The sequence below is a fragment of the Mesorhizobium sp. BHscii genome (genome assembly GCF_053848065.1).
This window is the reverse complement of sequence record NZ_JBSPKW010000003.1, coordinates 55,617-113,287: the sequence shown is the minus strand read 5'-3', so window position 1 is coordinate 113,287 and position 57,671 is coordinate 55,617. Positions and strand designations below refer to the sequence as shown.

Sequence of the window (57,671 nt, the reverse complement as noted above, 5' to 3'; positions counted from 1 at the left end):
CCCTCAATCGTCTTGGGGGTAACAAGGTATGGTATCTTGCCGACGCTACGCTTCGTCGCGCCAATGGAATAGGCCATTGGGATCTTGGGAGAATTCTCTGGCAAGCCGTACATATCCTTGCCGGCCCTCACGGCAAATGAAAAGTGCTGCCACGAAACCGTGTCATGCTCATTGAGAAAATCAAGCGTCAGCCCAGCTGAAATCAGCGCGTTCACCACGTCACTGACCGGATGAATCCACTCATAGTAGCGGGGATGCTTCAAGATGCGGTCGTCGCCGGTATAGGTGAGTTCCTCGTTCCATGCGAGTGGTCGAGCTATTGGCGTTCGCCAGTCATGTTTCAACTCCAGCGCCGCAGCCTTGCGGTCACACTGGAACATCAACGGGTGGCCCTCGGCCAGATAGAGCCGGCCGCCGGGGCGCAGGAGATCGGCAACCACTCGCGCCCAGCGGAACACGTCGTCCAGCCAGTTTACCGAACCCCAGGTAACGTAAGCGATGTCAAAGGTTCGGCCGAGCGCCTCGACTGCCTCGAACAGTGGCGCCTCCACGAAGCGCACATTAGTCCCTGCCTTTGCAGCGAAATCCCGCGCCGCTGCGATCGCTGTCGGTGAAAAGTCGAGGCCGGTCACGCTGCCCGCGCCCAGGTTCTTCAAGCTGATTGTGTCGAGCCCGATATGACATTGCAGATGGACGATATCTTTGCCGAGAATGTCACCGACCTCGCGCGTTTCCAACTCATAGAGATTGGATCCGCCTGCCAGCACATTTTCTATGTGGTAGCTGCCCGTTGTGTCGGTCGAATGCAGTTCGGCCCGATCATCCCAATTAAGGCGGTTCGCACCCAGAAACGATTCCAAATTGCCCCCCCAGTCCCTGCCGAGACTAATATTTGGTAAACAGAACGTTAATATACTTTGCAGCTAAAGGATCGCGCGTCAATCCGAGGCAGGGCCGGTGCACCACCGCTGCAGGCCAGGCCTCGCCAAGGTGGAGGTGCCCATCACGTGTCCGTGCAGAACGAGCGCGCAATCAGGACAAGGCTGCTGTCATGGAGGTGCCGGCTTCTCGCCCAATCAGCCTCGCGGCGCGATTTCACGCGGCGGCGTCCAGCCCCTGCGCCGGCACATAGTTCAGGATCGGGCCGAGCCAGCGCTCGACCTCGGCGAGCGGCATGCGCTTGCGGCGCGCGTAATCCTCGACCTGGTCGCGTTCGACCTTGGCCACGCCGAAATAATAGCTTTCGGGATGCGACAGGTAGATGCCGGACACCGAGGAGCCCGGCCACATCGCAAAACTTTCGGTCAGGCTGACGCCGGCATTGCGCTCGCCGTCGAGCAGGCGAAACAGCGTCGCTTTCTCGGTGTGATCGGGCTGCGCCGGATAGCCGGGCGCCGGGCGGATGCCGCGATAGGGTTCGCCGATCAGTTCGTCCGGCGCCAGGTCCTCATCCGGGGCATAGGCCCAGAATTCCTTGCGCACGCGTTCGTGCAGGCGCTCGGCGAAGGCTTCGGCGAAACGGTCGGCCAGCGCCTTGACCATGATCGACGAGTAGTCGTCGTTCGCCCGCTCGAAGCGCTCGGCGATTGCCGCTTCCTCGATGCCGGCGGTGACGATGAAGCCGCCGAGATAGTCGGCCTTGCCGCTGTCAAAAGGCGCGACGAAATCCGAGAGTGCGACATTCGCCTTGCCGTCGCGCTTGGTCAGCTGCTGGCGCAGCGTGAAGAAGGTCGCCAGTTCCTGCGATCGCGCGTCGTCGGTGAACAGCCTGATGTCGTCGCCGACAGCGTTGGCCGGCCAGAAGCCGATGACGCCCTTCGGCGCGAACCATTTTTCCGCGATGATCTTCGCCAGCATCGCCTGGGCGTCCTCGAAGAGCTGGCGTGCCGCCGGCCCTTGAGCCTCGTCATCGAGGATTTTCGGGTAACGGCCCTTCAGCTCCCAAGTCTGGAAGAACGGCGTCCAGTCGATATAGCGCGCGAGCTCGGCCAGATCCCAGCCTTCGAAGACTTTCACGCCGAGGAAGGACGGCTCCGGCGGCGCGTAGGCCGACCAGTCGATCCTGTGGGCGTTGGCACGCGCCTTGACGAGCGGCAAGCGCTGCTTGTCGGCTTCGCTGCGCGCGTGCGCATCGGCAACCTTCTTGTATTCGGCACGAACGTTGTCGACATAGCCGCCCTTGGTCTCGTTCGACAGCAGTGCCGACACCACGCCGACCGCGCGGCTGGCATCGGTGACGTAGACCGTCTGGCCCCTGATATAGCGCGGATGAATCTTTACCGCCGTATGCACGCGGCTGGTCGTCGCGCCGCCGATCAACAGCGGAATGTCAAAACCTTCGCGCTCCATCTCGGCGGCCATATGCGCCATCTCGTCGAGCGAAGGCGTGATCAGGCCGGATAGGCCGATGATGTCGACCTGCTGCTCGCGCGCCGTCTGCAGGATCTTCGCCGCCGGCACCATGACGCCGAGGTCGATGATCTCGTAATTGTTGCAGGCCAGAACCACACCGACGATGTTCTTACCGATATCGTGGACATCGCCCTTCACCGTCGCCATCAGGATCTTTCCGGCGGTCTGGCGCTCGCCGGTGTCGACGCCATTGGCGGCGTTCGCCAGCTTCTCCGCCTCCATGTGCGGAAGCAAGCCGGCAACGGCCTGCTTCATGACGCGGGCGGACTTCACCACTTGCGGCAGGAACATCTTGCCGGCACCAAACAGATCGCCGACGACATTCATTCCTGCCATCAAAGGACCTTCGATGACATGCAGCGGGCGCTCGGCGGCAAGTCGCGCTTCGTCCGTGTCCGCGTCGATGAATTCGGTGATGCCGTTGACCAGTGCGTGCGAAATGCGCTGGTCGACAGGCCAGTCGCGCCAGGCGAGATCGCGTTCCTGCGCCTCCTTGCCCGCTGTGCCCTTGAAGCGTTCGGCGAGTTCCAGCATGCGTTCGGTCGCTGTGCCGCCGCCCTTCGGCTGACGGTTGTTGACGACGTCCTCGCAGGCTTCGCGCAGTTCCGGATCGATGGACTCGTAAACGGCAAGCTGCCCGGCGTTAACGATGCCCATGTCCATGCCGGCCTGGATGGCATGATAAAGGAACACGGCATGCATGGCCTCGCGCACCGGCTCGTTGCCGCGAAACGAGAAGGAGAGGTTCGACACGCCACCCGATATGTGGACATGGGGGAGCGTCGCGGTGATCTGCCGTGCTGCTTCGATGAAGTCGACGCCGTAATTGTTGTGCTCGTCGATGCCGGTGGCGATGGCAAAGATGTTCGGGTCGAAAACGATATCCTCGGGCGAGAATCCGGCCTGCTCGGTCAGCAGCTTATAGGCGCGGGTGCAGATTTCGACCTTGCGCGCCTGTGTGTCGGCCTGACCGTCCTCGTCGAAGGCCATGACGACCACCGCCGCGCCATACGCGCGGACGAGCTTCGCATGGTGCAGAAAGGCCGCTTCGCCTTCCTTCATGGAAATGGAGTTCACCAGCGGCTTGCCTTGCACGCATTTCAGGCCGGCTTCGATGATCTCCCATTTGGAGCTGTCGATCATCACGGGAACGCGGGCGATATCCGGCTCGGCGGCGATCAGGTTGAGATATTCGACCATCGCCTTTTTCGAATCGATCAGCCCTTCGTCCATGTTGATGTCGATGATCTGCGCGCCATTGGCGACCTGGTCGCGGGCGACTTCGAGCGCGGCGGCATAATCGCCCGCCGTGATCAGCTTCCTGAACCTGGCCGAGCCCGTGACATTGGTGCGCTCGCCGACATTCACGAATGGAATCTCCTTGGTCAACGTGAACGGCTCGAGCCCCGAAAGGCGCATCTTCGGCTCGATGTCGGGAACAGCGCGCGGCGGATATTCCTTTACCGCCTGTGCGATGGCGCGGATGTGGTCCGGAGTCGAGCCGCAGCAGCCGCCGACGACATTGACCAATCCGTCGCGCGCGAACTCCTCGATCTGCGCGGCCATGAATTCCGGGCTCTCGTCATAACGGCCGAATTCATTGGGCAGGCCGGCATTCGGATAGGCGCAAACAAAGGTGTCGGCGACACCGGAAATTTCGTCCAGATGCGCGCGCATGGCCTTGGCGCCCAGCGCGCAATTGAGGCCTATTGTGAACGGGTTGGCGTGACGGACTGAATGCCAGAAAGCCGTCGGCGTCTGGCCGGACAGCGTGCGGCCGGACAGGTCGGTGATCGTGCCGGAGATCATGACCGGCAGATGCATATCCTTCTCGATGAAGATCTCTTCTGCTGCGAAGATCGCCGCCTTGGCGTTCAGCGTATCGAAGATGGTCTCGATCAGGATGATGTCGGCGCCGCCGTCGATCAGACCGCGCAGCTGCTCGCCATAGGCAAGGCGCAATTCGTCGAATGTCACGGCCCGGTAGCCGGGATTGTTGACATCCGGCGACATCGAGGCGGTGCGGTTGGTTGGCCCCAGCGCACCGGCGACGAAACGACGCCTGCCGTCCTCCTGCTCAGCCCTCACCGCTGCCCTACGCACCAGCCGCGCACCGTCGCGGTTCAGCGCGTAGACCGCATCCTGCATGCCGTAATCCGCCTGGGCGATGGCGGTCGAGGAGAAGGTGTTGGTTTCAAGAATGTCTGCCCCGGCGATGGCGTATTGATAGTGAATCTCCTCGATCGCCTTGGGCTGCGTCAGGATCAGCAGGTCGTTGTTGCCCTGCTGATGGCAGGCGCAATCCCGGAATTTGTCGCCACGGAAATGGTTCTCGTCGAAACCCAGGCCCTGGATCTGCGTGCCCATGGCACCGTCGAGGATGAGGATACGTTCGCGCGCCACCGCCGTGATCGCCGCAAGGACTTCCGACCCATCGGGCGTAGCCGCGGCGGGACCGAACAGGTCGTCCAGCGATGATGGGGTTTGCGACATATTCCGTCCTCAAGGCGACAGTCGCGCTTAAGCGACATAAAGACATCTTTATGTCAATATACGCTATTCGCTTGTTGCTGTCACCCCTGCCGCGGGGAATGCTGCCCGCTGATGCTACGAGGCCGCCTGCGCGGTCTTTCAGGCGATCGCCGACGGGACGGCAGGTAAGGTCTCCGACGCGGATGTCGCATTCATGATGTGGTAGGCGGGAGCGACCTCTCTCGTCAGGAGAAGATTTCCGCCAATTCATCGACGCTGGTGCCTTCCTTAACCTGCCGCAACTCGACATAGCTGACCGCGGTGGCTGAAACGATCGGACGCAAGATCGGCGCGACGCCGGCGGCCCATGATGCCCGCCCGTTCCTGACGGCGTATTACGGCGAGCTCCGAGCCCATCTCGAGCGGAAGCTGCTGCTCGGCAACCGCAAGGCCGACAAGCACGCGCGCGGTAGCAACGCCGGACCAACGAGGCTGCCATGAACACATCTCTATCCGAACTTGAACTTCAAGAGATGGAAGCCCGAGTTGCCGCGGCCCAAGCTGGCCCGTGGAAATCATGGGTCGAGGGCCGGGACTTCCTCGGCGGGTCAAATTTCATCCAGACCGGCCAAGGGGCGGATCGCGGCGAGGATATCGAAATGACCGGCGCGACGGACCAGGATTTCATGGCCGCCGCGCGTCAGGATGTTCCTCGCCTGATAGCAGAAGTGCGCAGACTCCGCGCGCTCCTCAGTCGAGCAAATTAGAAGACAGCAAGGCTGGCTCCCTACCCCACCCACTTCTCGTAGTCGGACACGAGCAGGTGCAGCGGCGCGACATCCTCGTCGATGTCCGCGAAGCGGCCGATCGGTTCGCGGAAGACATTGTCGGTGAGATCGTCATTGACGGTCGAAACCTCCCCGATCAGCACGTCCTTGCCTTCGGCCCAGAAGGCGTGCCAAACGCCCGGCAGCAGCGTCACGCTCTCGCCTGGATCGAGCTTCAGCAGCCCACCCGCCGGCAGCCTGTGGATGGTGCCGTCTACAGGCACCGATACCTCGGCCTTCGGATCGATGCCGCCATCGCGATCGTGCATGAACAGTTCCAGCACCAGCTTGCCGCCACCACGGTTGATGATGTCTTCGGCCTTGATGTTGTGGCGGTGCATCGGCGACAGCTGATCCTTGCGCGAGATCATGATCTTCTCGGCATAGAGCATGCCCATGCCCTTCTTCATGTCCTCGTAGCGACCGTTGCGAACGGTGAAAAGGAAGAGGCCGAGTTCGCTAAACTTGCCCTGGCCGTAGTCGGTGATGTCCCAGCCGAGCCGGGAGGAGAAGATGGCCGACGAATCCTGCCGGCGCGCCTTCATCTCTTCGGGTGACCAATAGGCGAAGGGCGGCATTATGTAGCCGAACGAGCGAATGAAGGTGTCGGCGTCGCGGATGATGTCGTTGATAGCGGAGCGTTTCATGATCGTGGTTCCTTCCAGTCGGCCTAGGCGATCTCCAAACCGAATAGCCGAACGCCGATCCGGTGTCGACGTAAACTGCATGAGCTGGCCTCATGACATCCGGTTCGATCGAGGTCATAACGGCAACCAGTTTCCTGATGGTGGCATTCCATGCTGAGTATAGAAGATCTCGATACGCCGGCGATCCTGATCGATGTCGACCGCGCCGAAGCCAACATCGCGCGGGCGCAGGCCCATGCCGATCGCCATGGTCTGAAGCTCAGGCCGCACATCAAGACCCACAAACTGCCTTACTGGGCAAAGAAGCAGATCGCAGCGGGTGCGGTCGGCATCACCTGCCAGAAGATCGGTGAAGCCGAGGTGATGGCCGATTCCGGCCTCACCGATATTTTTCTCCCTTATAACATTCTGGGCAAGGCCAAGCTGGAGCGCCTCAAGGCGCTGCACGGTCGTGTGACGCTGTCGGTGACATCAGACAGCCTGGAAACAGTTGCGGGTCTCGCTGCCACCTTCACCGATCCAGGCCAGCCGCTACAGGTGCTGGTGGAATGCGACACCGGCATGGGCCGCTGCGGCGTCCAGTCGGCCAGCGAGGCGGTCGCATTGGCCAGAGAGATCGACAAGGCCAAGGGGCTCGCCTTCGGCGGGCTGATGACCTATCCGGCGGCAGGCCGCGCTGCCGAGGCCGAGACGTGGCTCGCCGGCGCGCGCCAAGCGCTCGCCGCATCCGGCTTTGGCTGCGAACGCATCTCCAGCGGCGGCACGCCGGATATGTGGCGCTCAAGCGAGGCTTCCGTCGTTACCGAGTACCGCCCCGGCACCTACATCTATCTCGACCGCTACCAGGTCGCCAAAGGCGTCGGGAGTCTCGACGACTGCGCGCTGACGGTGCTGTCGACGGTGGTCAGCCATCCGACGCCGACACGGGCCATCCTCGATGCCGGCAGCAAGGCCTTGTCCAGCGATACGCTGGGGCTGCCTGATTTCGGCGAATTGCTGGGTCTTCCGGGCGCTACCGTCACCGGCCTCAGCGAAGAGCACGGCAACGTCACGCCCGGCGACGCCAGGCTGCGTATCGGCGATCGCGTGCGAATCGTGCCCGACCATTGCTGCGTCGTCACCAATCTGTTCGACGAGGTCCACCTGATCGCCGGAGAACGGGTGCTGGAGACGCTGCCGGTGGCGGCGCGTGGCCGCATGGGATGAGTTCGACGTCGTTCCGACCGAACGACCGTTTGATCAAAGTTGGACAAGCGGACCCAGTGCAGCCCTCAATGGATCGAGGGCATCGCCGTACAGTTTCCAGCGCTCTACAGAGGACGAATAGATCGGCTGGCGCACCTGCCAGCGGCTTGGCGTTCGTACCGTGCGCTCGGTTTCGTGGAAATGCAGACAAGCATCGTCCCATTCCATGCCGAGAAATCCGATCAATCCACGGGCGCGGGTTTCGAAATCGGCCACGGTTTCTTCGTAAGGCATGTCGTGGATGGCCAGCGGAACGACCTTGGCCCAGTGGCGCATCAAGCGATCATATTGCCGGTAATACTGCCCAAGCTTGGTCAGATCGGCATTGTAGCCGTGGGCATCGGAAAAATTATGCATGAAACAGGACGTGCAATTGTCCATCGGATCACGCCGGCAGTGGACGATGCGGGCATTTGGCAAAATGAGGCCGATAAAGGCCAGCAACTCGAAATTATGCGGCATCTTGTCGATGACGCGCGCCGCCTTGCCGTTGCGCTTGTTGAGATGGTCGAGATATTTCGAGCCAAGTTCCCTCGCCTTGGCCGGTGTGAGCGCCGCCATGGCCTTGGCGAAAATCGCCGGATCAGGCTGGTCGAATCCAAGTTCGCCGGCCAATGAACGGATGGTCGGCAACTCGCCGGCGCCATAGATATCGTGATGGCTGGCGCAAATCTGCTCGGTCAGCGTCGTTCCTGAACGTGGCATACCGACGATGAAGACCGGCCGTTCGGATGGATTGCCGAAATTTGGCCGCGCTTCGAAAAAGCCGGCGTCGAAAGTTTCGATGAAACTGTCATAGAGCCGCGTGTGCAGGGCAATGTCGAAATCATTGCCGGAGATTGTCTTGGCCCGGGCGAAATGGCGGATGGCCAGGCGATACTCGTGCTGGTCGTTGAGGATTTTTCCGGCGGCGTGATGCAGGATAACCCGCTCGCGATCGGTGGTCGTCGGCAGTTCGAGGCGGGCCTGCACCAAAGCCAGAGCTGGATCGCCCTTGATGGCCCGACGCGCGAGCGCCAGCCCGGACAGGGCCTCGACATTCGCCTTGTCGATGGCGATGGCGCGGCCGAAGCATTCGACCGCCTCGGCTTGTCGGCCCATGTCGGTGAGCAGGTCGCCCATACCGATAAGCGCGGTCAGCGAATGGCTGTCGACCGCCAGCGCACGGCGATAGAAACCCTCGGCGACGTCGCCTTCGAGTTGGCTCCGGTAGGATTTGCCGAGATTGCACAATGCCTCGACAAGCCGGCCGTCGAGCTCGATCGCTTTTGCGCGCCAGCTCGATGTTGCCGATCAGGTTGTAGGCGTTGCCGAGATTGTTGCGGAAAATGGCGTTGCCCGGTTCGAGCTTCACCGCGCGCTTTCATGAAGTCGATGGCCGTCTCATTTTGCTGGGCCTCGATCGCCAGCGTGCCCATCAAATTGAGCGCCATGGCATTTTTGGGCTGACGTCGAAGCACGGTTTGATAGCAGAACTCGGCTTCGCGAAAGCGCTTGCGGCGCTGTAGGTCGATGCCGCGCTGCAATATCTCCGGCGCCGGCTCGCCAGCGCTCGGCAGTAAATCCTGGACCATGGCCGGCACGCCGAAGGGTTGCCGGCGCGGCAGATGCGGCATCCTTCACCCCCAATCGCTGCGTGCGACGGCAGTCAGCCTGAACCAACAGGAATTCGAAGCAATCAGAATTTGAATGTAACGCCAAGCTGCAGATTGTGGGAATTCAATTTGCCGTTCGAGAATACAGCATCGCCTTCGCGGGAGGAATCGAAGTCGACGCCTGAAACGGCCTTGAACCTGTAGCCGAAATCGAGATCGATATTCTGCGCCAGCGCGTAGGTGACGCCGGCTCCCAACTGGCCGGCGAAACCCCACCCACCACGCCCGTATCCGTACAAGTGACCACCCCAAGTTGTGTCGGCGGTCACATGGGCGGCGCCGATGCCGCCGCTGACGTAGAGCTTGGCATCTCCAAAATGAGCAACGTCGGCCCAGACATTGGCGAGCAGATAGGTAGCGGACAAATCGCCGTCAGCCGGAAACCAGGCACTCACACCCTCCTGATACGAATTCGCCTTGTAGCGGGCATAGGACAGTTCGCCTTCGACCCGAAACACATCGTTGATCCGCCTACCGACGACGCCGCCGATCACGAAGCCGGTGTCGAAGTCCATCGAAAAGTCGTTGTTGTAGTAATCGGCATGTGTTTTCACGCGATTCGGGAAGCTGGCGCCACCAAACAATTGATAGGCAATATCACGTCCAGTGCACGCATAACGTCCAGTGCATGGCTGAACTGTCAACGTGAAAACCAGGCGGGGTCGACCTCCGGAAATCGCTGTTGCAACGTTGCATCATTTTTACTTGCGCCTCATCGTGTCGGGCGCATTCGAATGAAGGACCTGACCGGTAGTCAGGGTGCCCCCTAGCCGGGCTTGTCTGCCTGCCTCGCCGCGACTCGGCGCATGGAGATGACGCGGCGGCGGCGAATTTCCGTGCGCATTGCCATCAGATGCAACGCGAAGAACAGCACGGTAAAGCCTAGAGCCATCACCAGCAACGGCCTCAGCATAGAGGGGTCAATGGTCGAGCCACCCATGCGGAACACCGAAGCCGGCTGATGCAGCGTGTTCCACCAGTCGACCGAGAACTTGATGATCGGGATGTTTATGAAGCCGACCAGGGTGATGATTGCGGCGGCCCAGGCGGCGCGCGCCGCATCGTCGAGTGCCCGCGTCAGCGCGATGATGCCGAGATACATCAGAAACAGCACGAACACCGAGGTCAGCCGCGCGTCCCACACCCACCAGGTGCCCCACATCGGCTTGCCCCAGATCGAGCCGGTGATCAGCGCGAGTGCTGTAAAGACTGCGCCGATGGGTGCCGCCGATTTCAGCGCGACATCGGCCAGCGGATGGCGCCATACCAGCGTGCCCAACGCGAAAACCGCCATCAGCGTGAAACACATCATGGCCAGCCAGGCGAAGGGCACATGGATATACATGATGCGGACGGTGATGCCTTGCTGGAAATCCTCCGGCGCAGCGAAGCTCATATAGAGCCCGGCGGCCAAGATGAGTGCGGCGATCGTCGCCAGCCACGGCACCACCTTGTCGGCCAACCAGACAAACCGCGTCGGGTTGGCGAAATCCATCCAGCCGCTGAGGCGTGAAGTCAGGTCACTCATGCGGCTTTACATAAACCGGCGACGCTTTTGGGGCAATCGAGTGGTGGTGTCGCAGGCTGCCTTCCCTTCTCCCATAGGACAGGTGAGAAGGGAAGGCAGCCTGGCCGCTCAGGCGGCCTCGTCCGTGACGGTGCGGCTGAGGCGGCGGACTTCCTCGTCGTTGAGCAGGCCGCCAGCGCGCAGCAGGCTGGCGAAGCGGCCATTGCGCATCGACAATTCGGCGAAGCCACCCATTTCGACCACCTTGCCCTTGTCCATGAACACAACCAGATCGGCATCTCGAACGGTGGTCAAGCGGTGGGCGATGATGAAGGTAGTACGGCCGCGCCGCAATTCGTCGATCGCTTCCTTGACGCGGTCTTCCGTCTCGACATCGAGCGCGCTGGTCGCTTCGTCGAGCACCAGGATGGGCGAATCCTTCAGCACGGCGCGCGCGATCGCGATACGCTGGCGCTCGCCGCCCGAAAGCTGTCCCCCGCGTTCGCCGACGACCGTGTCGTAGCCGTTGCTCTTCGATAGGATGAAATCCTGCGCGGCAGCGGCATTGGCGGCAGCGTGGACCTCATCATAGGTCGCCTCGGCGCGCCCGACGCGGATATTGTCCTCGATCGAGCGGTTGAGCAGGCCCGCATCCTGGAACACGGTGGCGATCGAGTGGCGCAGCGACTTGCGGGTCACCGTACGGGTGTCGATGCCATCGATCAGAATCCGGCCGCTGGACGGCGCAAAGACGCGCTGCAAAAGATTGATGAGCGTGGTCTTGCCCGCGCCCGTCGGACCGACGACGGCGACGGTCTGGCCGGCATGGACCTCGAACGACACGTCGTTCACGCCCTGCCCCGAATTGGCGAATTCGAAGCTGACGTTTTCAAAACGCACATGGCCAGTGACGTTGCCGAGGTCACGCAACCCGTCCGGCTCGGCGGCGTCGGCCGCGGAGTCCTCGAGGCGGTAAAATTCCTCGAGCTTGGCCCTGGCCTCCGAAATCTGGTTGGCGAAGGCCGACATCTGGTCGAGCCGGGCGATCAGCAGCGTTGCAAAGCCGGTAAAGGCGATGACGTCACCGATACGCAATTGGCCATGCATGACCAGATAGGAGCCGATCAACAGCACGACCATCATCGAAATGGTGGACGACAGGCGGTGCAGGGCGTTGGCCAATGCCCACCAGTCGAGCACCGGATATTGGGCATCAAGCAGATTCTTGACATAACGCTTCAAGGCGTCGGTCTCGTGGCCGATTCGATTGTAGCTCTGCAGCACGGCGACGTTGCTGACCGAGTCGCTCACATGCGCGAACACCTGGTGAAAATGCCGCTCCACGGACGCCTGGCCTTCCCTGGTACGACGCATCACCAGCCGCCCGATTCCGACATAGAGCGCGCCCAGCGCCAGCAGGACCATCGACATGCGAATATCCATGCTGAGCGCCGTCGGCACCAGCAGGACCAGTGCCACGACAGTGGACAAATGCTGCCTCATGAACTCGAGCCAGAGGCTGAACAGGGTCTCGACCGCGCGCAGAAGCGTATGCAGAGAATTGGAGGTGCCGCGCTGATGATGCCAAGCAAGCGGCATGGTGATCACGCGCTCGAATGACTGACAAAGCACCTCGCTGCGTCGTGCATGGGCAAAGCGGTCAGCGCCGCGCGCCACCAGAACGAAGGCGACGACGTTGAAGACGCCTATACCGGCCCATACGGCGAGCGTCGAAAAGACCGAGCCGCCGTCCGAAATAGCATCGATCACCCGTCCGAACATGATCGGCTCGAGGATGGCGATAATGGCCAGCGCGACATTCGCCCCGCAGATAAACGCTACGCGTTTTCTGTCGGCAGCGAGATAACCAAGCGCTCTCCAGTAGATCTGCAGAAGGGACACTTCAGCTACTCCGGCAAATTGTTATTGTGCACTGCATCATTTTCTACACGTACCCGTTGACGTGTCGCGAAACAATGCTCGTGTACCCCTTCAGTTCCCAATTCGCGAACAAAAGATGGCGACGCTGCGAAATCTGTCGTGATCACCTAACGGTTTGAGAAAAAAGGTAAAATGTCAGCCGTGCGGCAAAATCGTGGCAGGCTGTAAGCACTGCCGCAATTTTAATCAGCAACTGGTCATGTACGAATCCCTAAAGGCTGCACCGGCTTTTGGGAAAGCTCATGCGCAATAGAATTTCTAGAGCAACCTTAAACAACGCGCATCCCCAAGACGTGCAAAACGCCAAAAATCCTTGGAGCTACGCCGGTATCCTGACGACCACCTCGGCCTTGTCGCCGGCTTTCGGTTCGAAAGACGAAGCCTTCGTCTTTTTACCATCTACCTCTAACGAGATGGCTTTGACCTTGGCGTCGCGGACAACGCGAACCCTGAGTTCGGCCCCCAGCACCTTGAGCGTTGCTGTATAACCATTCCAATGGCTGGGGAGTTTCGGCCTGAACCGAATGCGCTCGCCCCTGCGCTCAATGCCGAGGATGCCCTCAACCGCCGCGCGATAAAGCCAGCCGGCCGAGCCGGTGTACCAGGTCCAGCCACCGCGGCCGCCCTTGCCTTGCCCGGCGTAGACGTCGGCGGCGACGACATAAGGCTCGACGCGGTAGTGCTCGGCAGCGGCCTCGTCGAGCGCGTGGTTGACCGGGTTGAGCATCGAGAGACAGCGGTAGGCGTCGTCGGTGCGCCCCATTTCGGCGAGCGCAATGACGAACCATGTCGCCGCGTGGGTGTACTGGCCGCCGTTTTCACGGACACCCGGCGGGTAGCTCTTGATGTAGCCTGGATTCTGTTCCGTCCTGGAGAAGGGCGGGGTGAAAAGCTTGACGATCTTGAGCTCGTCGTCGACGAGCATTTTCATCGCCTGCTGCATCGCCGTCGTCGACCGCGCCGGATCGCCCTCGCCCGACAGCACGCTCCACGACTGGGCAATCGAGTCGATCTTGCACTCCTGCGAACCGCGCGACCCCAGTGGCGTGCCGTCGTCGAAGCTGCCGCGACGATACCATTCACCATCCCAGGCCGTGCTTTCCAGCGCCCGCTTCAGCACGTCAGCGTGTTTTGTCCAGGCTTGCGCGCGCTTGGTATCGCCTTCCGCCTTGGCGACAGGGGCAAAGTCGCCCAGCGTCTTCAGCAGGAACCAGCCCAGCCAGACGCTCTCGCCCTTACCGTGCTCGCCGACACGGTTCATGCCGTCGTTCCAGTCGCCACCGAGGATCAGCGGCAGTCCGGCGGGGCTGCTGCGCTTGATCGCAAGGTCAAGTGCGCGTGCGCAATGATCATAGAGTGAAGCGGTCTTCTTCGAGATCTCCGGGGTGAAGAAGGCGTCGTGCTCGCCTTCTTCCAGAGGCGGCCCGTCGATGAAGGGCAGTTGTTCCCTGAGGATCGCGGTATCGCCGGTCACCTGCAAGTAGTGTGACGTGGCGTGGGCGAGCCAGACAACGTCGTCGGAAATCATGGTGCGGACGCCTGCCTCGGTGCGCGGAAGCCACCAGTGCTGCACGTCACCTTCGGGGAATTGCCGCCGCGCCGCGTTGAGGATCTGGTCGCGCGCCAATTTCGGATCATGGACAAGCAGAGCCAGCGTGTCCTGCAACTGATCGCGGAAGCCAAAAGCGCCGCTCGCCTGGTAAAACGCGGAGCGGGCGCGGATGCGGCAGGCAAGGCTCTGATAGGGCAGCCAGTGGTTGACCATGGCGTTGAGGGCCTTGTCCGGCGTCTCGACCTGGATGGTGTCGAGAAACCCCCGCCAGGTGCGTTCGTTGTCAGCCAGCCTCTGATCGAAATCCTTGCTGCTATGATGCTGCACCAGTGCGCTGGCTTCCCCGGCAGAGGCTGCATCGCCGAGCAGCCAGAGCAGCGTCACGTCCCCGCCGGCAGGGATGTCGATGTCGCGAGCAATTGCTGCACAAGGGTCGTCGCCGGCCTCGACGCGGCCCGACAGGCTGGCGCCACTGAGCACGGCATGCGGAAGTTCGCTGGTGCCGTGCCGGCCGATGAACTCGCCGCGGTCGGCCGTCACAGAATGTGCCGCGCTGTCGGTGGCCAGGAAGGCGACCCGGTCGCTGAAGTCGAGCCCGTACGGATTTTGCGCCAGCAACGCGCCCGTCGCAGCATCCCTGGACGGAACGATGGTCGCCGCCGTGCGCGAACGATGGCTGCCAAGAACCCATTCCGCATAGGCATAAACGCGCAGGCGCGCCGGCACCGAACCCGAATTCTGGATGCGCAATCGGGAGATTTTCACCGGATCGACAGGATCCACCACATGGGTCAGGTCCATCGACAGCGGTCCGCGCTTCGAACGGAAGGTCGAAAAACCCTGTCCGTGCCATGTTTCGTAGGTCATGGCGGGATCGCGCACCACTGCGGCCAGCGGCGAGAACGCCCGGCCGTTGGCGTGATCGTAGATATAGATGCCCTCGCCGGGCCGGTTGGTGACCGGGTCGTTCGCCCACGGCGTCAATTGATAGTCGCGGCTGTTTCGGCTCCAGGTGAAGGCAGCGCCTTCAGCCGAAACATGGAAACCGAACGAGGCGTTGGAGACGACGTTGATCCAGGGTTGCGGCGTCGTACGCCGGCCAGCAAGGCGCACGACATAGTGGCGTCCGTCGCCCTCGAAGCCGCCAAAACCGTTCCACTGGTTGAGCCCGCTGCCGTCGGCACTGCCTTCGATCGAGGCCTGGGCAGCCCATGCCTGCGGCGCCGGCGGAGACGGTTCGCGAAGCGCTGCTGCACCTGCCGGCTGCAAAGCGTCCCGTGCTTGCAGCGCAGCGGCCTCGGCGCGCTCGATCTGATCGAAGATGGTGCCGTTTCGCGTGTGCAGGGCGACGCGGGCGACGGCGAGCAGCGTCTTGTAGGTCGTTTCGTCCATGAGATCGCGGCGCACGGCGAAGATGTGCTGGCGGGGTCCGAGCTCCTTGCCGCGCAGACGGCTGTTTTCGCACAGCGTCTCGACTGCCCGTTGCAGATCCTGCACGTAGGATGAAGCCTGCTCGTTGACCACGACAAAGTCGATCATCATGCCGCGGGCACGCATATATTCCTGGAAGCGGAGCGCCTGGGCAACGATTTCGAGATCGGCGACATCGCCGATCCTGACCAGGAAAATCGGAAAGTCGCCGGATATGCTGGTCGGCCACAGACTGGACTGCTTACCGAGCCCGGAGGCGATCGATTCGGCCGGAAGGCGCAGGAACGGATCAGGATAGATCAGATAACGCGCCAGATTCTGCACATTGGCGGCATCGGCAAGGCTGAGGCCGAGATGACGGGTCTGCACCTGCGAGCGGGTCCAGGCGAGCATCGCCTGACGGGCGAAAGCTTCCGGATGATCGAGCCGCGCAATGGCATCTTCGAGTTCGGCACGGTTGGCGCCGACGGCAGTCCAGAAGGTCAGCGATATCTTCTTGTTGGCCGGCACGCGCACCTGTCGGCGAAGTGCTGCGACCGGATCCAGCGTGAAGCCGGAATGGCCGCCAAGCTTGGCGCCGGGATCGAAGGCGGCGGCCTCGGTTATGGTGCGGCCGCGGCCGATGAAGGCGCGCCGGTCGGTTTCGGCCTCGGCGTCGCGCGTCGACCCAGACGGGTCGGTGACGAAGTGCACCATGGTGACATCAGGCTCGTCCGTTTCCCGCTTGCGTCTTGTGGCGAAGATCGCCCCGTTATTCGCAGCGATTTCGGTTTCCACGAACATTTTCGAGAAGGCCGGATGCGCGTTGTCGGATGCGTCGGAGCCCAGCACCAGTTCGGCAAAGGAGGTCACTTCGATATGCCGATCGACCGGGCCGTCATTGTAGAGCGTCACCCGCCGGCCTTCGCCGTTTCCTTCCGAGATGACGATGCATTCGACCTCCGAACGCAGTGATCCCACCGACTTGATGAAGCTCGCCTTGTCGTCGGAGAACAGCGTCTGCACTTCTTCGTCGGTGGCGCGCTTCGGCTCGGCGGTGGCCGACCACCAGTCGCCGGTGCCGGCGTCGCGCAGGAAGATATAGGAGCCAAGCCGATCCTCGGTTGGATCCGGCTGCCAGCGCGTGACGGCAAGCTCGCCCCAGCGGCTATAGCCGGAGCCGGTCGCGGTGACCATGACCGAGTAGCGGCCATTGGACATGACGCTGGTCGAACGCAGCGCCTTGAGCGGGTTGAGCACGATGCGCGTATCGGGGCTCTCGACTTCCGTTTCGTCCTTCGACCGTTCGTCGGCCTCGGTCCTGACGGTGGCGGTCGGGATGTCGCGCGGCGCTCTTTCCTGCAGCAGCAACTCGGCCGACTCGATCACCGGATCGCTGTGGAAGCGGTCGCGCAGGCGTCCTTCGAAGATGGCGTCGGCAACGGCGGCGATCGACATCCCGGAATGGTGGGCCATGTAGTTCAGCACGACGACATGGTCGGTGCCCTCCGGCACGCGCTGCGGCGTGAAATCGACCGCATCGTAGAAGCCGTGCCGGCCAAGGGCGCCAAGCCGCCTCAGCCTGGCAAGGTTCTGCACCGATTCACGCGGGGTGAACTGCGCCGCCAGCACGGTCGCATAAGGCGCAATCACCGTGTTCTGGCCAAGACCTCGCTTCAGGCCCAGCCCGGGCACGCCGAAATTGGTGTATTGGTAGGTCAGTTCGCGGTCGCGGGCGTTGTAGGCCGCTTCCGAGATCCCCCAGGGCACGTTCTTCGAGCGGCCGTACTGGATCTGACGTTTGATGATGAGCTTGCTGGTCTGGTTGAGGATGCTGCCTTGCGCCTCCTTCATCACCAACGGCGGCATCAGATACTCGAACATCGAGCCGGACCAGGACATCAGTGCGCCCTTGAACCCGATCTCGACGATCGGCCGGCCGAGGTGGAACCAGTGCTCCGTCGGCAGATCGCCCTTGGCGATGGCGAACAGGCTGGTCAGCCGCGCCTCGGAAGCCAGGAGGTCGTAGCAGCTTTCGTCGAGCTGATGCTCCTCGACCCGGTAGCCGATCGACAGGAGCTTGCGTTCCTTCCGCATGAGGAAGGAGAAATCCATCTCGAAGGCGAAGCGACGCGTGCGCTCGCGCAGCGAAAGAAGCTTGGCCCGCAAGGCTTCGACGGCATTGTCGTCGCTATGCGCGTCATGGACATGCGCTTCGCAGGTTGCTTCCAGTCTCGCCGCCCAGTCGGCGATGGTATCGCTCTGTGTCGATGCGGCCTCGGTATGGATGGCGATGGCGAGCTTGCGAATCTCGCCGGCCAGAACGGCCAGGTTGATGGTGCGGATCGATGCCATCTCGGGCTGTGCTTTGATCGATTCGACCGCGCGCCGCATGCCGTCGAGGCGATCGGCGAGCCGCTGGCGCAACGGCCGCAACTGGCGACGGTCGTCAGGCAACTCCGCCAGGCTTTCGTCGAGGATCGTCACCGTATCGAGGATACCCTCGAAGTCGCCCTGAAGGTGGACTGCAGGCGCTTCCGCCCATTCGGCGCAGGCGGCCGCCACCGCCACCAGATGGCCGGCAAGATTGCCGCTATCGACGGCGGAAATATAGAGCGGATAGAGCGGTTTCAGCGTCGTCGTGTCATACCAGTTGAAGAGATGGCCGCGCTCACGCGGCATGCTCTCGATGGTGGACATCGTCGCGTCGATGCGGGTGGTCGCGTCGGACAGACTGATCCAGCCGAAGTCGCGCGCTGAAATCACCGACAGGAGATAGACGCCGATATTGGTCGGCGAGGTGCGGGGCGCCACGACAGGCGCCGGACTTTCCTGGAAATTGTCGGGCGGCAGGTTGTGATGCTCGGCCGTCACGAAGGTCTCGAAATAATGCCATGTGCGCCGCGCAACGGTGCGCAGCGCATGAATGTCAGCCGCCGATATGCGCAAACGGTCCTCGGTTTCGGCCGAGCGGCTGATCCAGAAAGCGAACGCCGGCGAGCCGATCCAGAACAGCGCGAAGAAGAAGGCGACGAAAGCTCCGGTGGAATCGGCCAGAACCGGGATGGCGAGGCCGACGACCCCGACAATCACCGCGCCGTACATCATGCCGTAATAGGAGCCGAGATCGTTGTCGCCATTCTTTTGCGCCTGCGAGGCAGTGCGCCATTCGAGCAGATTCTGCCGACTGACGAACAGACGGTAGAGTGTGCGAATGATGGCGTCGCCCATCATCCAGGCCAGATGCGCCATCAGCACGATCTTCAGCGCCACCAGGGCGGTGCCGAAGACAACGTCGCGCGCCAGCGCCGAGAAATGGCCGCGCGGCGTCTGGTCGCCGCTTTTCGGCAGGATGGCGTGGACGATATCGAATGTCGGCGCCATGAACAGCGTGAGGATCAGCAGCGCCTGCCATTGCGCGGCCTGCGTGAAAGGCAGCAACGTCCAGCCGGCGATCGCCGCCATCACCCAGAAGATCGGCGTCAGCGAGCGGCGCAGATTGTCGACCATCTTCCAGCGCGACAGCGCCGGTACGCCGGAGCGCGGATCGAGAATGAAGCCCAGAAGCTGCCAGTCGCCGCGTGCCCAGCGATGGTGGCGCGACGCGTCGACCGAATAGCGGGTCGGATAGTCCTCGACCAGTTCGACGTCCGTGACCAGTGCCGCGCGTGCCAAGGCGCCTTCGAGCAGATCGTGGCTGAGGATGGTGTTTTCGTCGATGCGGCCCTTCAGCGCCGCTTCGAAGGCGTCGACATGATAGAGGCCCTTGCCGGTGAAGGAGCCGTCGCCGAAGACGTCCTGGTAGATATCCGAGACGGCAAATACGTAGGGATCAAGGCCTCGATTGGCGGAAAACACCCGCTGGAAGAAGGATGCATCGTCGCCGCTGGTCAGGGAAGCGGTGATGCGCGGCTGCAGGATGGTGTAGCCGGCGGTGACAACGCGCTTTGCCGCATCGTAATGCGGGCGGTTGAGCGGATGGCAAAGCTTGCCAACCAAACTGGCGACGGCATCGCGGGTGGTGCGCGTGTCGGCGTCGAGCGTCATCACATGGATAACGTTTTCTGGCAACGGCACATCCAGCGGCAGGAAGGTGGTGTCGCTGTCACCGCGCAACAGAAGATTCAGTTCGTGCAGCTTGCCGCGCTTGCGTTCCCAGCCCATCCAGGCGCTCTGGGATTCATTGTAGAGCCGCCGGCGATGCAGGACGTAGAAGCGCGGCGCCCCTTCGCTAGGATAGCGGGCGTTCAGCCGTGCGATCTCGTCGCGAGCATATTGGAGGATCTCAATATCCGCCGCATCGATTTCGGTTTTGCTGTCCGGCCAATCCGAAAGCAGAGCGAAATGGATTTCGTCCGCCGTGTTGGCCAGGTGATGCACTTCGATATTGCGGATGTTCTCCTCGACGTCGTCGCGCGAGCCGATCAGCGACGGCACCACTACCAGCGTTCGGGCCTCGGGCGGCATGCCACGTCTGTAGTCGTAGCCGACGAGGCGCGTGGGCTTCAGGAACAACGATACGACAGTGTTGAAGAAGGCAAGCGCGCCTTCGCTAGCCGGCACGGCAAACAGCGCCAGCATCAAGGCGATCGACCATTTGGACAGGCCGAGATTGGCAAGGGCGTTGCCGGAGAGGACCAGAAGCAGGACCGTCAGCGCGAACACCGGCAAGACAATGCCCAGCCATCCGGTCTTGCGGAACGCCCGTTTGATCGTGACGCTGACGGTCGGCCGATAGCCGATCGCCTCTTCCAGTTCCAGCCGGCGCGGCCCGACCAGAAAGAACCCGACGTCGGTGTGAGCGGTCGGACCGGTGCCGGTGGTATCGGCGACAGCGGCATGGCCGGCGAGTTCGATCGCCTTTTCGGCAACGCGGAATTCGGAACGATCGGAGCGGCGCGCCATTTCTTCGATCGCGGTCCGGTACTGGTCGCGCGAGAAGAAATCGAGCGCGGCGAAATCGGTGCGCTCGCGCAGCAAGGTATCGATGCGGCTGACACCTTCGAACCAAACCGTCCAGTCGATATCGTTGATCAGCCTGAGGCCGCGGATGATGTTGCCGGTGGTTACATTGCCGCCGGACAGCGTGCGATGCTCGCTGATTATGATTTCCTCGGCATCGGAGCCGGACTTTTCGAGTTCGCCCTCCAGCCATTCCAGCGCCCTGCCGGCATTTTGCGACCCGTCGCGCAGGCGGTAGAGCAATTGGGTGGCAAAGGTGGTGTCTTGTGCATGGGCGACGTAGTTCGACAGGATCGCCTGACGGTCGGCGCTGTCGTCGACCGCCAGCACGCGGTCGGCAACCTCGTTGGCAATCTGGCGCATCTGCCGGGTACGATTGACCCGGACCGCGATCCGGCGAAGATTTTCGATCAGAACGAAGCGCAGCAGCGACGGCAGCGCCCAGAGTTCGCCGATCTTCAGCGGCTCGACGGACTGAAAGCCTTCGACGATCGCCTTGAACATGGTAGCCGAGACGGAACTGTCCGAATGCGCGACATAGGTCCAGGCCAGCGCAAGCGCGCGCGGCACGCTGGCGCCGTCGGACAGCTTCAGCGTCGGCAACTGCCGATAGAAACGGCGGGGCAGGTCGCGCTTGACCTGGAAGATGGTTTCCTCAACCAGATAGTTGTTGTCGAGCAGCCATTGCGCGGCCGGCGTGATCGTCTCGCCCCTCGCCTGCGCGGCATTGGTCGAGCGGTAGACTTCGAGGATTTTGCTGGCACTGTCGCGGACGCGTGGCTGGAAATCGAACGGCTCCAGGCCGAACAGATCCTTGACGTCGCCCTTGGCGAGGGTTGTACCCAGCGTGCGCAGGCGCTCTTCCGGCAGGAAATTGGAGCGTATCGGCTCTTCCGTGATGGCCGGGAAGCTCGCGCTCGTCTTTTCCATTTGGGTGGGGTCTGTTTGGATATTCATTGAAAATTCCGTATGGGGGACGCGTTAGCGGCGTCACCGCCACGGCAATGTCCCTAAAACCGATTGAAATGCAATTGGTTGCATCGAAACAAGGGCCGAAAGTTTGTTTTCGCACCACAACTTACAGACAACCACCTCTCGCTCCCGCCGGGACTTGATCGACGGAAGGATTCGGGCTTTTTCGTGATCTGGGCTTGAGCTTACGGCATATTTCGCCGGTGCTGTGATCATGTTTCGAAACAGGCGTTAATCGTTTGCAGCAACGCGATCGATGCGGATCACGAACAGCGTCGCAGGTCGCGCAGGCTCCAGGCACCACTTCAAGGCGTCCGGCCCGAGCAACAGCGTATCGCGCGGTCCGATGCGGACAGGCGCCGCGCCGGCCACCGTGATCTCGCCGTCAAAACACAGGATGAGAGTCACATCGGCCACCGAGTGGATATCCGTCGAGGTCGAAATCATCACGCGTTCGACGGCATGGGTCATCCGTCCGCGCCGCGTCATAACATTGAGATCGATAATCGGACCGGCGATCAGCGCCGCTTGCGTCGGCACATCGGCCGGAAAGGAAAGCGGGGCGGAAGCTTTGGTCACCGTAGCGGCCGGGCGGCCGGCGATGTCAAGGACAATCCCCTCGCCTTCCAGCACGGTCAAGGTTCGATCCACTTCGGCAAACCCGGAGAATGGCCCACCGCTTTCGACGCGCGCCATGGAGATGCGCCAGTCAAAATCGTCGAGCGCAGCACCTGCGGGCGAGACTGCGATTTCCGTCGTCACCCCGCCGCCGTTCTTCCACGGCATAGACCGGTATTCGGCTGCCCGGAGAATGCGCAAGGCGCGGTTCAGCCGAGGATGCCTGGCAGGTTGAGCTGGTGCTCCCTGGCGCAGTCGATGGCGAGATCATAGCCGGCATCGGCGTGGCGCATGACGCCGGTTGCGGGGTCGTTCCACAGCACCCGCTCCAGGCGTTTGGCCGCTTCGCGCGTGCCATCGGCGACGATAACCATGCCGGCATGCTGCGAAAAACCCATGCCGACGCCACCGCCATGGTGCAGCGACACCCAGGTTGCGCCGGAGGCGGTGTTGAGCAGCGCATTGAGCAGCGGCCAGTCGGACACGGCGTCCGAGCCATCCTTCATCGATTCCGTCTCGCGGTTCGGCGATGCAACCGAGCCGGAATCGAGATGATCGCGGCCGATGACCACCGGCGCCTTGAGCTCGCCCTTCGCCACCATTTCGTTGAAGGCGAGGCCGAGCCGGTGGCGATCGCCGAGACCGACCCAGCAGATGCGCGCCGGCAGGCCCTGGAAGGCGATACGCTCGCGCGCCATGTCCAGCCAGTTGTGCAGGTGGGTGTTGCCGGGCGTCAATTCGCGCACCCTGGCATCGGTCTTGTAGATGTCCTCGGGATCGCCGGAGAGGGCTGCCCAGCGAAACGGGCCGATGCCGCGACAAAACAGCGGTCGGATATAGGCCGGCACGAAACCCGGGAAGGCAAAGGCGTTCTCGAATCCTTCCTCCTTCGCCACCTGACGGATGTTGTTGCCGTAATCAAGCGTCGGCACGCCGGCGTTCCAGAACGCCACCATCGCCTCGACATGTTCGCGCATCGACGCGCGCGCCGCCTTCTCGACCGCCTTCGGGTCGCTGGTGCGCTTCTCGCGCCATTCGGCGAGCGACCAGCCCTTGGGCAGATAGCCGTTGAGCGGATCATGCGCCGACGTCTGGTCGGTGACCATATCGGGGCGCACGCCACGCCGCACCAGTTCCGGCACGATGTCGGCGGTGTTGCCGACCAGACCGACCGATTTCGCCTCGCCGGCCCTGGTCCAGCGCTCGATCTTTTCCAGCGCCTCGTCGAGCGTGTCGGCGCGCTCGTCGACATAGCGGGTGCGCAGCCTGAAATCGATACGGTCGGGATCGCATTCGATCGCCAGGCAGCAGGCGCCGGCCATGACCGCAGCCAGCGGCTGGGCGCCGCCCATGCCGCCGAGGCCGCCGGTCAGGATCCATTTGCCCCTGAGATTGCCGCCGTAATGCTGGCGGCCGGCCTCGACGAAGGTCTCGTAGGTGCCCTGCACGATGCCTTGTGTGCCGATGTATATCCACGAGCCGGCGGTCATCTGGCCGTACATCATCAGGCCTTTCTTATCGAGCTCGTTGAATTTCTCCCATGTCGCCCAGTGCGGCACGAGGTTGGAATTGGCGATCAGCACGCGCGGCGCATCGGTGTGAGTCCGGAACACGCCGACCGGCTTGCCGGACTGCACCAGAAGCGTCTCGTCATCTCCAAGCGTCTTCAGCGAGGCGACGATGCGATCAAAGTCGTTCCAGGTACGCGCCGCCCGGCCGATGCCGCCATAGACGACCAGTTCGTTGGGGTTTTCGGCGACGTCCGGATCGAGATTGTTCATCAGCATGCGCAACGGCGCTTCCGTCAGCCACGAGCGGGCATTGAGCTCGCTGCCGCGTGGGCTGCGGACTTCGCGGATGTTATGACGAGGATCGGTCATGGCGTCACTTTCCTTTCGAATGAGCTGCGCGGCGGAGCGTCAGCGCCCGGCCCAGGCAATCGCGCTTTCCAGGATCCGCTTCAGCGTGGCGCGGATCGGCGCGGCGAATGCGGGCTCATAAGGCACCGGCCAATTGCCGGGCGTCCCCTTGCCCTCGGGCTCGCGCATATAGCCGCGGTTGGACAGTTCCATCTGCAGCGCGTGGACGTTGTTCTGCGGCTCGCCGAAATGGCGCGTGATCCAGCCACCCTTGAAGCGGCCATTTACAACGTATGTCTCGCCGGTTCCGGCGAGGATCTCTTCGACCATCGCCTGCAAGGCCGGATCGGCGCTCTTGCCGTCATTGGTGCCGAGATTGAACACCGGCAGCGTCCCCTCGAACAGCCGCGGCAGCACCGAGCGGATCGAGTGGCAGTCATAGACCACGGCCCTGCCATGAGCGCCCTTTATCCGCGCAACTTCTCCAGCAATTGCGCTGTGATACGGATAAAAAAAGCGACGGCTCCGATGCTCTGTCTCTTCAGCGTCTGGTTCCAAGCCGGGGCGATAGAGCGGATCGCCGTCAAACGTCTCCGTGGGGCAAAGACCGGTAGTGGTTTGGCCGGGATACAGAGAAACACCTGACGGATCGCGATTGACGTCGATGACGCTGCGCGAGATCGACGTCCGAACAACGCTGGCGCCAAGATCGGCCGCAAAGTCATAGAGTTGTTCGATCCACCAGTCCGTGTCGCGACGTGCAAGCCACGGCGAAACGAACCGATCTTCCAAACCAGCCAGATCGGTGCCGGTATGCGGCAAGCTGACAAGCAGCGGCTTGGTCCCCTCATGGACGGTAAGCCAGTCGCGCTCGTTCATCATGCGGCTCCAGAAATCGTCGGCAGCGCCACCGCGCTCGCCGCCCTCACCGCCGCGCCGCTGCGCACCATAGCGATGGCTTTTTCCATGTCGGGATGGAAATGCCGGTCATTGTCGAGATGCGGCACCTCGGCCCTGACCAGCCTGCGCACCGCTTCGAGCGGCGCACTCGATGCCAGCGGCGCATGGAAATCGCAGCCTTGCGCAGCGGCCAGCAATTCGATGCCGATGACGGCCGTCGCATTCTCGACCATGCCGATCAACCGGCGCGCGCCATGCGCTGCCATCGAGACGTGGTCTTCCTGATTAGCCGAGGTCGGGATCGAATCAACGCTGGCCGGATGAGCCTTCTGCTTGTTTTCCGAGACGAGTGCTGCCGCCGTCACCTGCGGAATCATAAAGCCGGAATTCAAGCCGGGCTTCGGCGTCAGGAAAGCCGGCATGCCCGACAGCGCTGGGTCGACCAGCATGGCAATGCGCCGCTCCGACAGCGAGCCGATCTCGCAGACAGCGAGCGCGATCATGTCGGCGGCAAAAGCCACCGGCTCGGCGTGGAAATTGCCGCCGGAAAGTGCGGTATCGTCCTCGGCGAAGATCAGCGGATTGTCGGTGACGCCGTTGGCCTCGGTGCCCAGCGTGTCGGCAGCCTGGCGCAGGACACTGAGCGCCGCGCCCATCACCTGCGGCTGGCAGCGGAGGCAGTACGGATCCTGCACCCGCTCGTCGCCGAGGCGGTGCGATTCACGGATGGCACTGCCGGCCATCAGTTTGCGCAGCGCCTCTGCCGTCTCGATCTGGCCAGGATGCTTCCTGAGCAGATGGATGCGCGGATCGAACGGGGCGTCGGAGCCCTTGGCGGCATCGGTCGAAAGCGCGCCGGCGACCAGCGCCGACTGGTAAAGCACTTCAGCGTCGAACAGGGCGGCCAATGCATAGGCGGTCGAGAACTGCGTTCCGTTGAGCAGCGCCAACCCCTCCTTGGCGCCAAGCGTGACCGGCTCCAGCCCGTGTGAGACAAAAGCGACCTTGGCCGGAAACCGGCCATGCGGGGTAAAGCACTCGCCGACGCCGATCATCACCGCCGTCATATGCGACAACGGCGCAAGGTCGCCGGATGCGCCGACCGAGCCTTGCGCCGGCACCACCGGAATGACGTCGTTGGCCAGCATTGCTTCCAGCAATTCGATGGTCTGCGGCCGAACGCCGGAGGCGCCTTGCGCCAGGCTGGCAAGCTTCAGTGCCATCATGAGCCGGCAAACAGCAACCGGCATCGGCTCGCCGACGCCGGCGGCATGCGACAGCACGATGTTGCGCTGGAGCGTCTCGAGGTCGGCGGGGGGAATGCGGACGCTGGCCAATTTGCCGAAACCGGTGTTGATGCCATAGACCGGCTCACCCCTGGCGACGATCCGCGCAACCGCCTCGGCGCTCGCCCTAATCTTCAGCCGGCAGGCAGCGTCCAGCTTCGGCACGGCGCCGCGATAGATTTCGCGCCAGTCGGCCAGCGTTGTATTGCCCGGCTTGAGTTTGAGTTCGCTCATCGTCCTCTCCAGATTCGGGCATGCAGCGGGTTGAAACCCATACGATAGACGAGCTCGGCCGGGCGCTCGATGTCCCAGATCGCCAGATCTGCTGACTTTCCGGCCTCCAGCGTGCCGGTCTGTCCGAGCAGCCCCAGTGCGCGGGCAGCCTCGCGGGTGACACCGGCAAGGCATTCGTCAACAGTCAGACCAAACAAAGTCGCCGCCATGTTCATGGTCAGCAGCAGCGAGGTCAGCGGCGATGTGCCGGGATTGCAGTCCGTGGCGACCGCCATTTTGACGCCGTGCTGGCGAAACAGACCGATCGGCGGCTTCTTGGTCTCACGGATGAAATAATAGGCGCCAGGCAGGATCGTCGCCACGGTTCCTGCCCTCGCCATCGCCGCCGCACCCGCCTCGTCAGTGTATTCGAGATGGTCGGCCGACAGGGCGCCATAACGCGCCGCAAGTTCTGCGCCGTGCAGATTGGACAATTGGTCAGCGTGGAGTTTCACCGGCAGACTTAGCGGCTTGGCCGCGTCGAACACGCGAGAAATCTGCTCGGGCGAAAAGGCGATGCCCTCGCAAAAGCCATCGACCGCATCGGCCAGGCCTTCGGCAGCGACGGCCGGCAAAATCTCGTTTGCGACCAGATTGATAAAAGCGTCCTTGTCGCCTTTCGCTTCAGGCGGCAGGGCATGTGCGCCGAGGAAGCTCGTCCTCACTGTTACTGGACGATGTTCGCCCAGGAGCCGCGCGGCGCGCAGCGATTTCCTCTCGTTTTCAAGATCGAGCCCGTAGCCCGACTTGATCTCGATGGTGGTGAGGCCTTCCGCGATCAACGCGTTGAGGCGCGGCACCGACTGCGCAACCAGTTCGTGCTCGCTGGCAGCCCGCAGCGCCTTGACCGACGAGACGATGCCGCCGCCCGCTCGAGTCACCTCCTCATAAGTCGCGCCGGCCAGCCGCATCTCGAATTCGTTAGCGCGGTTGCCTGCATGGACCAGATGAGTGTGGCAGTCGATCAGGCCCGGCGTTATCCAACGCCCTTCGCAATCGATAATCTCGGCTGCTTGCCCCAGCGCTGCCGGCATGTCGGCTTCCGGGCCGGCATAGACGATCAGGCCATCGCGCGCGGCGATCGCGCCGTCTTCGACGATACCCAGTGCGGCGGCGCTGTCAGCCATGGTTGCCAGACGCGCATTGCGCCAGAGGCGAACCTCCCCTGCCCTACCTTTGCTCTCTCCAGCCATCATCTTTTCCGTTTCAATCGGCGACGATTATGTATATACATATTGAAATGCACTGCAAGTGGTATCATTGCACGGGACACAGGGAATCGGAGAGAAAAACGTGACGGCGATCTTTGCGGAACAGGTGCTTCTGCCCGACGGCTGGCATTCCAATGCCCGGATCGTCGCCAGTGAAGGCCGCATCGCCACGGTCGAACCTAACACCACACCCCAGCCCGGCGACGAACGCCATGCCATTCTGCTGCCAGGCATGCCGAACCTGCACAGCCACGCCTTTCAGCGCGGCATGGCCGGTCTCGCCGAGTTGCGCGGCCCTTCTGCCGACAGTTTCTGGAGCTGGCGCGAGGTGATGTACCGCTTCGCGCTGTCGATGACGCCGGACCAGGTCGAGGCGGTCGCCGCCCAGCTCTATGTCGAGATGCTTGAGGCCGGGTTCTCCCGGGTCGGCGAGTTTCACTATCTCCACCACGACCGTGACGGCCAGCCCTATGCCAACGTCGCCGAGATGGCTGAGCGCATCACTGCCGCGGCTGCCGACACCGGCATTGGCCTGGCGCTGCTGCCGGTCTTCTATGCGCATGCCTCTTTCGGCGGCGCAGCGCCGAACGAAGGCCAGCGGCGATTCATCAACGATGTGAATCGGTTCTCGCGGCTTGTTGAGAAATGCCGCGAATCCGTTCGCACCTTGAATGACGCGGTCGTCGGCATCGCCCCGCACAGTCTGCGCGCCGTGACACCGGAGGAGTTGGAAAACATCGCGGCAATGGTATCCGGCGGACCGATCCACATCCATATCGCCGAGCAAGTGAAGGAGGTTGAGGACTGCCTTGCCTGGTCCGGGGCGCGGCCGGTCGAATGGCTGCTCGCCAATGCCAATGTCGATAAGCGCTGGTGCCTGATCCACGCCACCCACATGACCGAGACCGAGACCGCGGCCATGGCGAAAAGCGGGGCCATCGCCGGCCTCTGCCCGATCACCGAGGCCAATCTCGGCGACGGCACCTTTGCAGCACCTTTGTTTAAACAACATGGCGGCCGCTTCGGCGTCGGCTCCGATTCCAACGTGCTGATCGGCCTGCCCGACGAATTGCGGCAGCTCGAATATTCGCAGCGCCTCGCCCACCGTGCCCGCAACGTGCTGGCGGTCGCCGGCGGTTCGACCGGCCGCGCACTGTTCGATGCAGCGCTCGACGGCGGCAGCGCCGCGCTTGGCGCAGGTCTCTCGCGGATCGCCGCCGGTGCCCCGGCCGATTTCGTCTCGCTGGATGGCAATCATCCCTCGCTGGCCGGCAAGACGGGCGATGCGGTGCTCGACGCCTGGATCTTCGCCAACGGCACCAAGGTCGATTGCGTCTGGGTGCATGGCAAGAAACTGGTCAGCAGCGGCAGGCATGCAAGGCGCGATGCCATTGCCGAGCGTTTTCGCAAGGTGATGACGGCGCTTTCGGCATGAGCATGATCGGGACAATCGATGTGGACGTCGGCCAGTCTCTCTCGCTGCATCAGCGCATCCTGTCCGACATCAGCGAGCGGATTCTGTCCGGCGCCTGGGCGCCCGGCCACCGCATTCCGTTCGAGCACGAACTGACGGCCGAGTACAACTGTTCGCGCATGACGGTGAACAAGGCGCTGTCGCAGCTTGCCAAGGCCGGGCTGATCGAGCGCCGCCGCCGCTCCGGCAGCTTTGTCCGGCGGCCGCAGTCGCAAGCCGCGGTGCTGGAAATCCACGACATCAGGATCGAGGTCGAAGCGCTCGGCCTGCCCTATCGCTACGAGCGTGTGGCGCGACACAAAAGGCGCAGCAGCGCGGAGGATCGCGCCTTGCTGGACCTCGCTGCTGCCGGACCTGTGCTGGCGCTGGAATGCCGGCATTTCGCCGGCAAGCGGCCGTTCGCCCGCGAACAGCGGCTTATCAACCTGGCCGCTGTGGCCGAGGCCGCCGACGAGGAATTTCATGCCATCGCGCCCGGGCCGTGGCTGATCGCCCGCGTGCCATGGAGCGCCGCCGAGCACCGCATCCGCGCCGTCGCCGCCGACAGACACATTGCGGCGGCACTCGACATCGAGGCCGGCGCACCGTGCCTGGTGGTCGAGCGACGGACATGGAGCGCCGAGCACCCCGTCACCCATGTCCGTTTCACCTATGCGGCCGAGAGCCACACGCTGGTGGCAAGATTCACGCCTTCGCAGGGGTAACTCTTACCCTCCCCCTTGAGGGGAGAGTCGCGGAGCAAATGCCGCAGGGCGGCACTTTGCGACGCGGGTGGGGTCGGTGCAGCTTCGCCGACCCCATCCCGTCTCGCAGTTTCCGTTTCGCTTCGACTGTTCGCCGACCTCCCCTCAAGGGGGGAGGGTAAAGAGCTCTGCCTCAGATCGCGGCCGTGACAATGATCTCGACCAGATATTCCGGTCCGGCAAGCTTGGCCTCGCCGGTGGCGCGCGCCGGGGTATGGCCCTGCGGCACCCACTTGTCCCACTCCGCGTTCATCTCGGCGAACGTGCTCATGTCGGCCAGCCAGATGATCGCCTGCAGGATCTTGGTCTTGTCGGTGCCGGCCTTGGCCAGCAATTCGTCGATGGCCCCCAGTATGTCCCTTGTCTGGGCGCCGACGTTTCCGCCCGGCTCGCCGACCTGACCGGCCAGATAGACGGTATTGCCGTGGATGACGATCTGGCTCATGCGCGGGCCAACATCGATGCGACGAATGCTCATGGGACGTTTCCTTCCTTTGTGGGTCGCGCCTCTTTAGAGTCGCGGTCCACCGGGGGCAAGGTTGCATGAGCGAATCCTCTTGAGCCAGCAGGCGTGGGGCGAAAATAGGCACACGCCAAATTGCTCCGGTCGCCGCAATTCTGCCGGATTGACTTGTTGACTAATGTAATAACATCACATATCAACCGCCGCTGCCGTATTAGTCGTGTCCCACGGATCGTCACATGACCAAAACCTGCCTGACCTTCCGCGACCTGACACTGGGCTACAACAGCCATCCGGCAATCCATCATCTCGACGGCACGATCCGCCGGGGATCGCTGACCGCCGTCGTCGGCGCCAACGGCTCGGGCAAGTCGACCCTGATGAAGGGCATCGTCGGTGTGTTGAAGCCGATGGCCGGCACGGTTGTCCGCGCGCCCGGCGTGCGCGCCGCTTATCTGCCGCAACAGTCGGAGCTCGACCGCTCCTTTCCGGCCAGGGTCGTCGATCTGGTCTCCCTGGGCCTGTGGCCACGGCGCGGGCTGCTCGGCCGCCATACCAGGGAAGATCGCGATTCGGTTAGCCAGGCGCTGATGGCCGTCGGCCTCGGTGGCTTCGAAAAGCGCCCGATCGACACATTGTCGGGCGGCCAGCTGCAGCGCACGCTGTTTGCCCGCGTGCTGCTGCAGGACGCCGATCTCATCCTACTCGACGAGCCGTTCAACGCCGTCGACACCAAGACCGTCGGCGACCTGATCACGCTGATCAAGCGCTGGCATGGTGAGGAGCGCACCATCATGGTGGTCGTTCACGACCTGGAGCTGGTGCGCCAGAATTTCCCCGAGACGCTGCTGCTGGCGCGCCAGCCGATCGCCTGGGGCGAAACCAAGGCAACGCTGCGGCCGGAAAACCTGTTGCGCGCGCGCCGCTTCCATGAAGCCTGGGAGGAGAACGCGCCCTGGTGCGAGCCCGACAACCACGAGCACGATGATCACGCTCACGATCATGGGCACGACCATCATCACGGTTCCGGGCCGAGGGCGGCATGATGGACACGCTCTACGGTCTTTTCATCGCTCCGTTTGCCGATTTCGCCTTTATGCAGCGGGCGCTTGCCGGGTCGCTGATGCTGTCGCTCGGCGCCTGCCCGGTCGGCGTGTTCCTGATGCTGCGCCGCATGAGCCTTTCCGGCGACGCCATGGCCCACGCCATCCTGCCAGGTGCCGCCGCCGGTTTCCTGTTCTATGGGCTGGAGATCCTGCCGATGACCATCGGCGGGTTGATTGCCGGCATCATCGTCGCGCTCGGCGCCGGCGCCGTCTCGCGCTTTACCATCCAGCGCGAGGATGCCTCGATGGCGGCCTTCTATCTGATTTCGCTGGCCATCGGTGTTCTGATGGTGTCGATCCGCGGCTCCAGTGTCGATCTCATGCATGTGCTGTTCGGCACCGTGCTGGCGCTCAACAATGAAGCGCTGACGCTGATCGGCGGCATCGTGCTGGTTACGCTGGTCAGCCTCGCCATCTTCTGGCGGGCGCTGGTCGCCGAATGTCTCGACCCGCTGTTCCTGCGTTCGGTCAGCCGGTTAGGCAGTCCGGTGCATTTCATCTTCCTCGGCCTCGTCGTGCTCAACCTGGTCGGCGGCTTTCAGGCGCTCGGCACGCTGCTTTCCGTGGGGCTGATGATGCTGCCTGCGGCCGCGGCCCGCTTCTGGACCATGCGCGTCGAGCCGATGTGCGTGCTGGCGGTGCTGATCGGCTTTGCCTCCTGCGTCGCGGGGCTGCTTCTGTCCTATCACGTGTCGCTGCCTTCCGGCCCGGCCATCATCCTGTCTGCGGGCGTCGTCTATTTTGCCTCGATCCTGTTCGGCACGCGCGGTATCCTGCGCGCCCGCATTATCCATCACCGCCACAGAACCGCCTGATCCCAACAGAGGAGAGCTGTCCATGCTGAAATCGATCCGCGCCGCCTTGGCAATGAGCGTTATAACGTTAACTGCCTTTGGTGCGTCATCGGCCCTCGCGGAGCCGTTGAAAGTGGTCGCCAGCTTCACGATCATTGCCGATTTCGCAAAAAATGTCGGCGGCGACCGCATCAATCTGACCACCATCGTCGGGCCGGATGGCGATGCCCATGTCTACGAGCCGAGCCCGACTGACGCGGTGGCGATGGCGAGTGCGGATGTGGTGCTGGTAAACGGCCTGCATTTCGAAGGCTTTCTGCAGCGCCTGGTCGACGCCAGCGCCACCAAGGCGGCAATCGCCGTTCTGACCAAGGGCGTCACGCCGATCAACTTCAAACCCGAATTCGCCGATGCCGATGCCGCTGAAGGCGCCCATACCGATGGCGAAACGGCCACCGATCCGCATGCCTTCCAGTCGATCGCCAATGCCAAGATCTATGTGAAGAACATCGCCGACGCCTTCTGCACCGCCGACGCCAGCGGTTGCGACAGCTACAAGGCCAATGCCGCTGCCTATACCGAGAAGCTCGATGCGGTCGAAGGCGAAGTGAAGGCGGCAATCCAGTCGATCCCGGAAGAGAAACGCGTGGTCATCACCTCGCATGACGCCTTCGGCTATTTCGAGAAGGCCTATGGCCTCACCTTCCTGGCCCCCGAAGGGGTGTCGACCGAGTCGGAGCCGTCCGCTGCCGACGTCGCCAAGCTGGTCAGCCAAGTGAAGCAGAACAAGGCGGCGGCTGTCTTCATCGAGAACATTACCAACGCGCGGCTGATCGAGCAGATCGCCAGCGAGACCGGCATCAAGGTGGGCGGCACGCTCTATTCGGATGCGCTGTCGCAGCCCGACGGCCCGGCATCGACCTATATCGACCTGATGCACAACAACATCGCCCAGATCAAAGGCGCGATCCTCGGAAGCTGACTCGAGCGTGTCTATGCGATCGGGGCATTATCGCCCCGGTTGGATTTTCCGGCCTGCAATATCTATTTGGCAGAGAATTCCCCCGATGCGGATTGCCGCCCATGCCAGGGAGTGGCAAGACTGCCGCTAAATTCAGATTGCGAGGACAGAGCCATGGAATACCGTCAGATCAGCGAGGACTATTCGGTCTCCGGCCAGATCCAGCCCGAGGACGTCGCCGCCATCAAGAACGCCGGCTTCAAGAGCGTGATCTGCAACCGGCCCGACGACGAGCAACCCGGCCAGCCATCGGCCGACACCGTCAAGGCAGCAGTGGAGGGAGCCGGACTTGCCTTCCGCTACATCCCGGTGATCAGCGGCCAGATCACGGCCGAAAACGTCGAGGATCAGGCCGAGGCGCTCGACGAACTCGAAGGCCCGGTGTTCGCCTATTGCCGTTCCGGCGCCCGCTGCACCAACCTTTATGGGCTGATCCAGCAGTCGAAGGGCTAAATCGGCAGCGCGCCGGTTTCCTTCAGTGTCTCGAGCACGATCGCCGTCTTCACATGCTGCACGGATTCGTGCGGCAGAAGCACGCCGTTGACGAATTCCGAGAGAGATTTCAGATCGGGCGTCACCACTTTCAATATATAGTCCATCTCGCCGGTCAGCGCGTGTGCCTCCTGCACTTCCGGCAGCCGCGCCACCAATTCGCCGAAGCGTTGCGCATTGTCGCGGTTGTGGGTGGCGAGCGTCACCGAGATGACGTTGACCAGCGAGAAGCCGAGCTTGTCGCGGTCGAGCACCGCGCGATAGCCCCTGATGTAGCCGTCCTCCTCCAGCCTCTGGCGGCGGCGCGAACATTGCGACGCCGATAGGTTCACCCGTTCCGACAAATCGTTGTTGGTCAGCCGTGCGTCCCCCTGCAATAGAGCCATTATCTTGCGGTCAAACTGGTCGATGCGCGCATCATCCATGGATTCGTCTCCATACGTGCACAGTTCGCGCATCACTCGATCATTTAAAGCGTTTGAATGCAAGCACCATGCGCCCGTTCCGCGCTATGATTATGGGAAAATGGCCCTTTTCGGCCACAGAGCTCTTTGGAGGACAACACCATGGGCCCCTTCCCACACGACGCACCGCCCGCAAAGATCAGCAAGGCCAATCCCGCCGGCACCGACGGCTTCGAATTCGTCGAGTTCGCGCATCCCGAACCGGAAAAGCTCGCCGAGCTTTTTACCCGCATGGGCTATGTGCCGGTAGCCAAGCACCGCACCAAGGACATCACCGTCTGGCGGCAGGGCGACATCAACTATGTCGTCAATGCCGAACCCGGCTCGCATGCGATGAAATTCGTCGACAAGCACGGCCCCTGCGCTTCCTCCATGGCCTGGCGGGTGGTTGACGCCAAGCATGCCTTCGACCATGCCGTCGCCAAGGGCGCCACACCCTATGAAGGCAAGGACAAGGCACTCGATGTGCCGGCGATATCAGGCATCGGCGGTTCGCTGCTCTATTTCATCGACGTCTACGGCGAGAAAGGCTCGGCCTATGATGCCGAGTTCGACTGGCTGGGCGCGCGCGACCCGAAGCCGGAAGGCGTCGGCTTCTATTATCTCGACCACCTCACCCATAATGTCTATCGCGGCAACATGGACAAATGGTGGGATTTCTATCGCGACCTGTTCGGCTTCAAGCAGATCCATTTCTTCGACATCGACGGCAAGATCACCGGCCTGGTCAGCCGCGCCATCACTTCGCCCTGCGGCAAGATCCGTATCCCGCTCAACGAGTCCAAGGACGACACCAGCCAGATCGCCGAATATTTGAAAAAATATAATGGCGAAGGCATCCAGCACATCGCCGTCGGCACGGACGAGATCTACGGCGCCACCGACAGACTGGCAGCCAACGGGCTGAAGTTCATGCCGGGCCCGCCGGAAATCTATTATGAGATGTCCTATGCCCGCGTGCACGGCCATGACGAGCCGATCGAGCGGATGAAAAAGCACGGCATCCTGATTGACGGCGAAGGCGTGGTTGACGGCGGCACGACCAAGATCCTGCTGCAGATCTTTTCAAAAACCGTAATCGGCCCGATCTTCTTCGAATTCATCCAGAGGAAGGGCGACGAAGGTTTTGGCGAGGGCAATTTCCGCGCTTTGTTCGAATCGATCGAGCAGGACCAGATCAAGCGCGGCGTGCTGAAGGTGCAGGCTGCGGAATAAGCGGCCGGTCGAGTGGCTTACAGTCCCAGCCGCTCGACCTCTTCTTTCCTCAGCTTCAGATCATAATCGAGGAAGAACTCGTCGAGCTGCGGCGGCTTCACCGAAGTGCCGGACAGCATGGCGTGCACCTGCCCGCGATGGTGGATGTCGTGGATGAAGAGATGAGCGAGCAAATCGCCGATCCGCTCCGGTATCCGGCCATCCTCGCGCCGGTCGGTGATGACGCTGCGCTCGAGGTCATCCACCGACAGACGGTCGCAAAAGGCGATCAGCCGCCGGTCGGATGCAGCCTGGGCGGCAAACAGCGCTGGTGGTTCATCGAACGGCACGAAATCGTCATGGGCCGCGGCGCCAACGCCGCCCTGCTCGAGAAAATCGAGATAGAGATGATCGACAGCCAGGATGTGATTGAGCGTTGCCTTGATCGAGGGAAAGAAGCTGGTTCGCTCGGCTTCGAATTCACCAGGCTTAAGCTCCAGCACGGCGCGATAGAGCCGGTCGTTCGACCAAAGATTGTTGCGCGCCATGCGGCGATTATGGTCCAGCAAGTCCACGTCACATACTCGCCCAACCAGCCCAGGCAATCAAGTTCACAGCAATACCGATAGCACCTATGGCTAGCAGACGAGCGATCATGCCACGCCGCAGCGCTTGCGTTTCAACATCGCTTGCAACGTCCCGGTTCAAAGCGACGTAAATAAGCTTCGCCCGACGCGCAACGCTGCTGAAGTTGCGGAGTCTTTCAGATCGGTCCTCAACCTGATGGCAAAGTCGGATTGCCGAAATTAGAAGCCAGGCAGTAGCGATGCCACAAATTCCCACAAACCAGAGATAAGTAGCGGTGTACGGCATCCTGATCCTGGCCAGCGCTTCGGAATGACGCTAGATATAGGATTGCTTCAAATTGCGTATTTCTCGACCTTCTGCTCGATCGCACCAAAAATCGAATGTCCGGTCCTGTCCTTCATCTCGATGCGCACAGTGTCGCCAAAGCGCAGGAACGGGGTTGTCGGTTCGCCGGCCTCGATGGTCTCGATCATGCGCAACTCGGCAATGCAGGAATAGCCGGCGCCGCCCGCGGAGACCGGCTTGCCCGGCTCGCCGTCGAGCTTGTTGGAGACCGTGCCCGAACCGATGATCGTGCCGGCGGCCAGCGGCCGGGTTTTTGCGGCATGCGCGATCAGCGCCGGAAAATCGAAGGTCATGTCCACGCCGGCGTTAGCCCGGCCGAATGGCTTGCCGTTGAGGTCGACCAGCAGCGGCAGGCTGACCTTGCCGCCATCCCAGGCATCGCCGAGTTCGTCCGGCGTTACCGCGACCGGCGAAAAGGCCGAGGACGGTTTCGACTGGAAGAAGCCAAAACCCTTGGCAAGCTCTGGCGCAGTGAGGGAGCGCAGCGTGACGTCATTGACCAGCATGACCAGCCGGATCGCGGCCCGCGTCTCATCCAGGCTTGCTCCCATCGGGACATCATCGACAATGACGGCGACCTCCCCTTCCATATCGACGCCAAAGGCCTCGTCGGCCGCCCGGATCGGGTCACGCGGCGCGATGAAGGCGTCCGAACCGCCCTGATAGATCAGCGGATCGGTCCAGAAGCTTGCCGGCATCTCGGCGCCGCGCGCCTTCCGAACCAGCTCGACATGGTTCACATAGGCCGAACCATCCGCCCATTGGTAGGCGCGCGGCAACGGCGAATGGGCGTCATGCTCGTGAAAACGCGCTGACGGCACCGCATTGTTCTCCAGCGATTCCGCTATTGTCGCCAAATGCGGGGCGATGCGGCTCCAGTCGTCGAGCGCGGCCTGCAGCGTCCTCACGAGGAACGAGGCATCGGTAAAGCGCGTCAGGTCGCGCGAGACGACGACCAACTTTCCGTCGCGCGTCCCGTCCTTCAATGTGGCAAGTTTCATGCGGTTTCCTCTCCAGTTGCGGCTTTGGTGCCGCTTTAGATTCTTGTCTTAAGCATGATCTTTTTCCGAAAACCGGTTCCCACTTTTCGGGATCAATGCTTGAGTTCCACAACAAGGCCGTCGCGGGCGATCGTCAAGTCGCCGGCCCATGTTTTCCTGACGGCGGCAATCCAGTCGGCCTCACCGATCTCGGGATCGTCGGCCGGAATGAGGTGGTTGAGAACCAGTCTTTTGACCCCGGCATCGGTGGCGATTCGCCCCGCCTCGCCGGCAAAACTGTGGCTGGCGAGCAGGTGTTCTCTCAGCCTTTCGCCATTGCCAGTTTTCGCAACGAGCCGCTCGATGCCTTCTTCCAACATGGCTTCATGGACGAGGATGTCGGCGCCTTTGGCAAAATCGGCCAATGGCGGAAAGAATGCCGTATCGGCGGAGAACACCACGCTTTGTCCGGCATGCTCGAAGCGCACCGCGAAGCAGTCGGTCACCGGCGGATGGTCGACGCGCCGCGCCGAAACCTTCAGGCCACGTTCCTCCATCACCGGGCCTTCGCTGAACTCGATAATCGAAACCATATCTTCGATATCAGGCCGGCCTTCGTCGACAATGCGTGTCTCGATGTCGAATTCCATCGCCTGACAAAAACGCTGCCAGTAATGGCCGGTGCCGGGCGGGCCGAACACGGTGACCGGTGTCGCCAGACCCGCCGTCCAGGCGGTGTGGACCAGCGGACCGAGTTCCAGCACATGGTCGGAATGCAGATGCGTGATGAAGACCAGGTCTAGCGCCTTCAGGCTGATGCCGGAGTCGGCCAGCCCGCGCGTCACGCCAAGCCCGCAATCGACGACGATGTTGCGCCCGCCGATCTCCAACACCGATGAGCTCGGCCACGGTCCGCCCGGCCGAAGTGCCGGGCCGCCCTTCGAGCCCAGCAGCACCAGCCGATCCCGCGTTGGATCAGCGCTCAAGACCAGTCGCCCTCGGGCGTGCCGTTGAAGCGCTTCTTCAGATCGGCCCAGCAGTCGATGTAATTGTCCTGCCGGGTTTCGAGCTCGGCGGCGTAGCGGGTCAGCATCTGTGGGAATCGGGTCTCGAACATGAAGGCCATGGTGTTGTCCAGCTTGACCGGTTTCAGCTCAGCGCGCGAGGCCTTTTCGAAGCCAGACGCGTCAGGCCCGTGGGCCAGCATCAGATTGTGCAGGCTGATGCCGCCCGGAACGAAGCCCTCCTCCTTGGCGTCGTACTGGCCGTGGATCAGGCCCATGAACTCGCTCATGATGTTGCGGTGGTACCAAGGCGGGCGGAACGTGTTTTCGGCCACCAGCCAGCGCGGCGGGAAGATGACGAAGTCGATGTTGGCGGTGCCCTCCTCGCCGCTCGGCGCGGTCAGCACCGTGAAGATCGACGGATCGGGATGGTCGAACAGGATCGCGCCGACCGGCGAAAAGGTCGCAAGATCATATTTATAGGGCGAATAATTGCCGTGCCACGCCACCACGTCGAGCGGCGAATGATCGAGGTCGGTGACATGAAACTGCCCGCACCATTTCACGGTCAGCCGGCACGGCGTCTCCTTGTCCTCGAACCAGGCGCAAGGCGTCTTGAAATCGCGCGGATTGGCCAGGCAATTGGCGCCGATCGGGCCACGATCCGGCAGCGTCAGCTTGGCGCCGTAATTCTCGCAGACATAGCCGCGCACTGTTTCATCGACCAGTTCGACCTTGAACACGAGGCCGCGCGGCAGCACGGCGATCTCGCCCGGTCGCAATTCGATGACGCCCATTTCGGTAACGAAGCGCAGGCTGCCGACCTGCGGCACGACCAGCAGCTCACCGTCGGCGTTGAAGAAGTGGTCGTCGACCATCGAACGGTTGGCGACATAGACATGAGCCGCCATGCCGGTCTGGCCGAGCACGTCGCCGGCGGTGGTGATGCTGCGGATGCCGGCAACGAAGTCGGTCGGCTCCTTCGGCATCGGCACCGGGCTCCAGCGATATTGGCCGAGCGCCAGTTCGTGATCGCCGACATTCGGCGCGCTCTTCCACAGCGGATAGTTCGCTGGTTTGAAGCGGCCGGTGTGCCTGACGCTCGGCCTGATGCGATAGAGCCAGGAGCGCTCGTTGGTGCCTCGCGGCGCGGTGAAGGGCGAGCCGGAAAGCTGCTCGGCATAGAGACCGTAGGCCGGCCGCTGCGGCGAATTCCGCCCCTGCGGCAGCGAGCCAGGCAAGGTTTCGGTTTCGAAGTCGTTGCCGAACCCCGGCATGTAGGAATAGGCCATGGCATCCTCCCTGGAAACTGACAGAGCGCTCCTCGCCTCCAACGGTTGCGGCACGCTGGCATTGACGTAATTGGTTTCATTTGTAACCATCGAAAATGTAACTATCAACCGTGGTGTCTGCCGGGATACAAAATCATGGACGTCCTGGAACTCGAAAGCTTCCTGCCCTACCGGCTCTACCGGCTCGCCGATGCCGTCAGCCGCGAATTCTCAAGGATTTACAAGGATCGCCACGGCCTGACGCGGCCCGAATGGCGCACGTTGGCCGGCCTCGGACAGCACGGCAGTATGACCGCGACGGCGCTCGGCGAACAGTCGGCGATGCACAAGACCAAGGTTTCGCGCGCCGTCGCCGAGCTCGAACGGCGTCGCTGGCTCACGCGAAAACCGGATGAAAATGACCGCCGAATCGAGCACCTGATGCTGACTGGAGCGGGCCTTGCCGCCTATCGCGAGATGGTGCCGCTAGCAAAGGCGTTCGAGCAGGAATTGCTGGCAAAGCTCAGTGCTGGCGAGCGCACCGCGATCACAAATGGATTGGGTGCGCTCAAGGAGGCTCTGGGCAAGGATTAGGCGCTCACCAGTCCATCACCACCTTGCCCGAATTGCCGCTGCGCATCGCGTCGAATCCGGTCTGGAAATCGTCGATAACGATGCGGTGGGTAATGAGGCCGGTGACGTCGAGCGGGCCTTGCACCAGTGCGATCATCTTGTACCAGGTCTCGAACATCTCGCGGCCATAGATGCCCTTGAGATGCAGCATCTTGAAGATGACCTTGTTCCAGTCGATCTCGAAGCCGGTCGGCGCGATGCCTAGAATGGCGATCTTGCCGCCATTGTTCATGGCGTCGATCATGTCGCGGAAGGCGGGTGCGGCGCCAGACATTTCGAGGCCGACGTCAAAACCTTCGGTCATGCCGAGCGCCGGCATGATATCGCGCAGCTTTTCCTTCGACGCGTCGACCACATGCTGGACGCCGAGCTTTTTCGCCAGTGCCAGCCGCACCGGGTTGATGTCGGTGATGACCACTTTTCGCGCGCCGACGCACTGCGCCACCAGAGCACCCATGATGCCGATCGGCCCGGCGCCGGTGACCAGCACGTCCTCGCCGACGAGATCGAAGGACAATGCCGTGTGCACGGCATTGCCTAGGGGATCGAAGATTGCGGCGATCTCGTCGGGCACGTCGTCGGGAATCGGCACGACATTGTGCTGCGGGATCGCCAGATATTCGCCGAAGGCGCCCGGCCGGTTGACGCCGACGCCGAGCGTGTTGCGGCACAGATGCCCCCTGCCCGCCCTGCAGTTGCGGCAATGGCCGCAGACGATATGGCCTTCGCCCGAAACACGCTGGCCGATCTTGTATTCGGTGACCGCCGCGCCGAAGTCTGCGACCGTGCCGACGAACTCGTGGCCGGTCACCATCGGCACCGGCACGGTCTTTTGCGCCCACTGGTCCCAATTGTAGATGTGAACGTCGGTACCGCAGATCGCTGTCTTCCTGATCTTGATCAGAACGTCGTTCGGGCCGATTTCCGGCACCGGCACCTCTTCCATCCAGATGCCCGGCTCGGCCTTGGCCTTGACCAGCGCCTTCATCATGTTCGACATTCTTTTGTCCCTTGAATCTCTTGATCCGAATGACCCGAAATCGGTTTCTGTTCCGGCCGTTCAGGAAATCACACCGAGTTCGCGCCCGATCGCGCCGAACGCCTCGACCGCGCGATCGATGTCGGCGCTGGAATGGGCGGCCGACATTTGCGTGCGGATGCGCGCCTGGCCCTTCGGCACCACCGGAAACGAGAAGCCGATGACATAGATGCCGCGCTTCAGCATGCGCGCCGCCATCTCCAGCGCCAGCGTCGCATCGCCCAGCATAACCGGGATGATCGGATGATCGGCGCCGGCAAGCGTAAAGCCGAGCTTACCCATTTCAGACCGGAAGCGTGCCGCATTGGCATAGAGGCGCTGACGCAGCGCATCGCCATTGCCGATCAGTTCGAAAACCCGGATCGAGGCGCCCGCAATCGCCGGCATCAGCGTGTTGGAAAACAGATAGGGACGCGAGCGCTGGCGCAACCAGTCGACCACCTGGCTCTTGCCCGATGTGTAGCCGCCCGACGCGCCGCCCAGCGCCTTGCCGAGCGTGCCGGTGATAATATCCACCCTGCCCTCAACGCCGCAATGCTCGGCCGAGCCGCGGCCGTTCCTGCCAACGAAGCCAACTGCATGGCTGTCATCCACCATTACCATTGCATCGTACTTCTCGGCGAGATCGCAGACGCCCTTCAGATTGGCGATGATGCCGTCCATGGAAAATACACCATCGGTGGCGATCAGCCGAAAACGGCAATCCCTTGCCTCCTTCAGCCGCGCCTCCAGATCGGCCATGTCGTTGTTGGCATAGCGGAAGCGCTTCGCCTTCGACAGCCGCACGCCGTCGATGATCGAAGCGTGGTTCAGCGCGTCGGAGATGACCGCATCCTCCTCGCCGAGCAGCGTCTCGAACAGGCCGCCATTGGCATCGAAGCACGAGCCGTAGAGGATCGTATCCTCCATGCCGAGGAAGCCAGAAATCGTCGCCTCGAGCTGCTTGTGCTCTTCCTGCGTGCCGCAGATGAAGCGCACCGACGCCATGCCATAACCATAGCGGTCGAGTGCCTGCTTGGCCGCGTCGCGCAATTCGGCGCTGTCTGCGAGGCCGAGATAATTGTTGGCGCAGAAATTCAGCACCTTTTCGCCACCCACCTCGATCTCGGCCGACTGCGTCGAGGTGATCACCCGCTCGGATTTGTAGAGGCCGGCCGATTTCAGCCCTTGAAGCTCGCTATCGATATGGGAGAGGAATGCCGCACTCATGATCAGGCCCTGTTGAGATTGAATGGACTGTCGCCCCGCGCGGGCGAAAAATCCACCGCAAAAGCGACCGCTTCGGTGATGCGACGGTCAGTGACCAGAATGTGGCTAGAATGCCGCCAACTGGCGGATGCTCAAATGCAGCTGCGGCGCGAAAGAACGCGATAACCATTTCGCGAGCTTTCCACCGCTGCCGCTGTCGCAGCTCTGTCCTTCCAGAGCTGTTAACACTTTCAAGCCAATGGTTCTCACACCTAACAATCTGTCGGCGAGAGGGACCGCCTCAGAAAATGTCGCAGCAACCGGTGCAAACCATTTCGGGCAGGCTTATACTGTTGATCAAGGCCGGCTATTGGCTGGCGCTGCTGATCATTGCAGCCATGGTGATGGCCTCCTTCATCCTTCTCCAGCAGATGATGGCTGACCAGCGGCACGACGACACGCTGCTCGATATTGTCGGCATGCAAAAGACGCTGTCGCAACGCATTGTCTTCCTTGCCAACGCGGCAGGTACTGCTTCGCGCAACCAACAACCGGCTCTGGTCACCGCATTCAAACAGGCCACGGCGGAGTTCGAGAGGAACTATGACCTTCTGCTCGAGCGGGTCGTCGCCGACCCGGCGTCACCGGCAAGGTTGGATCCGAAATCAGTCGAGAGCGTGCTTTTCGCCAAGCCGTTTCATCTCGACTACTTCTCGGTCGGGCTTATCGCCAACGGCCAACGCCTGGTTTCGGCGTTCGAATCACGACTCGGCATGGCCGATAATGGCGGCTACAAGGGCGGCGGCGAACGCGTCAACCTCGACGCTTCCATCGCCAATGCGACCCTGTCGGGCTATGCGGCACTCGGCCAGCGGATCAGCGCCCATGCCGATGCGCGATCGGAAACACTTCTCGATCTCCATCGAACGCTGTTCTACACCACCATCGGCGTCATCGTGCTGGTGGCACTTTTCATCTTCAGGCCGATGTCGAACGCCATCCTGCGCAAGACACACGAACTGATCGATGCCCGCAATTCCATGGCTTTCATCGCCGTGCATGACGGCCTTACCGGCCTGCACAACCGCACCTTCCTGACCGACCATTTCGATACGCTGATCAAGGGTGCACAGCGTCGGCGGGAGCGGCTTGCGGCGGTCCACCTCGACCTCGACCGGTTCAAGCAGATCAACGACACGCTTGGCCACGCCGCCGGCGACTATGTGCTGGTGGTGACGGCGCAGCGCATGCGCGATTCCTGCCGGGCATCGGATCTCTGCGTGCGTCTCGGCAGCGACGAGTTCGTAATGATCCTCAATGGTGCCGGCGGCACCGAGGACATCAACATGGTCGCCAGGCGCGTGCTGACGCAGATCAACGAACCGATCGTCTTTCAGGGCACGACCATCCTTCCAGGCGCCAGCGCCGGCGTCGCCGTCTATCCGGTCGACGCCGACAATGCGCAAGATCTGCTCGTCCATGCCGACCTCGCGCTCCGCTCCGCCAAGCAGCAGAGTGGCAGTCTCTCATTCTTCTCCGAGGAATTGCGGCATGAACTCGATTACCGCAAGCAGCTCGAGCATGACATTAGGATCGCAATCGCGGAGAAGGCGTTCCAGGTCTATTTCCAGCCACAGGTTTCGTTGTCGAACGGTACGATCGGCGGCATCGAGGCGCTGGTTCGCTGGGAACATGCCGAGCGCGGCATGATCACACCGGGCGAGTTCATTCCCGTCGCCGAGAAATGCGGACTCATGCCTGCGATCGGCCGCATTGTCATCGTCAAGGCAATCAGCGAGGCGGCCGAGTGGAACCGCGCCGGCGTCGCCTTCGGACGGCTCGCGGTCAACGTATCCGGCAGCGAATTGCGCGAGCCCGATTTCGACGCCTTCCTCTTCGATACGCTGGAAAAGGCCGGCCTGCCGCCACAAAGACTTTCGCTGGAAATCGTCGAATCCGTCATTCTCGACGACGAGAAGACCGGCATCGCGGCAAAGCTACGGCACATCCGCGCCGCCGGTGTTCATCTCGAACTCGACGATTTCGGCACCGGCTACGCCTCGCTCAGCCACGTCAACCCGAACGAGATCGACCGGCTGAAGATCGATCGCCGCTTCGTCCAGAACATCAATGAGAACGGCGACAACACCAAGATCGTGCGAGCCATCACCGAACTCGCCCGCGGCCTCGGCATCTCGATCGTCGCCGAGGGCGCAGAAACCGAGGCCGAGCTCGATTCGCTGATGGCGATCGGCTGCGACCAGGTGCAGGGCTATTCCATCGCCTTCCCGATGCCGCAGGACAAGGCACGCCAATGGCTGGTCGCGCGGGCGCCGAAGAGAGCCAGGCTAACGGTGCTGCAGGGCTGCCGGGCGTAGATCCGTTTTCCTATCCTAATTTCTAACCCTCGACATTGGCCCGTAGCACAGCCAGCACCTCTGCAAACTCGGCCAGCCTGTCGTTGGACAGTCCTTTCCGCAGCCGTTTGTCGAAGGCTAACGCGGCGGTGCGCAATTCCAGGAACAACGCTTCTCCGGCTTGAGTCAGCTCGACCTGATGGACCCGGCGGTTTTCCGGATCTCGGCGCCGGGTCAGCAGGCCTTGCGTCTCCATCGCGTTCAGATGATGGGTCAGCGTCGCGCCTTGGATTCCGATCATGCCGGCGAGCTCGCGCTGGTTGGCCAGCTCGCGCGACTTGATCGACAACAGAGTGACCCAGACAGGTAGCGTGCCGCCAGCCTCGACCAAGGCGGCGTCGAAGGCCTGTGCGACAAGCTTTGCGGTGCGGGCGAGATTCATCCCGATTGGCGGGTGATCAAAAGGCGTCATGATCCGACACTAGAGCAAGGGAAAGGCCGATGGAACTGGCCCAGCTTATACATTGACACCTAATCATTAGATATCTAACATTATGGTGAGCGTGGGGAAAGGAGGAAATGCGGTCATGCAGTATGTCTACATCATTGTCCTCGGCCTTCACGTATTGGCCGGTGTGTTCTGGGCTGGAACGACCATCGCTGTCGCCCGCGATCCGGAGATTCGGATCGAACGGTTTTTCCGGCCGCAAATGCGAGCGGCCGGCATGGTTTTCCTGACCGGCGCCCTCCTCTGGTATTTCTTCCACGGCGGCTATTTCGGTTCGATGGAAATGGTTCTGGCCCTGGGTATCGCCACAGCCCTGATTGCCGCGGGCGTCCAGGGCGCGCTGGTCGGCTCTGCCAGCAGGCAGCTCGCCGGCACCGACGCGGCGACGGAAACCCAGCTGCGCGCGAAAATGACAAGGGGCGAACGCATCGCTGGTGGGCTGCTGGTCATCACCGTACTTTGTATGGCTACCGCCAGGTTGTTCTGAGCGGGGCCCGCCGCAATTGACAAGATCGTACGATTTCCGGCCGCAAGCCGGCGGCGGGTGGCGCGCAGATCGGTCCGACTTGCCTGGTGGCTCTCCGTACGGAGGTTCGGCTGCGCGCCACCAATCCAAAGCGATCCTCAGATCCTCAGGCCGAACCTGATGCCGTCGTAGATTGCGGCGTGGATGTTGCGCGAGGCGACCGCATCGCCGATGCGGAAGAGCACGAAACCGCCTTGCTGATTGCGCGCCGGAAAAATGTCGCCGCCATTGACCAGCCGCTCGTAGTCGACCGCGCCGCCATTCTTCGACAGCGGTTTCAGTGCAAGATAGAGGTCATCGAGCGGCAGCGTGCCGTGCTCGACCACCACCTGATCGACCCGCCGCTCGCCGCGCCAGCCGTCGGCGAAGTCTGAGCCGAGCTCCGCAACCAGTTGATTGCCCTCGCGCCGTACCGAGCGCAGCCGTGTGTTTATAGTGATGGTGACGCCCTTCTCCTGGAAGGCGCGCATATACGGCACGTGATTCATGCCGCCCATTTCCGGGGCGAAGAAGCGTTCGGGCGAAACAAGCTCCAGCCTTGCGCCGCTGCCCGCGATCAGCTCGGCGGCTCCCATGCCTTGATGGCCGCCATTGTCGTCATAGAGCAGCACGTTTTCGGCCGGCTTGACGCTGCCGGCCATGATATCCCAGCTCGACGTGACGAGATTGTCGCCCGCCGCCAGCGGCGGGTTCTGGGGCAGGCCGCCGGTGGCTATCACCACTACGTCGGGCGATAGCGCCAGAACATCGTCCTTCTCCGCCCAGGTGTCATAGCGGATCTCGACGCCGAGCCGGTCGAGTTCGGCCAGCCGCCAGTCGATGATACCGATCAGTTCCTTGCGGCGCGGGTTCTGTGTCGCCAGCCGCACCTGGCCGCCGGCCTGGCTCGACGCTTCCAGCACCGTGACCTGGTGCCCGCGCTCGGCAGCGACACGCGCCGCCTCCAGCCCGCCGGCCCCAGCGCCGACGACGACCACGTTTCGCTTCGGTCCCTCGGTCCTGGGGATGATGTGCGGGATATCAGCCTCCCGGCCGGTTGCCGCGTTGTGGATGCACAGCGCCTCGCCGCCTTCATAGATGCGGTCGAGGCAGTAAGTGGCGCCGACGCAAGGGCGGATCTCGTGCTCGCGGCCCTCCATCACTTTCCGAACGATGTGCGGATCGGCGATGTGGGCGCGGGTCATGCCGACCATGTCGAGCTTGCCGGTGGCGATGGCGTGACGCGCGGTGGCGACATCGGCAATCCGCGCCGCATGGAAGGTCGGGAATTTCGTCGCCGCCCTGACCTCACCGGCGAAGTCGAGATGCGGCGACGAGCGCATGCCGGTCACCGGGATGACCCTGGTCAGCGCGGCATCGGTTTCGATCGAGCCGCGGATGATGTTGAGGAAATCGACCTTGCCGGAGCCGGCCAGCCGCCTAGCGATCTCGACGCCTTCCTGCTTCGACAGGCCCTTCTCAAAATCCTCGTCGGCGACCATGCGAATGCCGACGACGAATTTGTCGCCGACCGCTGCCCGCACCGCGTCGAGCACCATGCCGGTGAAGCGCAAGCGGTTGTCTAGCGAGCCGCCGAAATCGTCGTCGCGCTGGTTGGTGGCGGGCGACCAGAAGCCGTCCATCAGGTGGCCATAGGCCTCGAACTCGATGCCGTCGAGGCCGGCGGCCTGGCAGCGCTGGGCGGCGGCGGCGTAGTCGGCGACAATGCGCTCTATATCCCAGTCCTCGATGGTCTTTGGGAAGGCGCGGTGCGCCGGCTCGCGCACCGGCGAGGCGGACAGCACCGGAAGCCAGTCGGCCTTGTTCCAGCCGGTGCGGCGGCCGAGATGGGTGATCTGGATCATCACCTTGCAGTCATGCTCGTGGCAGACATCGGCGAGTTCGGTGAGCCACGGCACGATGCGGTCGTCATAGACATGCAGATTGCCGAAGGCGGCCGGGCTGTCGCGCGAGACGATCGCCGAACCGGCGGTCATGGTCAGCGCCATGCCGCCCTTGGCCTTTTCGGCGTGGTAGAGCCGGTAGCGCTCTTTCGGCATGCCGTCCTCGGAATAGGCCGGCTCATGGCTGGTCGACATGACCCGGTTCTTCAGCGTCAGATGTTTGAGCTGATAAGGCCGGAGAAGCGGATCGTTGGTGGTCATCGTCTTCCTACTGTTTCAAATTGTGCTAAAGAGCGGCAAATTTTTGTTTTTACGCTCGTTGTCCAAAACCGCTGCGCACCCTCGGGTCTGGCCCGTGGGCAGGCTTTGGGCGACATGCAGTAGGGAACCCGCCCATGACCGATACGAAAAGCCTTACCCAGCTCGGCACCAACGTCGAGACGCCACAGAGCCCTGAGGCGGCAGTCCTGGAAACCGTGCCGTTTTCGCGCGGCGACGGGCCCCCGGCCATCGTCCGCTTCACCTGCCCGGAATTCACGTCGCTTTGCCCGGTCACCGGCCAGCCGGACTTCGCCCATATCGTCATCGACTATGCACCCGATACGCTGCTGGTGGAATCGAAGTCGCTCAAGCTGTTCATGACCTCGTTTCGCAACCACGGCGCCTTTCATGAAGAGTGCACCGTCATGATCGGCCGCCGCATCATCGCCGCGACCAAACCACTGTGGTTGCGCATTGGCGGCTACTGGTATCCACGCGGCGGCATTCCGATCGATGTGTTCTGGCAGACCGGCGCGCCGCCTGAAGGCGCCTGGCTGCCCGACACCGGCGTCGCACCCTATCGCGGGCGCGGCTGAGCCTGAGTTTCTACGGAAAATACGCTGCATCAGTTGAGCGGCAGCCGCCGGTAGCGGCCAGGGTTGTTCGGGTCGCTGAAATGGCCCATCGGCCCATGCTCGGCGAAGTGCCCCGCCCAGCGCTTCATCGCAGCGGGGTCAAGCTCAACGCCCAATCCGTTGCCCTCCGGCACACGCACCGTGTTGCCCGCCTGCCGGAACGGACCGTCCTTGATAACGTCGCCGATCTGCCAGCGAAACAGCGATTGCGATGCTTCGGTAATCCATGGCGTCGCCGCCACGACATGCAGATAGGCTGATGTCATGATGCCGAGGTCGTTGGAATAGCACCAAAAACCCTTGCCCATCGCCTCACAGGCGGCAATGAACTTCAGGGTTTTCGACAAGCCGCCGAGTGCTGCGAAATTGCAGACGAAGTAATCCGGCGCGCCAAGCGCGACGGCCCGTCTGAGATCCGGGATGTGCGTGGAGAACGGGATGCGCGAATGCTGGCGCAGCGCCGCCATCTCCTCGAAGGTCGCGACCGGATCCTCATAATTGCGGATGTTGAACGGCTCGATCTCGCGCAGCACCCAGCGCGCCGTGGTCAGCGACCACTGCATGTTGGAATCGAGTTTGATCTGCGCCTTATCGCCAAGCGCCTCGCGCAGCATGCGCACGGTCCTGATCTCGAGCTCGGGATCGCCCATGATCAGCTTGCCCTCGAAGATGGTCGAGCCATGCTCCTCGCGCATCTTTAGGCAGTACTCGACGATCGCTTCGGACGTCATCTCGCCGCCCGCTCCATTCTGCGCGGCGCGAAACGAAAAATATTCCGAAAACGGAATGTCCTTGCGCACCGCGCCGCCGAGGACTTTGTAGAGCGGCATGCCGATGACCTTGCCTCTGATGTCCCACAGCGCCAGCTCGACGGCTCCGAACGCCACGGATGCGGCATTCTCGCCGGTGTTGGCGGTAATCTGCCAGGGCGGCACGCAGCGCGCCTCGCAGTCGGCAATGTCGAGCGGATCGGCGCCGATCAGCGCCGGCGCGATCTCGGCCTTGATCACCTCGCCGAAATGCCACCACGGCGCCTCGCCTAGTCCGACTACCCCTTCGTCCGTCTCGACCTCGATGATCGACTTCGAGGCGCCGCCATAAAGTCCGGCCGTCCACCAGAATGGGGCGTCTAGCGGAACGTTGACATGGGTGACGCGGATGTTGGTGATCTTCATCGTCTGCCTACTCGCATTGGTACTGGCTGAGCGCCCATTCGCCGGTCACCGACAGAAGGTCTGATACCTTCCAGTCGCCGTCGACTTTCCTGAATTTCCACTCCAGCCGGTGCGGATTGCCGGCGACGACGAAGGCGACGACCACCTTGGCTTCGTCGCCCTTGACCGCTTCAATGGTCTTTAGGCTCTTATCGATTTCGGTCTTGTCGTATTCCGCATTGTCCAGCGCCATGTTGGGATCGAGGCATTCGCCCTGCCCCGATTTCCGCAGCGCATCGCTCTTGTCGAGCACCGACTTCGCGGGATCGGCGAAGTGGCTGCGCTGGGCCGGATCGAGCTCGAGCCCGACATGCTCGTAGAACGGTTTCACCACCGCCGTTGGCGAACCCAGCCGCACCGGCGCTGCCGGGGCGCTATCGGTCGGCTGGGACGCGGTCGGCGAAGTTGCAGCATTATCGGCCGGCGCATTTGCGGGCGGCGCGCCGAACAGGCCCTGAGCGGCGGTGCTGCTCAACCCCGCTGCCAGCAGGCACACAGTCGCCAGGGCCAGGGCGCGGGCCATAGCATCACTCCGGAGTCTGGCCAGCCAGGCACTCGAGCGCACTCAGTGTCCAGCCACTGGTCTTCGAGGTGATGTCGGCGACCTTCCATTTGCCGTCAACCTTCTTCAGCGACCAGACCATTTCGCGTTTGGAGTCATCGCCTTCCGGGAAAAGGTTGAACGTCACTGTCACGCTGGCGCTGTCGCCATCCACTGCTTCAGACAGCTTCAGTGTCTTGGCGACTGTCTCCTCGTCATAGTCCTGAGCGTCGAGACCGGGGGCGAAGTCGATGCAAGGCACCTCGTCCGGCTTGTTCTTCTGTGCCTGGTCGTTGAGGCCGAACAACTTGGTCACCGGCTCGGTGAAACGGTCGCGGTATTTCGCGTCGGGCTCGAATTTGACCTCAGGCAAGTAGAAGAACTTCACCGCATTGGCTGCCGGCCCGGCCAGAGCGGCCGCAGGCGCTGCGATCGAGAGAGCGGCGGCAAGCACAGTCAGTCTCATCCGATAATCTCCAGGTTTTCGTGGTGGGAACCGTTCAATACCACGAATCCTGCATCCCGGATTTTTTGCGGCCCATGAAATCCTCTTGGGCGTTAACTCAGGCGCCCTTGGGCGTTAACTCAGGCGCCCTTGGGCGCTAACTCAGGCGTCCAGCCAGACGTTCTGGAGATCCATCTCGAAAGTCTGGTGGACAGCGTAATTCTTCACCTTCTTGTCCATGTGGCTGTACAGCTTCTGCCAGAACGGCTGAATGATGACGCCCGAATCCTGCAGGATCTGCTCGATGTCCTTCATCACCTCGCGCCGCTTCTCCACGTCGACGAGCGAGAGGGCCTGCTTGAGCTTGGCGTCGAAATCGGGATTCGAATACGCCGTCTCATTCCAGGCCTCGCCAGTGCGATAGCCGAGCGCCAACACCTGAACCCCTAGCGGGCGCATGTACCAGATCGTCATGGAATAAGGATATTTCGTCCAGTCGTTCCAGAAGGTCGAGCCCGGCAGCACCGTTCGCTTCACCTTGATGCCGGCATCGCGCAACTGCCCGGCGATCGCATCGCCGGTGTTCTTCTGCCACTCGTCCTCGACGGTGATCAGCTCATGCTCGAAGTCCGCCTGCCCCGCGTCGGCCATCAGCTTCTTGGCGCCGGCCGCGTCCCGCGTCTTCTTGGGCAGCGGATAATATTCCGGATGGATCGGGCTGACATGGTGGTTCTCGCCGACGGTCCCTCGCCCGGCATAGCCAAGTTGCAGCACGGCGCCGTTGTCGACCGCCATCTGCAGCGCGTTGCGCACCTTTTGGTTGTCATAGGGCTTGTGGGTGATGTTGGTGCGGGCAACCAGTGTGGTCGCTGTCGCGACCTCCGATTTCACCAAATCCATCTTGTCGAGGATGTCGATGAAGTCTGCGGGCGTCTCGAAGTTGATGTCGATCTCGCCGGACTCGAACGCGTTCACGGTGGCGTTGAAGTCGGTGCCGTAGTCGATGAATTCGACACTGTCGAGAGGCGCCTCGCCGCCCCACCACTTGCCGTTCTCACGACGCTTGACGACCGCTTTCTGGCCGACATCATAAGAGACAAGCTCGAAAGGTCCAGTACCGATCGGCTTCTTGATCGGGTCGGCGCCGTCGGCGTCAAAGTTGCGGTGGACAACGAGCGCCGGATAGTCGGTGAAGTTCGGGATCAGCGAGATATCAGGCTCGTTCAGCTTCAGCTTGACGGTGTTGTCGTCGACCTTGGTTATGGCGCCATCCCTTGCCTTGCCGGTCTTTGCGTCGATCAGCGCGCCGACGCGCGCGGCCATCGAATTGCCCGAGGCGCCTTTCTCGCACCAGCGCGTCAGATTGAAGACAACGTCATCGGCGTTGAAGGCATCGCCATTGTTCCAGGTCACGCCCTTGCGCAGGTGCAGCGTATATTCGGTGGCGTCGTCATTGACGTCCCAGCTTTCGAGCAGAACCGGTTCGAAGGTGAACTGTTTGGTGTAGCGCACCAGCGGCTCCAGCCAGGTTCGGGTGACGTTTGCCATCTCCACCCAGTCATAAGTGCGGGGATCCTTCTGCGCCTTCACCGACATCGAAACGTGCAGCGTTCCGCCCTTCTTCGGCTCCTCGGCCAAAGCCTGCTCCGGCACGGCCAGACCGATCATGCCGTAGGCAAGGGCCGTCGATGCCCCAAAGGCGCTTGCCAGCGCCAGAAACTCGCGCCGGTCCATCCGGCCTGCACGCGTCTCTGCCGCCATTGCCTCGATCGCATTCGGCACGCGATCGCCGTTGCTTCTGAAGATTGTCATTTTTTCCTCCCGTCTGATTCCCGTCAGGTCTTCGCCTGTCCTATTAACTAACGCTGTCCGGCAGCTTCTCCTCACGCAGCGCAATCAAATCTTCGAGACCATCGGCAATGCCCTCATCGAGCTTCGGCTCCTCATAATCCGCGAGCATGTTGCGCGCTTTCTCGCGGCCGCGCGTGTCGTGGTCCTTTGCCCCTTCAGCCTTCCACTGTTCGTACGAATTGAAGTCCATGATGCTGGGCATGAAGAAGGCGGACTCGAAATGTTCAAGCGTGTGCTGGGTGCCTAGGAAGTGGCCCTGCGGCCCCACCTCGCGGATCGCCGCCATCGCTTCCTTGAAATCGTCGAACGGAAGGCCGCCAGCATATTTGTACCAGCCAACAAGCTGTTCGCAGTCCGTCGCAAATTTTGAATAGCCGCAGGTCAGGCCGGCCTCGAGCCATCCGGCGGAGTGCCAGATGTAGTTGGCGCCGGCAAGGATGGCGGCATGCATCAGCATGTTCGCCTCGTAGCCCGCCTGGGCGTCATTCAGCTTCGATCCGACATGGAAGCCCGACGTGCGCCAGGGCAGCCGGTATTTCCGCGCCAGCGCCCCCATCAGATACATCATCTGGGCCGCCTCAGGCGTGCCGCCCATGGGAGCGCCGGTCTTCATGTCCACCGTAACCATGAACTGCCCGTAGATCTGCGGCGAACCTGGACGGAGGAGCTGTGTGAACGCGACGCCAGCCAGCGCTTCCGCATTGACCTGCGCGACCGCACCTACGGCAGAGGCCGAAGTCGAGGCGCCGCAGAGGGCGAACGGCGCCAGGATCAGCGGCTGGTTGTGACGCGCATAGACCTTCATCGCGTCCAGCATGGTGGCGTCCCATACCAGTGGTGAGTTGCAATTGGTGATCGCCACCAACACAGGGTTGTCACGGACGTAGTCCTCGCCGAAAACGATGCCTGCCATCGCCATCGTGTCTTCGGCTCGTTCCCTGGACGTCACGATGCCCATGAACGGCTTGTCGGAATGCTTCAGCGCCGAATGAATGATGTGGAGGTGACGCTTCGGCACCGCAATTTCCATCGGCTCGCAGATGATCGAGCTCGACGAGTGCAGCGCTGGCGCCATGTAAGCGAGCTTATGAAAATTCTGAAGGTCGGCGAGCGTGCCATAGCGCCTGTTGTTGTCGAGGTCGCGCACGTAAGGCGCGCCATACATCGGCACGAAGATGGAATTCTTACCGCCGACGCGGACCGAGCGCTCAGGGTTGCGCGCATTGAGCGTGAACTCCGGCGGGACTTTCGAGACCAGTTCCATCAAGAGCGCGCGGTCAATGCGGACGCGCGTCTCAGAGACATCGGCTCCAGCGGCCATCCACAGTGCTATGGCCTCGTCGTCGCGGAACTCGCAGCCAACCTCTTCGAGGATGGCGAGCGACTCCTGGTGGATAAGCTCGACAGCCTCGTCCGGGATGATTTGGTATGCGGGTATGTTGCGAACGAGCGTCGGAAACGACGCCATGGGAGTTCCCCGCAGCGCCTTGCGGCCCAGGCGGCCGCCACCTCGGCGGCTGGCGTGTTCGGTGACTTCGGCGGCCGGTGCGTTCATGGCAACTCTATCCTCCCAATGATGACCAGCGTAGCGAGAGAAAATATGGCTGTGACGCTGGAAAATCCTGATCTCTTGTATAAGCTCAGCTTATGCGAAGCTTGCGCCATCTGCTGCCGTCGGCCGGCAGCCTGATCGTTTTCGAGGCCGCCGGGCGGTTGTCGAGCTTTACCGCCGCCGGGCGAGAGCTCGGCATGACGCAGGCTGCCGTGTCCTATGCGATCCGCGGCCTCGAAGAGCAGCTGGGCGCGAAACTGTTCCAGCGCCGCCATCGGCAGGTCAGCCTTACCGAAGCCGGCGACCGCTTCCACGCCGACGTCTCGCTCGGCCTGTCGCACATCCGCAGGTCAGCGGAGGACCTGCGCCAGCAGGCGACCGGCGGCCATGTGACGCTCGCCGCGTCGACGGCCTTCGCCTCGTTCTGGATGATGCCGCGCCTGCAGCAGTTTCGCGACGAACTGCCGGGTATCGACCTGCGCATCCAGACCGCCGACCGTGATCTCGACATCATCGCCGAAGACATCCCGCTCGGCGTTCGCGGCGGCGAACCGAGGGAATGGCCGGACTATCATTCGCTGCCGTTGGCCGATGAGGAAATATTCCCAGTTGCGGGCGCGAGCTATGTGGCGCGATTCGGGCTGCCGGAAACGGTCGAGGATCTCCCATCACACCGGCTCATCCATCTCGAAGAGCCGTTTCGCGATGCCGCGAGCTGGGACGAGTGGTTCCAGTCGGCCGGGGTCAACATCGCCGATGCCGGGCGCGGCTTGCGCATCAACGATTATGCGCTGGTGATCCAGGCGGTCATGGAAGGCCAAGGCATTGCGCTCGGCTGGGGTCACCTCGCCGAGCGGCTTCTGGCGTCAGGACTGCTGGTGCGCGCGACCGGCCACACGATGACGACCGGCAAGGGATTTCATATCATCTGGTCGAGAAACCGCGAGCTCAGCGACAACGCCCGCAAGGTTCGGGACTGGCTGGCCGCGCAAGCGCGAGGCTCCCATTAATGCTCGTCAGATCGTCACGACGATCTTGCCGAATTGCTCGTTCGACTCGAGAAAGCGATGCGCCTCGACGATCTGCTCGAATGGAAAGGTTTTGGCGATCACCGGCCGAAGCGACCCCGACATCAACCCGTCAAGGATGAACGTCTTGGCGGCCTCCAACCGCGCCGGATCGCCAGTGATTTCGTGGACGAGATAGCCGCGCAGCGTCAGCGTCTTGGCCAGCACGGCGAATAGCGGGAACGGCGTTGGCTCGGGGCTCAAGCCGCCATATTCGATGAGAATGCCACCCCGTGCCATCGCCGCCGTCAGAGGCGCGAATATCGGGCCGCCGACTGCGTCGAACACCACTCGGATGTCCTCCGGGCCGGCGATGTCCTTCAGCCGGGCTTCCAGATCTTCGTCCGCTAAAGAAATAACATGGGCGGCGCCGAACTCGAGCAAGGCCTCTCTCTTGGCAGATGTCCGCGTGGCCGCGATCGGGGTCGCGCCAACCATGTTGGCAATCTGGATCGCGGCGAGGCCGACACTGCTTGATGCCGCCGTAATGACGACAAAATCGTCCCTGCTGAGCTTGGCAATGTCGATCAATGCGCCATAGGCGGTGAGATACTGCGTCCAGACGGCTGCCGCCTCTTCCCAGCTGAGCGATGGCGGGTGCTTGACCACGAGATGGGCGGGATATGTGGCAATCTCACCATAGGCGGGCCAGCGGGCCATCGATAGTGGCGGCACGACACTGACGGCCTCACCTGGCGCAAAACCGCCCACGCCTTCGCCGACCGCTTCGACGACACCGGCTGCCTCAAGACCAAGACCGGAAGGCAATGGCGGCGTCTGGATATAGGTGCCCCAACGCATCAGCGCCTCGGCCCGGTTGAGCCCCAACGCCTTGACCCGGATCTGAATCTCGCCCCGACTAGGCTTGGGAATATCGACATTCTCGATGCGCAGAACCTCGGGACCACCATGCTGATGAAAACGAACAACGCGTGCCATCCCGCCATAACTCCAAAATATTTGAACCGAATACGCTATGCCAACAGCCGCCTGACGGATAAATAGCTGCTTGGGCAAGACAGTAGAAACTGAGAGTTTTGAATATGGATCGCCTTACCAGCATGGCCGTGTTCGTCAAAGCCGTTGATCTGGGCTCGTTCGCGGCGGCTGCTGCCGCTCTCGATCTGTCCGGACCGATGATCGGCAAGCATGTCCGGTTTCTTGAAGAGCGTCTGGGTGTGCGCCTCATCAACCGGACCACTCGCCGCCAGAGCCTGACAGACTTCGGGCGCGCCTATTATGAGCGCTGCCGGCTGGTGCTCGCTGAAGCCGAGGCTGCAGATGCACTCGCGGCCGATCAACTTTCCGAACCACGCGGAAAGCTGCGCGTCATCATGCCTGTGCATTTCGGCCGGCGCTGCGTAGCCCCGATCCTGCTGGAGCTTGCGCAGCGATATCCTGCTCTGGAACTCGACCTGTCGTTCAGCGATCCCATCGCCGATCTTGCAGAGGATGGCTGCGATCTTGCGATCCGGACCGGCATTCTGGAGGACCAGGCCGGCGTGATCGCGCGGCGCATCGCGCGCCAGCGCATGGTCGTCTGCGCGTCGCCATTCTATCTCGAGATGCACGGGTGGCCACGGCAGCTAGAGGATCTCGGCAGCCACCAGGCCATCATCTACCGCCGTTCGGGCCGTGTCGTTCAACCTTGGCTGTTTCCGCGCGATGATCAGGCCGCGGTGGAGGTCATGCCGGTCAGCCGCTTGCGGCTCGACGACCTCGCTGCGATCGCCGATGCCGCGGCCGAGGGCATGGGGCTTGCCTGGCTGCCATACTGGCTGGTCCGTGAACACATTCAGACCGGCGCACTTCTCGTGCTGCTGCCGAAACAGCCGGGATTTCTTTACGACGCCTATGCGCTATGGCTGCAGACGCCTCACTTGCCGCTGAAGGTCCGTCTGGCCGTCGATGCGCTGGCGGCAGCACTGCCCAGGCTGATGACGTGAAATGCAGGAGTGCGGTGGGCGGCGCGGATTCCTCAATTCTGCCTCTCCCGCATGGGCGGCGAATCCGCGTATAGTGCCTTCATGCCCATCCGCCAGCTTTCCGAAACGATGATCAACCAGATCGCCGCCGGCGAAGTCATCGAGCGTCCGGCAAGCGTGGTCAAGGAACTGGTCGAGAACGCACTCGATGCCGGCGCTGCCCGAGTCGAGATCGTCACCGCCGGCGGCGGGCTCAACCTGATCCGCGTCACCGACGACGGCTGCGGCATCCCGGAGAATGAACTGGCGCTGGCGATCGCACGCCATTGCACCTCGAAGCTCGCCGACAACATTCACG

Annotated in this window: 47 protein-coding genes (2 of these 47 cut by a window edge); 17 read left to right on the top strand and 30 right to left on the bottom strand. The window is 62.4% G+C overall.

All coding sequences use genetic code 11. The features are described 5' to 3' along the window. Together ACWTU7_RS05745 and metH are read right to left on the bottom strand one after the other, a co-directional pair. Positions 1-860, bottom strand: partial view of a class I SAM-dependent methyltransferase gene (locus tag ACWTU7_RS05745; protein ID WP_455838093.1) — the 5' portion only. 7 nt of this gene lie to the left of the window's left edge; only the first 860 of its 867 coding nucleotides appear in the window; the start codon lies at positions 858-860; its stop codon lies off the left edge, out of view. A 235-nt stretch (positions 861-1,095) separates the two neighbouring features. Then, entirely contained in the window at positions 1,096-4,905 is a 3,810-nt protein-coding gene (gene metH, locus ACWTU7_RS05740) for a methionine synthase (RefSeq protein WP_455838092.1), read from the bottom strand. Positions 4,906-5,205: 300 nt separating this feature from the next. On the opposite strand from metH, the gene ACWTU7_RS05735 reads away from it, so the two are divergent. Beyond that, complete coding sequence (locus ACWTU7_RS05735) at positions 5,206-5,385, top strand: hypothetical protein (RefSeq protein WP_455838091.1); 180 nt, start codon at positions 5,206-5,208, stop codon at positions 5,383-5,385. Further along, positions 5,382-5,651 (top strand): hypothetical protein, encoded by a 270-nt coding sequence (locus ACWTU7_RS05730; RefSeq protein ID WP_455838090.1) that lies wholly within the window; start codon positions 5,382-5,384, stop codon positions 5,649-5,651. Before ACWTU7_RS05735 ends, ACWTU7_RS05730 begins: the two co-directional genes overlap by 4 nt. Before the next feature lie 20 nt (positions 5,652-5,671). Here the strand turns inward: ACWTU7_RS05730 and ACWTU7_RS05725 are convergent, their stop codons facing one another. Further along, positions 5,672-6,358, bottom strand: coding sequence for a D-lyxose/D-mannose family sugar isomerase (locus ACWTU7_RS05725; protein ID WP_455838089.1), 687 nt, complete (start codon positions 6,356-6,358; stop codon positions 5,672-5,674). A 150-nt stretch (positions 6,359-6,508) separates the two neighbouring features. On the opposite strand from ACWTU7_RS05725, the gene ACWTU7_RS05720 reads away from it, so the two are divergent. After that, positions 6,509-7,564, top strand: coding sequence for a D-TA family PLP-dependent enzyme (locus ACWTU7_RS05720; protein WP_455838088.1), 1,056 nt, complete (start codon positions 6,509-6,511; stop codon positions 7,562-7,564). Positions 7,565-7,597: 33 nt separating this feature from the next. Here ACWTU7_RS05720 and ACWTU7_RS05715 read toward each other — a convergent pair whose 3' ends face one another. From ACWTU7_RS05715 to hutI, 11 genes are all read right to left on the bottom strand, one after another. Next, on the bottom strand, positions 7,598-8,836 hold the full coding sequence (locus ACWTU7_RS05715) for a sulfotransferase (RefSeq protein ID WP_455838087.1): 1,239 nt from the start codon (positions 8,834-8,836) through the stop codon (positions 7,598-7,600). Beyond that, complete coding sequence (locus tag ACWTU7_RS05710) at positions 8,740-9,219, bottom strand: tetratricopeptide repeat protein (protein WP_455838086.1); 480 nt, start codon at positions 9,217-9,219, stop codon at positions 8,740-8,742. The genes ACWTU7_RS05715 and ACWTU7_RS05710 overlap by 97 nt, the downstream gene beginning before the upstream one ends. 62 nt (positions 9,220-9,281) lie before the next feature. Continuing rightward, positions 9,282-9,812: an outer membrane protein gene (locus tag ACWTU7_RS05705; RefSeq protein WP_455838085.1), complete on the bottom strand. Its 531-nt coding sequence runs from the start codon at positions 9,810-9,812 to the stop codon at positions 9,282-9,284. Positions 9,813-10,024: 212 nt separating this feature from the next. Next, complete coding sequence (locus ACWTU7_RS05700; protein ID WP_127212712.1) at positions 10,025-10,786, bottom strand: heme ABC transporter permease; 762 nt, start codon at positions 10,784-10,786, stop codon at positions 10,025-10,027. A gap of 108 nt (positions 10,787-10,894) precedes the next feature. Then, on the bottom strand, positions 10,895-12,667 hold the full coding sequence (locus ACWTU7_RS05695) for a glucan ABC transporter ATP-binding protein/ permease (RefSeq protein ID WP_455838084.1): 1,773 nt from the start codon (positions 12,665-12,667) through the stop codon (positions 10,895-10,897). 358 nt (positions 12,668-13,025) lie between these two features. Further along, entirely contained in the window at positions 13,026-21,587 is an 8,562-nt protein-coding gene (locus ACWTU7_RS05690) for a GH36-type glycosyl hydrolase domain-containing protein (protein WP_455838083.1), read from the bottom strand. A 246-nt stretch (positions 21,588-21,833) separates the two neighbouring features. After that, on the bottom strand, positions 21,834-22,421 hold the full coding sequence (locus ACWTU7_RS05685) for a HutD/Ves family protein (RefSeq protein WP_455838082.1): 588 nt from the start codon (positions 22,419-22,421) through the stop codon (positions 21,834-21,836). Between the two features lie 8 nt (positions 22,422-22,429). Then, on the bottom strand, positions 22,430-24,100 hold the full coding sequence (hutU, locus tag ACWTU7_RS05680; RefSeq protein WP_455838081.1) for a urocanate hydratase: 1,671 nt from the start codon (positions 24,098-24,100) through the stop codon (positions 22,430-22,432). Between the two features lie 39 nt (positions 24,101-24,139). Beyond that, on the bottom strand, positions 24,140-24,958 hold the full coding sequence (hutG, locus tag ACWTU7_RS05675; protein WP_455838296.1) for an N-formylglutamate deformylase: 819 nt from the start codon (positions 24,956-24,958) through the stop codon (positions 24,140-24,142). Continuing rightward, positions 24,958-26,499, bottom strand: a complete 1,542-nt coding sequence (hutH, locus tag ACWTU7_RS05670) for a histidine ammonia-lyase (protein ID WP_455838080.1) — start codon at positions 26,497-26,499, stop codon at positions 24,958-24,960. Before hutH ends, hutG begins: the two co-directional genes overlap by 1 nt. Next, a complete protein-coding gene (hutI, locus tag ACWTU7_RS05665; RefSeq protein ID WP_455838295.1) occupies positions 26,496-27,731 on the bottom strand; it encodes an imidazolonepropionase in 1,236 nt (411 codons plus the stop codon). The genes hutH and hutI overlap by 4 nt, the downstream gene beginning before the upstream one ends. 100 nt (positions 27,732-27,831) lie before the next feature. On the opposite strand from hutI, the gene ACWTU7_RS05660 reads away from it, so the two are divergent. Both ACWTU7_RS05660 and hutC read left to right on the top strand, forming a co-directional pair. Then, positions 27,832-29,184: a formimidoylglutamate deiminase gene (locus ACWTU7_RS05660; RefSeq protein WP_455838079.1), complete on the top strand. Its 1,353-nt coding sequence runs from the start codon at positions 27,832-27,834 to the stop codon at positions 29,182-29,184. After that, a complete protein-coding gene (hutC, locus tag ACWTU7_RS05655) occupies positions 29,181-29,927 on the top strand; it encodes a histidine utilization repressor (RefSeq protein ID WP_455838078.1) in 747 nt (248 codons plus the stop codon). The genes ACWTU7_RS05660 and hutC overlap by 4 nt, the downstream gene beginning before the upstream one ends. A gap of 172 nt (positions 29,928-30,099) precedes the next feature. On the opposite strand, the gene ACWTU7_RS05650 is transcribed toward hutC, so the two are convergent. Further along, positions 30,100-30,444: a RidA family protein gene (locus tag ACWTU7_RS05650; RefSeq protein ID WP_095521795.1), complete on the bottom strand. Its 345-nt coding sequence runs from the start codon at positions 30,442-30,444 to the stop codon at positions 30,100-30,102. Positions 30,445-30,668: 224 nt separating this feature from the next. On the opposite strand from ACWTU7_RS05650, the gene aztA reads away from it, so the two are divergent. The 4 genes from aztA (at position 30,669) to ACWTU7_RS05630 (ending at position 33,803) form a co-directional block, all read left to right on the top strand. Then, positions 30,669-31,475, top strand: coding sequence for a zinc ABC transporter ATP-binding protein AztA (gene aztA, locus ACWTU7_RS05645; protein WP_455838077.1), 807 nt, complete (start codon positions 30,669-30,671; stop codon positions 31,473-31,475). Beyond that, positions 31,475-32,350 carry a zinc ABC transporter permease AztB gene (gene aztB, locus ACWTU7_RS05640; RefSeq protein WP_455838294.1) on the top strand — a complete coding sequence of 292 codons (876 nt, stop codon included), beginning with the start codon at positions 31,475-31,477 and terminating at the stop codon, positions 32,348-32,350. Before aztA ends, aztB begins: the two co-directional genes overlap by 1 nt. Positions 32,351-32,372: 22 nt before the next feature. Then, the gene (gene aztC / locus ACWTU7_RS05635; protein WP_455838076.1) at positions 32,373-33,311 is read left to right on the top strand and encodes a zinc ABC transporter substrate-binding protein AztC; all 939 of its coding nucleotides are present in this window, start codon (positions 32,373-32,375) and stop codon (positions 33,309-33,311) included. 153 nt (positions 33,312-33,464) lie between these two features. Next, a complete protein-coding gene (locus ACWTU7_RS05630; protein WP_029354037.1) occupies positions 33,465-33,803 on the top strand; it encodes a TIGR01244 family sulfur transferase in 339 nt (112 codons plus the stop codon). On the opposite strand, the gene ACWTU7_RS05625 is transcribed toward ACWTU7_RS05630, so the two are convergent. Further along, entirely contained in the window at positions 33,800-34,267 is a 468-nt protein-coding gene (locus ACWTU7_RS05625) for an Lrp/AsnC family transcriptional regulator (RefSeq protein ID WP_029354039.1), read from the bottom strand. The two genes, ACWTU7_RS05630 and ACWTU7_RS05625, sit on opposite strands and share 4 nt — an antisense overlap. A 141-nt stretch (positions 34,268-34,408) precedes the next feature. Here ACWTU7_RS05625 and hppD point away from each other — a divergent pair, with 141 nt between their 5' ends. Next, positions 34,409-35,521: a 4-hydroxyphenylpyruvate dioxygenase gene (gene hppD, locus ACWTU7_RS05620; RefSeq protein WP_455838075.1), complete on the top strand. Its 1,113-nt coding sequence runs from the start codon at positions 34,409-34,411 to the stop codon at positions 35,519-35,521. 17 nt (positions 35,522-35,538) lie between these two features. Here the strand turns inward: hppD and ACWTU7_RS05615 are convergent, their stop codons facing one another. From ACWTU7_RS05615 to hmgA, 4 genes are all read right to left on the bottom strand, one after another. After that, complete coding sequence (locus ACWTU7_RS05615; RefSeq protein ID WP_455838074.1) at positions 35,539-36,075, bottom strand: DinB family protein; 537 nt, start codon at positions 36,073-36,075, stop codon at positions 35,539-35,541. 345 nt (positions 36,076-36,420) lie between these two features. Then, complete coding sequence (locus ACWTU7_RS05610) at positions 36,421-37,434, bottom strand: fumarylacetoacetate hydrolase family protein (RefSeq protein ID WP_455838073.1); 1,014 nt, start codon at positions 37,432-37,434, stop codon at positions 36,421-36,423. Between the two features lie 92 nt (positions 37,435-37,526). Further along, positions 37,527-38,399: an MBL fold metallo-hydrolase gene (locus tag ACWTU7_RS05605; protein WP_455838072.1), complete on the bottom strand. Its 873-nt coding sequence runs from the start codon at positions 38,397-38,399 to the stop codon at positions 37,527-37,529. After that, on the bottom strand, positions 38,396-39,709 hold the full coding sequence (gene hmgA, locus ACWTU7_RS05600; protein ID WP_455838071.1) for a homogentisate 1,2-dioxygenase: 1,314 nt from the start codon (positions 39,707-39,709) through the stop codon (positions 38,396-38,398). Before hmgA ends, ACWTU7_RS05605 begins: the two co-directional genes overlap by 4 nt. A gap of 135 nt (positions 39,710-39,844) precedes the next feature. On the opposite strand from hmgA, the gene ACWTU7_RS05595 reads away from it, so the two are divergent. Further along, positions 39,845-40,282, top strand: coding sequence for a MarR family winged helix-turn-helix transcriptional regulator (locus tag ACWTU7_RS05595; protein ID WP_029354053.1), 438 nt, complete (start codon positions 39,845-39,847; stop codon positions 40,280-40,282). 4 nt (positions 40,283-40,286) lie between these two features. Here the strand turns inward: ACWTU7_RS05595 and tdh are convergent, their stop codons facing one another. Next, positions 40,287-41,321 carry an L-threonine 3-dehydrogenase gene (gene tdh, locus ACWTU7_RS05590; protein WP_029354055.1) on the bottom strand — a complete coding sequence of 345 codons (1,035 nt, stop codon included), beginning with the start codon at positions 41,319-41,321 and terminating at the stop codon, positions 40,287-40,289. A gap of 60 nt (positions 41,322-41,381) precedes the next feature. After that, positions 41,382-42,569, bottom strand: coding sequence for a glycine C-acetyltransferase (locus tag ACWTU7_RS05585; protein WP_455838070.1), 1,188 nt, complete (start codon positions 42,567-42,569; stop codon positions 41,382-41,384). Positions 42,570-42,856: 287 nt separating this feature from the next. Between ACWTU7_RS05585 and ACWTU7_RS05580 the strand changes: the two genes are divergently transcribed. Next, the gene (locus ACWTU7_RS05580; protein WP_455838069.1) at positions 42,857-44,926 is read left to right on the top strand and encodes a putative bifunctional diguanylate cyclase/phosphodiesterase; all 2,070 of its coding nucleotides are present in this window, start codon (positions 42,857-42,859) and stop codon (positions 44,924-44,926) included. Between the two features lie 22 nt (positions 44,927-44,948). Here ACWTU7_RS05580 and ACWTU7_RS05575 read toward each other — a convergent pair whose 3' ends face one another. Then, complete coding sequence (locus ACWTU7_RS05575; protein ID WP_455838068.1) at positions 44,949-45,377, bottom strand: MarR family winged helix-turn-helix transcriptional regulator; 429 nt, start codon at positions 45,375-45,377, stop codon at positions 44,949-44,951. 115 nt (positions 45,378-45,492) lie between these two features. Here ACWTU7_RS05575 and ACWTU7_RS05570 point away from each other — a divergent pair, with 115 nt between their 5' ends. Then, a complete protein-coding gene (locus ACWTU7_RS05570) occupies positions 45,493-45,900 on the top strand; it encodes a hypothetical protein (RefSeq protein ID WP_128344251.1) in 408 nt (135 codons plus the stop codon). 137 nt (positions 45,901-46,037) lie between these two features. Here ACWTU7_RS05570 and ACWTU7_RS05565 read toward each other — a convergent pair whose 3' ends face one another. Then, positions 46,038-48,083, bottom strand: coding sequence for an oxidoreductase (locus tag ACWTU7_RS05565; RefSeq protein WP_455838067.1), 2,046 nt, complete (start codon positions 48,081-48,083; stop codon positions 46,038-46,040). Between the two features lie 134 nt (positions 48,084-48,217). On the opposite strand from ACWTU7_RS05565, the gene queF reads away from it, so the two are divergent. Beyond that, positions 48,218-48,679, top strand: coding sequence for a preQ(1) synthase (gene queF, locus ACWTU7_RS05560; RefSeq protein ID WP_455838066.1), 462 nt, complete (start codon positions 48,218-48,220; stop codon positions 48,677-48,679). Between the two features lie 29 nt (positions 48,680-48,708). Here queF and ACWTU7_RS05555 read toward each other — a convergent pair whose 3' ends face one another. From ACWTU7_RS05555 to ACWTU7_RS05535, 5 genes are all read right to left on the bottom strand, one after another. Continuing rightward, a complete protein-coding gene (locus tag ACWTU7_RS05555; RefSeq protein WP_455838065.1) occupies positions 48,709-49,893 on the bottom strand; it encodes a mandelate racemase/muconate lactonizing enzyme family protein in 1,185 nt (394 codons plus the stop codon). A 7-nt stretch (positions 49,894-49,900) separates the two neighbouring features. Beyond that, positions 49,901-50,455, bottom strand: coding sequence for a hypothetical protein (locus tag ACWTU7_RS05550; RefSeq protein ID WP_455838064.1), 555 nt, complete (start codon positions 50,453-50,455; stop codon positions 49,901-49,903). Positions 50,456-50,459: 4 nt separating this feature from the next. Next, positions 50,460-50,939, bottom strand: a complete 480-nt coding sequence (locus tag ACWTU7_RS05545) for a DUF3828 domain-containing protein (RefSeq protein WP_455838063.1) — start codon at positions 50,937-50,939, stop codon at positions 50,460-50,462. Between the two features lie 141 nt (positions 50,940-51,080). After that, positions 51,081-52,730 (bottom strand): ABC transporter substrate-binding protein, encoded by a 1,650-nt coding sequence (locus ACWTU7_RS05540; RefSeq protein WP_095521814.1) that lies wholly within the window; start codon positions 52,728-52,730, stop codon positions 51,081-51,083. A gap of 43 nt (positions 52,731-52,773) precedes the next feature. Next, entirely contained in the window at positions 52,774-54,324 is a 1,551-nt protein-coding gene (locus ACWTU7_RS05535; RefSeq protein WP_455838062.1) for a trimethylamine methyltransferase family protein, read from the bottom strand. A gap of 92 nt (positions 54,325-54,416) precedes the next feature. Between ACWTU7_RS05535 and ACWTU7_RS05530 the strand changes: the two genes are divergently transcribed. Then, entirely contained in the window at positions 54,417-55,331 is a 915-nt protein-coding gene (locus ACWTU7_RS05530) for a LysR substrate-binding domain-containing protein (RefSeq protein WP_287338769.1), read from the top strand. Positions 55,332-55,337: 6 nt separating this feature from the next. Here ACWTU7_RS05530 and ACWTU7_RS05525 read toward each other — a convergent pair whose 3' ends face one another. Then, complete coding sequence (locus tag ACWTU7_RS05525) at positions 55,338-56,327, bottom strand: zinc-dependent alcohol dehydrogenase family protein (RefSeq protein ID WP_455838061.1); 990 nt, start codon at positions 56,325-56,327, stop codon at positions 55,338-55,340. Between the two features lie 104 nt (positions 56,328-56,431). Here ACWTU7_RS05525 and ACWTU7_RS05520 point away from each other — a divergent pair, with 104 nt between their 5' ends. Together ACWTU7_RS05520 and mutL are read left to right on the top strand one after the other, a co-directional pair. After that, positions 56,432-57,334 carry a LysR family transcriptional regulator gene (locus ACWTU7_RS05520; RefSeq protein WP_455838060.1) on the top strand — a complete coding sequence of 301 codons (903 nt, stop codon included), beginning with the start codon at positions 56,432-56,434 and terminating at the stop codon, positions 57,332-57,334. Between the two features lie 81 nt (positions 57,335-57,415). Further along, positions 57,416-57,671 carry the beginning of a DNA mismatch repair endonuclease MutL gene (gene mutL / locus ACWTU7_RS05515; protein ID WP_455838059.1) on the top strand. 1,619 nt of this gene lie beyond the right edge of the window, so the window shows 256 of its 1,875 coding nt (coding positions 1-256); its start codon is at positions 57,416-57,418; its stop codon lies beyond the right edge, outside the window.

Coding starts and splice junctions, on each gene's coding strand:
- ACWTU7_RS05610 (WP_455838073.1), bottom strand. CDS start 37,434: ATGAAACTTGCCACATTGAAGGACGGGACGCGCGACGGAAAGTTGGTC.
- ACWTU7_RS05720 (WP_455838088.1), top strand. CDS start 6,509: ATGCTGAGTATAGAAGATCTCGATACGCCGGCGATCCTGATCGATGTC.
- ACWTU7_RS05625 (WP_029354039.1), bottom strand. CDS start 34,267: ATGGATGATGCGCGCATCGACCAGTTTGACCGCAAGATAATGGCTCTA.
- tdh (WP_029354055.1), bottom strand. CDS start 41,321: ATGTCGAACATGATGAAGGCGCTGGTCAAGGCCAAGGCCGAGCCGGGC.
- ACWTU7_RS05540 (WP_095521814.1), bottom strand. CDS start 52,730: ATGACAATCTTCAGAAGCAACGGCGATCGCGTGCCGAATGCGATCGAG.
- hppD (WP_455838075.1), top strand. CDS start 34,409: ATGGGCCCCTTCCCACACGACGCACCGCCCGCAAAGATCAGCAAGGCC.
- hutU (WP_455838081.1), bottom strand. CDS start 24,100: ATGACCGATCCTCGTCATAACATCCGCGAAGTCCGCAGCCCACGCGGC.
- ACWTU7_RS05555 (WP_455838065.1), bottom strand. CDS start 49,893: ATGAAGATCACCAACATCCGCGTCACCCATGTCAACGTTCCGCTAGAC.
- ACWTU7_RS05710 (WP_455838086.1), bottom strand. CDS start 9,219: ATGCCGCATCTGCCGCGCCGGCAACCCTTCGGCGTGCCGGCCATGGTC.
- ACWTU7_RS05575 (WP_455838068.1), bottom strand. CDS start 45,377: ATGACGCCTTTTGATCACCCGCCAATCGGGATGAATCTCGCCCGCACC.
- hutI (WP_455838295.1), bottom strand. CDS start 27,731: ATGGCTGGAGAGAGCAAAGGTAGGGCAGGGGAGGTTCGCCTCTGGCGC.
- ACWTU7_RS05525 (WP_455838061.1), bottom strand. CDS start 56,327: ATGGCACGCGTTGTTCGTTTTCATCAGCATGGTGGTCCCGAGGTTCTG.
- aztC (WP_455838076.1), top strand. CDS start 32,373: ATGCTGAAATCGATCCGCGCCGCCTTGGCAATGAGCGTTATAACGTTA.
- ACWTU7_RS05725 (WP_455838089.1), bottom strand. CDS start 6,358: ATGAAACGCTCCGCTATCAACGACATCATCCGCGACGCCGACACCTTC.
- ACWTU7_RS05630 (WP_029354037.1), top strand. CDS start 33,465: ATGGAATACCGTCAGATCAGCGAGGACTATTCGGTCTCCGGCCAGATC.
- ACWTU7_RS05545 (WP_455838063.1), bottom strand. CDS start 50,939: ATGAGACTGACTGTGCTTGCCGCCGCTCTCTCGATCGCAGCGCCTGCG.
- ACWTU7_RS05730 (WP_455838090.1), top strand. CDS start 5,382: ATGAACACATCTCTATCCGAACTTGAACTTCAAGAGATGGAAGCCCGA.
- ACWTU7_RS05595 (WP_029354053.1), top strand. CDS start 39,845: ATGGACGTCCTGGAACTCGAAAGCTTCCTGCCCTACCGGCTCTACCGG.
- ACWTU7_RS05530 (WP_287338769.1), top strand. CDS start 54,417: ATGCGAAGCTTGCGCCATCTGCTGCCGTCGGCCGGCAGCCTGATCGTT.
- ACWTU7_RS05550 (WP_455838064.1), bottom strand. CDS start 50,455: ATGGCCCGCGCCCTGGCCCTGGCGACTGTGTGCCTGCTGGCAGCGGGG.
- metH (WP_455838092.1), bottom strand. CDS start 4,905: ATGTCGCAAACCCCATCATCGCTGGACGACCTGTTCGGTCCCGCCGCG.
- hutH (WP_455838080.1), bottom strand. CDS start 26,499: ATGAGCGAACTCAAACTCAAGCCGGGCAATACAACGCTGGCCGACTGG.
- ACWTU7_RS05535 (WP_455838062.1), bottom strand. CDS start 54,324: ATGAACGCACCGGCCGCCGAAGTCACCGAACACGCCAGCCGCCGAGGT.
- aztB (WP_455838294.1), top strand. CDS start 31,475: ATGGACACGCTCTACGGTCTTTTCATCGCTCCGTTTGCCGATTTCGCC.
- hutG (WP_455838296.1), bottom strand. CDS start 24,958: ATGAACGAGCGCGACTGGCTTACCGTCCATGAGGGGACCAAGCCGCTG.
- hmgA (WP_455838071.1), bottom strand. CDS start 39,709: ATGGCCTATTCCTACATGCCGGGGTTCGGCAACGACTTCGAAACCGAA.
- ACWTU7_RS05690 (WP_455838083.1), bottom strand. CDS start 21,587: ATGAATATCCAAACAGACCCCACCCAAATGGAAAAGACGAGCGCGAGC.
- queF (WP_455838066.1), top strand. CDS start 48,218: ATGACCGATACGAAAAGCCTTACCCAGCTCGGCACCAACGTCGAGACG.
- ACWTU7_RS05570 (WP_128344251.1), top strand. CDS start 45,493: ATGCAGTATGTCTACATCATTGTCCTCGGCCTTCACGTATTGGCCGGT.
- hutC (WP_455838078.1), top strand. CDS start 29,181: ATGAGCATGATCGGGACAATCGATGTGGACGTCGGCCAGTCTCTCTCG.
- ACWTU7_RS05565 (WP_455838067.1), bottom strand. CDS start 48,083: ATGACCACCAACGATCCGCTTCTCCGGCCTTATCAGCTCAAACATCTG.
- ACWTU7_RS05520 (WP_455838060.1), top strand. CDS start 56,432: ATGGATCGCCTTACCAGCATGGCCGTGTTCGTCAAAGCCGTTGATCTG.
- ACWTU7_RS05650 (WP_095521795.1), bottom strand. CDS start 30,444: ATGAGCATTCGTCGCATCGATGTTGGCCCGCGCATGAGCCAGATCGTC.
- ACWTU7_RS05700 (WP_127212712.1), bottom strand. CDS start 10,786: ATGAGTGACCTGACTTCACGCCTCAGCGGCTGGATGGATTTCGCCAAC.
- ACWTU7_RS05585 (WP_455838070.1), bottom strand. CDS start 42,569: ATGAGTGCGGCATTCCTCTCCCATATCGATAGCGAGCTTCAAGGGCTG.
- aztA (WP_455838077.1), top strand. CDS start 30,669: ATGACCAAAACCTGCCTGACCTTCCGCGACCTGACACTGGGCTACAAC.
- ACWTU7_RS05580 (WP_455838069.1), top strand. CDS start 42,857: ATGTCGCAGCAACCGGTGCAAACCATTTCGGGCAGGCTTATACTGTTG.